Origin of the sequence: Pseudoalteromonas holothuriae, assembly GCF_945859825.1 — a bacterium.
In the GTDB taxonomy this organism is placed as follows: domain Bacteria; phylum Pseudomonadota; class Gammaproteobacteria; order Enterobacterales; family Alteromonadaceae; genus Pseudoalteromonas; species Pseudoalteromonas holothuriae.
In genome coordinates, this window is sequence record NZ_CAMAPC010000007.1 from 173,015 (window position 1) to 230,685 (window position 57,671).

Annotated in this window: 22 protein-coding genes and 2 pseudogenes (2 of these 24 running past the window's edge); 8 read left to right on the forward strand and 16 right to left on the reverse strand. The window is 41.2% G+C overall.

The window, feature by feature from the left end:
* The 14 genes and pseudogenes from OCI93_RS11325 to OCI93_RS11380 all read right to left on the reverse strand — a co-directional run.
* Window positions 1-554 carry the start of an efflux RND transporter periplasmic adaptor subunit gene (locus OCI93_RS11325; protein ID WP_261626442.1) on the reverse strand. Its footprint begins 637 nt before the window's first position, so the window shows 554 of its 1,191 coding nt (coding positions 1-554); the start codon lies at window positions 552-554; the stop codon falls past the left edge of the window.
* Complete coding sequence (locus OCI93_RS11330) at window positions 547-3,648, reverse strand: cyclic peptide export ABC transporter (RefSeq protein WP_261626443.1); 3,102 nt, start codon at window positions 3,646-3,648, stop codon at window positions 547-549. The genes OCI93_RS11325 and OCI93_RS11330 overlap by 8 nt, the downstream gene beginning before the upstream one ends.
* Before the next feature lie 41 nt (window positions 3,649-3,689).
* Window positions 3,690-8,090 (reverse strand): non-ribosomal peptide synthetase, encoded by a 4,401-nt coding sequence (locus OCI93_RS11335; RefSeq protein WP_261626444.1) that lies wholly within the window; start codon window positions 8,088-8,090, stop codon window positions 3,690-3,692.
* Between the two features lies 1 nt (window position 8,091).
* Window positions 8,092-9,111, reverse strand: a complete 1,020-nt coding sequence (gene sbnB / locus OCI93_RS11340) for a 2,3-diaminopropionate biosynthesis protein SbnB (RefSeq protein ID WP_261592913.1) — start codon at window positions 9,109-9,111, stop codon at window positions 8,092-8,094.
* Entirely contained in the window at window positions 9,101-10,129 is a 1,029-nt protein-coding gene (gene sbnA, locus OCI93_RS11345; protein ID WP_261592912.1) for a 2,3-diaminopropionate biosynthesis protein SbnA, read from the reverse strand. The genes sbnB and sbnA overlap by 11 nt, the downstream gene beginning before the upstream one ends.
* Complete coding sequence (locus OCI93_RS21100; protein ID WP_410007632.1) at window positions 10,126-11,667, reverse strand: thioesterase II family protein; 1,542 nt, start codon at window positions 11,665-11,667, stop codon at window positions 10,126-10,128. Before OCI93_RS21100 ends, sbnA begins: the two co-directional genes overlap by 4 nt.
* Window positions 11,665-12,579: pseudogene (locus tag OCI93_RS21105) on the reverse strand (AMP-binding protein); the annotation flags it as partial. The pseudogene OCI93_RS21105 and the gene OCI93_RS21100, both read right to left, overlap by 3 nt.
* 3 nt (window positions 12,580-12,582) lie before the next feature.
* A pseudogene (locus tag OCI93_RS21110) lies at window positions 12,583-14,385 on the reverse strand (class I SAM-dependent methyltransferase); the annotation flags it as partial.
* A gap of 41 nt (window positions 14,386-14,426) precedes the next feature.
* Window positions 14,427-23,432, reverse strand: coding sequence for a non-ribosomal peptide synthetase (locus OCI93_RS11355; protein ID WP_261626446.1), 9,006 nt, complete (start codon window positions 23,430-23,432; stop codon window positions 14,427-14,429).
* Window positions 23,433-23,436: 4 nt separating this feature from the next.
* Entirely contained in the window at window positions 23,437-27,960 is a 4,524-nt protein-coding gene (locus OCI93_RS11360; protein ID WP_261626447.1) for a MupA/Atu3671 family FMN-dependent luciferase-like monooxygenase, read from the reverse strand.
* A gap of 3 nt (window positions 27,961-27,963) precedes the next feature.
* The gene (locus OCI93_RS11365) at window positions 27,964-44,010 is read right to left on the reverse strand and encodes a non-ribosomal peptide synthetase (RefSeq protein WP_261626448.1); all 16,047 of its coding nucleotides are present in this window, start codon (window positions 44,008-44,010) and stop codon (window positions 27,964-27,966) included.
* A 1,267-nt stretch (window positions 44,011-45,277) separates the two neighbouring features.
* Window positions 45,278-46,147: a tRNA 2-thiocytidine(32) synthetase TtcA gene (ttcA, locus tag OCI93_RS11370; RefSeq protein WP_261592906.1), complete on the reverse strand. Its 870-nt coding sequence runs from the start codon at window positions 46,145-46,147 to the stop codon at window positions 45,278-45,280.
* Window positions 46,148-46,675: 528 nt separating this feature from the next.
* Window positions 46,676-47,338: a DUF2987 domain-containing protein gene (locus OCI93_RS11375; protein ID WP_261592905.1), complete on the reverse strand. Its 663-nt coding sequence runs from the start codon at window positions 47,336-47,338 to the stop codon at window positions 46,676-46,678.
* On the reverse strand, window positions 47,328-48,149 hold the full coding sequence (locus OCI93_RS11380; protein ID WP_261592903.1) for a glucosaminidase domain-containing protein: 822 nt from the start codon (window positions 48,147-48,149) through the stop codon (window positions 47,328-47,330). Before OCI93_RS11380 ends, OCI93_RS11375 begins: the two co-directional genes overlap by 11 nt.
* A 204-nt stretch (window positions 48,150-48,353) precedes the next feature.
* Between OCI93_RS11380 and OCI93_RS11385 the strand changes: the two genes are divergently transcribed.
* A complete protein-coding gene (locus tag OCI93_RS11385; protein ID WP_261592901.1) occupies window positions 48,354-49,643 on the forward strand; it encodes an anti-phage deoxyguanosine triphosphatase in 1,290 nt (429 codons plus the stop codon).
* A gap of 79 nt (window positions 49,644-49,722) precedes the next feature.
* On the opposite strand, the gene OCI93_RS11390 is transcribed toward OCI93_RS11385, so the two are convergent.
* The gene (locus tag OCI93_RS11390) at window positions 49,723-50,157 is read right to left on the reverse strand and encodes an exonuclease III (RefSeq protein ID WP_261592899.1); all 435 of its coding nucleotides are present in this window, start codon (window positions 50,155-50,157) and stop codon (window positions 49,723-49,725) included.
* A gap of 435 nt (window positions 50,158-50,592) precedes the next feature.
* Here OCI93_RS11390 and OCI93_RS11395 point away from each other — a divergent pair, with 435 nt between their 5' ends.
* The 5 genes from OCI93_RS11395 to rlmA all read left to right on the forward strand — a co-directional run bounded on the left by OCI93_RS11395 (window position 50,593) and on the right by rlmA (window position 54,650).
* On the forward strand, window positions 50,593-51,033 hold the full coding sequence (locus OCI93_RS11395; RefSeq protein ID WP_261592898.1) for a substrate-binding domain-containing protein: 441 nt from the start codon (window positions 50,593-50,595) through the stop codon (window positions 51,031-51,033).
* Window positions 51,034-51,048: 15 nt separating this feature from the next.
* Window positions 51,049-52,185, forward strand: a complete 1,137-nt coding sequence (locus OCI93_RS11400; protein WP_261626449.1) for a porin — start codon at window positions 51,049-51,051, stop codon at window positions 52,183-52,185.
* Between the two features lie 231 nt (window positions 52,186-52,416).
* Window positions 52,417-53,226: an exodeoxyribonuclease III gene (gene xthA / locus OCI93_RS11405; protein ID WP_261592896.1), complete on the forward strand. Its 810-nt coding sequence runs from the start codon at window positions 52,417-52,419 to the stop codon at window positions 53,224-53,226.
* A gap of 3 nt (window positions 53,227-53,229) precedes the next feature.
* Complete coding sequence (locus OCI93_RS11410; protein WP_261592895.1) at window positions 53,230-53,856, forward strand: energy-coupling factor ABC transporter permease; 627 nt, start codon at window positions 53,230-53,232, stop codon at window positions 53,854-53,856.
* Window positions 53,853-54,650 carry a 23S rRNA (guanine(745)-N(1))-methyltransferase gene (gene rlmA, locus OCI93_RS11415; RefSeq protein ID WP_261592893.1) on the forward strand — a complete coding sequence of 266 codons (798 nt, stop codon included), beginning with the start codon at window positions 53,853-53,855 and terminating at the stop codon, window positions 54,648-54,650. The genes OCI93_RS11410 and rlmA overlap by 4 nt, the downstream gene beginning before the upstream one ends.
* Window positions 54,651-54,673: 23 nt before the next feature.
* Here rlmA and yfbV read toward each other — a convergent pair whose 3' ends face one another.
* Window positions 54,674-55,120 carry a terminus macrodomain insulation protein YfbV gene (gene yfbV, locus OCI93_RS11420; protein ID WP_261592892.1) on the reverse strand — a complete coding sequence of 149 codons (447 nt, stop codon included), beginning with the start codon at window positions 55,118-55,120 and terminating at the stop codon, window positions 54,674-54,676.
* 151 nt (window positions 55,121-55,271) lie between these two features.
* Here yfbV and OCI93_RS11425 point away from each other — a divergent pair, with 151 nt between their 5' ends.
* Both OCI93_RS11425 and pta read left to right on the forward strand, forming a co-directional pair.
* Window positions 55,272-56,468, forward strand: coding sequence for an acetate kinase (locus tag OCI93_RS11425; protein ID WP_261592891.1), 1,197 nt, complete (start codon window positions 55,272-55,274; stop codon window positions 56,466-56,468).
* A 1-nt stretch (window position 56,469) separates the two neighbouring features.
* Window positions 56,470-57,671 carry the 5' portion of a phosphate acetyltransferase gene (gene pta, locus OCI93_RS11430; RefSeq protein ID WP_261626450.1) on the forward strand. 955 nt of this gene lie beyond the right edge of the window, so only the first 1,202 of its 2,157 coding nucleotides appear in the window; it begins with the start codon at window positions 56,470-56,472; its stop codon lies beyond the right edge, outside the window.

The following is a 57,671-nucleotide window of genomic DNA, read 5'->3' on the forward strand; positions in this document are numbered from 1 at the left end:
ATTTCCAGTAAGGACAATTCACTTTGATACGACGATAGCAGCGCCTTAGCAGCCTCATACTCGTTCTTAGAACTGATCATTTTAGCTTCTGTATTTCGCAGCATTTGCTGTGAAACAGCGCCACCAACTTCAGTAGATCGTAGTGCTTCAAAGTCACTTTTGATGTCACTGAAAATTGTTTCCATTTGATAGACAATGTGCTGCTGCCTTACTACTTCGCTTTTTTGTTTTGCAACCAATGCCTCTAATCGCGCACCATCTAGCGAAATTAACACCTCTCCTCTTGCTACATCATCGCCAGGGTTAGCGGCCACAGCAGTTACCAAACCACTTTCAGCCGCCGCAAGTCTTGCAAACTCTTTCGCTTTGATATGACCTACTGCTTTGTAACTTGCGGATGTTTCAGACTGATAAACCGTATTGACTTTTACAATTTGATTGGCATTCGCTTGCAACGTAAAACCACATAATAAACTCACTATGAACCAACTCACAGCGGAACTATTCGACGTGTTCATGTTACGCAAATACGATTTCATTTGACGACTAAGCATGTAATTCCTCTTTATCTAATAGGAGCATTTTTCCCATTTCCATTTTTATGATGGTGTCAGCAACATGAAAATAATGGTCGTCATGTGAAATAACTATCACGAGTTTATTTTGACGTTTCAGCTCAGGCAGGATCCCCTCATAAAAAACTTTTCTGAATTTAGGGTCTTGATCCGCCGCCCATTCATCAAACAAATAAACAGGACGCTCATCGAGATGACTAACCAACAGCGCAAGCCTTTTCCGCTGTCCTGTAGAGAGCTTGGTTGATGAAACAACTCCTGAGTCTATTGATACAATGCCTGTTAAGCCCAACGCTTCTAAATGAGCCTCTATCTCAGACTGCTTATGGCCTGCCTCAACACCATAGATTTTTTTGAATAAGTGATAGTCACAAAATATTGCTGTGTACAGGGCGCTCAACTGCTCTGAACTCACTACTTGACCATCCACTGAAACTGTACCTTCATCAGGTCGGTACAATCCGGTAATTATCTTTGCCAGTGTTGATTTACCGCTACCATTGCCCCCCGTGATAAAGGTGATTTCTCCGCCTTTAAATTCAAAGTTTATCGGGCCTAATACGAATGACTGACGCTGACCTGTGCTGTCTTGTATTTGATAGCTGTATGTCACGTCAGATAAACGAATGCTCTTGGCACTTTTCGTCTCTAACGCTGCTTGAATGTGCGCTTTATTTTCAAGCTCATTTAGATAGTTGGAGAACTGAGACGCGCGCCCCCAAGCTACTTTGATCTGCATAATTTGCGGTATATTCTGCAAAATGCCATTTACGGGTCCTGTCATGTATAAGAAAACTAATACAAAGGTAGTTATGTCTGCCGCGGATAAATTGCTAAACAATACGGGGTAGATAAAAGCCACAACCCCCACAACAACGGTAAACAGCAGTTCCCCCATCACCAACACATTGACAAATTTGACCCCAGACTTTACGTTACTTTCTCTATATTCTTGGCAACTTGCTTCCATATCTTTGTTAAAATCTCGACTTTTCCCCTCATTCAGATTCAACTCTTTCAACCCTGAGATTAAGTCGTTGATAAAATGAAAAAAGTGCTCTTGAATAGTGCGTGCTTTTTCGATGTATGTGTTGACACGCATACCTGCAATAAAAAACATGGTAATAGCAACAAATACCACACCAAGGGCCAATAATAAGCCAGTTAAATTCACCGTTCCTAAGTAGATAAAACAGAAAAATAACGTGGTTGCAGAGGTAATGATTGAAATTAAAAAGTGTGGAAATTGACTGATCAACTCAGCATCATTGTTTAACACGGTTTGGATCTTTTCTTTTTCCACTTTCTCCATTTTAAAGTACGGAGATCGTAGAATTTTTCTTACCATATTAATACGCATTTCATAAACGGTTTTATGCGTAATATTAAGCACTTGAGTACGAACAATTTTTTGCCCTGCAACATATAAAATCATACCAAAGAAAAAAATAATATAAGATTGATTGGCTAACGGATCATCCATGTGGATAGCCATATTAATGGTAAAAATACACAATGTATTACCAAGTCCACTTATCGCACCGAGTGTTGCATTAGCAAATATCTGTTTATCACCTTGTGCTCGCCAAGACATGGTAAAAATTAAATACAAGATAAAGCTGACAGCCGCAATTTGTATCGTGATCAAGGCTGGGATAAATGAAGCAGGAGCCCAAACAGAGACTACTTCCCAAGTAACACCAGAGAAGAATAACTGCGGAATGGTGTATAGGCAGATTGCTAAACCGGCCATAAACACTAAACTCACAAGCAGCTTATTTAATACACCTAAAGGACTACCAACTAATTGCCTATGTCCTTGAATAGCCTGCTTAATTGCAATACATAAAAAAGTGAAACACAACACCGCAAAAGGGAGCGTAAAAATTAGTACAATGGTCGCGACATTATCAACATTACGATATTGGTCAGCCTCAAGCTGCACTGGTAAAACACCATTGAGGACACTGTCGATACCACGTGCAATATCTTCAGCATTAGTTGAATTGATATTAGTCAGTACCGCGATTGCTCTGCTTTTGTTCGGCTCAAACATGATAAATGAACCAAATGCAGGGTTAGAGCCGCTGTGCTCAAAACGACCAGCACCAGATTGAATTAACCACCAGCCAGATGCGTATGATCCCCCAGTAGCAGAAGGCAAAACCTGTCTATTGGGTGCCAAGCTTGCTGCAAAGATTGCGCGCAATGACTCTGGCAATGCTTTTTGCCCAATCAATAATTCCAACCACAGAGTGATATCACTAATGTTGCTGGATAGGTATGCAGCAGGCGCATTCGCTCGATAGTATGGTGCTTGATAAGGTTCAGCACTACCAAGATAGAAGCTGTGACCTGAAGCAAGCTGGTCTGATGAAAAGTCCGTGTTAACTAAGCCCAGCGGTTGCAAAATCTGCGTTTCGACATACTGCTCAAAGCGTTGCGAAGTAACCTGCTCAATGATGGCACCTAACAAGTCATAGTTGATCGTCGCATATTCAAATGTTGAACTTGGTAAATGTTTTAACGACATCCCTTTGACGTCTGCAACCAAGGTCGATAGCGCGTCAGGCGAATTAGACACACGAATGAGTGACAGCGTGTCGCTGCCAATACCTGAGGTGTGATAGAGCAAATCACGCACCGTAACTTGTACGGCATGGCCATTGAAGGTAAGCAACATATCATCTAAATAAACATCAATATTCTGTGCTAACTCTATTTTGCCTTGCTGTACTAAATGATGAACCGCCAGACCAGTAAATGCTTTTGTGTTTGAAGCTAATTCAAATCGAGAGTCTGGGCTTAAAGGCACACCGGTTTGCGTATTTGAGAATCCTAGCAAGCCCTGATAAACAATCTCACCGCCATCCAATACGACAGCAGCGACACCAGGAAGTTCTTGCTCAGCAACTTGTTGCTTAATATAGGCCGCTACCTCAGAAGCGCTCTCATCCATTTTAATAATAGTCTGAGGTAATTCTGCTTTGTCAGTGTATGAATACACTAAGGCCATCACACTCAATATACATGTGAGTAAAGCCAATTTTATATATTTTCCAGCTAACATCATAGTCTCCTTCGCTAGCTTAATTAACCTGTAATACCCATCAATTACTGAAATAACTCTTCTAAATCAGACATATCTAAATCAACTGTAGAAAAATCAGAAGGCGTAAACTCAACTTCATCCGAAGACATGCAGCAATCCGCTATATTGGCCAGTTGTTGGCGATAATTGCTCATTAAACACTGCATTTGGCTGTGAGCTAGCAAGCTATGGCTGTAATTTAGCTCCACTGTAATCTCACCATTTAAAGCCGCGACATTAATCTCAATTAGTGCGCTTAAATGATTGTTTGGGTCTTGATGCAAAGCTAAGTCTTCAAGCACCATTTGCGACGCAGCACCATTGTTGGACATATCTCCTAAAAAATTAAATCGTAGTGTCTGTGCCTGTACACTTGGTTGTGCAGTTTTTAAATACTTGAGCAATCCATAACTTTCACCATAATCAGGTATGGCTGCATAGCTTTCTTTAACTTGCTTGATAGTATCGGTCATTGAACCTTGATTAAGTGGTAACTGCCAAGGAAAAATAGCTGTAAACCAACCAATTACATCACTTAATTGCATCTCGTTGTGATGCCTACCATGGCCTTCAAGTTCAATAGTTACAAACTCATCAGCACCCAGTTCGCTTAGTGATAACGACAAGGCTGACAGCATTAACAATACAGGCTCAGTACTGAAGCGATGATTGGCTACGGTGAGTAGTTGTTGACTTAAATCCGAGGTTAACGTTTCGCGAATTTGCGACAGTGTTGATGCTTTCGCTTGAACTAACTGACTGGCCTCCATCTCTAGCAGCGCTGAAATACCGTTGAAATGGCTATCAATGTTCATCCAGTATGTATGTGCATTGGCACTTATTGCGCTATGACTCAGCTGCTCAGTTGCTTTTTTTAAGTTATATCTGGGTTGCTTGGGCGAATAACTTTGTGTACTTATCTGTGTCTCTAACATCATATTTAGTCGATTGATAAGTATCCGCCATGAGATACCGTCGACAACTAAATGATGAATACATAGCGCCAATTTGCCAGCTTGCCATCCAGCACTAAAGAGCTTTCCTTTTGCTATATCTATGTCATTAACCAATATAGCGCTATCGGTGGTATCGTGAAGCACAACTTCATTATTTTCGGTGTAAAATGGCACTTTGCTCGCAGCTGGCCAAGCCAAACTGAGTTCGTCATATTCTGATACCAGATTGTTTAGCAACTGAGCAATAACTTGTTTAGGTAAAGTACTATCAAGCGATAGCAAAGCAATATGACAGTAACCATTTGGGTTTTCTAAATTTAGACTGCTAAACCAAGCCATGGCTGGCGTTACTAGTACCTCACCCTGTCTCTCATGCGCACTCAAGACTGCAATTTTGTTAAGCGCAACACAATATCCAGCCATTGTCGCAAAATTATTACTGTTTAGGATATCTTTGACTTCAAGCACTATGCCTCGTTCTCGCAACAAAGAAGACAGTGAGATAGCCTTAATTGAGTCGCCACCAGATAAGGTAAAATTGTCATGTTCAGATAGCTGTTCTTTACCAAGTATGTTACATGCAGAAGCTGTTAAAACAGGTAAAATCGCACGGCTTGCATCACTACTTCCGCTGTGGGTCACACTCTGTTCAGGTTCGGGTAATTCATTGGTATCAACCTTGCCGTTGACAGTTAATGGCAACTCATCAAGCTCAATAAAAAACGCAGGGACCATATATGCTGGAAGTTTTGCAGCAACCAATGCCTGCCAGTTAACGTTACGGTGTTCAGTCAATGCTAGGTAGGCACACAAAAACTTTGCGTCTCCTCTAGATTTTATCACCACCTTGGCATTTTTTACCTGACTGCACTCTCGTAGGCATTGTTCAATCTCGCCGCTTTCTATGCGATAACCATTGAGCTTTATTTGATGATCGCGTCGGCCATAAAAATGGATAAGCTCACCGTCACTGCTGGCAATGTCACCAGTTTTATAAAGCCGACCTTGATCAAATGGGTTGGCTATGAATACGCTCGCGGTTAAATCTGGTGCATTAATGTATCCTTTTGTGACCCCCGCACCGCCGATATATAACTCGCCTTTTTGTCCATCCAAAACTGGCTCTAAATTTTCATCCAGAATATAAATAGCCGTATTAGCAATAGGCTTACCAATCGCGACCTCATTATCATGGGTTGCGTTGCTATCAAATAAGTATGTCATCGAACCGACAACCGTTTCAGTGGGGCCATATTCATTAAAAATACTGACTTGTCGCCCAGTTTTCTGCTGCAACTTCTTTGCCGCATCCACACTTAAGCTTTCTCCACCTAGGATAAATGTGGTCAACCTCGAAGTGTCTGTGATCACTTCATTGAGCAAATTTAAATGGGCTGGGGTTAATTTGATCACATCGCATACGTTGTCTGTTACGATTTTATGCAATATGTTCGCTTGGTCATGTTTGGGCGGGTATACCACCATTTTGGAGCCTGCTATCAACGGACAGTAAATAGAGGTCACGGTCAAATCAAAAGCAGGTGAAGAGTAAAGTGCCATAGCGCTTCGTCCACCGCTTTGCAAATACGTATCCGCAGCCCAAGTTACATAATTTGCGAAACCACCATGAGTTACATTAACCCCTTTTGGCTGACCTGTTGAACCTGACGTAAAAATAATATATGCGCTATCGTTAGCACTAATGTCAGGCCAGTCAACGCTGTCGCCGCACGACTGAGAACTTACAAACAAGTTTGCCACCGTGATCTGTGCAGCAAACAATCCTTGATGAATGTCCGCGTCACAGATCAGTAAACGACTGTTAGTTTGCTGTAAAATGTAGCTGACTCTAGCAGATGGCGTTGCCACATCAACCGGACAATAGGCTGCACCACACTTTAAAATAGCAAGCATAATAACCACTAACTCCCAACAAGGAGTCATTGCTACTGTCACTATATCTCCCGGTATAACACCTTGGCGCTGCAACTGAACAGCGACCAAATTTACTTTGCTCATCAGTTCATGATAAGACAACTGCAATCCGTCTTGCTCTATGGCGATGTTTGCTGGTGACTGCCGGCTGATTGTTTCAATGTGACTCATCACACTAGTAAATGGCTGGCTATTTGAGTCAATGAAGTTGTAACGTGAAAGGAGCGTTTGCTTGGTTTGACTGTCCATACTGCGTAATTGAGCAACACACAACGTACTATCACATAAAAACTGCTGCATTATAAAAAATAGCTGTGAGGCCATTTGCGCAATATCACCTGCTTGATAGCATGATGATTTGTAGTCAATATAAAGGTTGCTTGAGGCAGCATCGGTTTTCGGGGTTAATACCCATTGCAGATCATGATCTTGCGCACCGCTGAAAACTTCAAAGTTGCTCGCTGGCACTGCACCGTAACACTCAACATTTTGACCTTTATAATAGTTAACAGACATATGATATAGACGACGTTGGCCGCTTTGAGCTAGTGACAAGGCAGAAACAAGCTCTTCATATGGATACTTTTGATGCCGATAATCTTGGCGTAAGGTGGCATTAACCTGCTCAACAAATTGTGCCAACGTTGCTTGTGTGTTTACTGAAAACCGTGCGCAAACCGTGCTAGTAAGCATGCCTAGCTGATGCTTGGACTTAGCACATGTGCGATTAAATACAGGTAACCCAACGGTAAGATCTAGTACTCTTGTACGTAAATACATTTGAAGTACAGCCGTTGCCACTAACAAGGTATTTTCAGTGCAATGATATTGTTCACATAACTGCGCAAACATAGCGGTTTGTTCGTCACTCAGCGTTAGTTTAAAGCGCTCAGCCTGAGCATCATTTCCTGCTGGAAACATACTAAGATCAGGCAAGGTAGCAAACTTTTGTTGCCAATATTGAGCGTCTTTTTCATATCTATTAGCGTGACGATATTTTTCTTCTTGTTGAAAAAGGAACTCAAAATCAGTATCCGTTGCATCAACACTATCCGCTTCTGTGCATTGACTATATGCTTTTGAAAGTTGGCGACTAATTTGCGCGAACGTCCAACCATCAGCAATAAAGTGGTGCAATTTGATAAAAAAGCCCTGTGTGTTGTCATGCCCTTTTAGCAGCACAAACTCAAACAGCGGCGCGTTTTCAAACTGCATCGCAATAGACATTTGCACTGACGCCCAATTTAAGATTACAGTTTGTGCATCTTGCTCATCAAAATACTGCACTGGGAACTCAGTTCGCTCTGCATCACAAAGAACCTGGGTATGTTCGCCATTGATACAACGATATTGCATCCTTAATATCGGGTTCAAATTTAGCAATTGAGTAATGCACTGACTGAGTCTGTCAAAGTCAACTTGGCCATCAAACAGAACCACCCCACCCAGATTGTGCATGGGGCTTGTTGGCAGCATTAACTGTGAATAACAAACGCGCTTTTGTGCGCTGAGCAATGGATACTTCTTCGTCATACTACACCCGATTCATATCGTAGAAAAATTCATCTATTTGTGTAGTACTCTCTGATTGAACAGCTTCGCTATACACTTTATAGCCCACCGCTAAATCTAAAATTCCCATACCAAAAGGCGAAAACACTACTGGCTTATCACGTTTTAATGCTTCAGTTCCAGCAAGAATATCTGCCAGCGTGCCTGTGACAAAGTCTCTATTGCCTACCAATTGTTCGGTTAGGTGTGCTGATGTATTTGCTTTCATACAATGTTCAACATCGTCAAATACATTGTAAGAGGCAAGGATCACTTTAGGGTCTAAATCACGCAGCGACACATGCAACACAATTGGGTTGTGAGAGAACGCAGCTAAGTTAGCTATATGCGGCTCCCCTGCCGAAGTTGCAAAAGTAACAATGGAACTTTGCTGAATTAATGCGTCGGCACTAGCAGCGATCATGATTTCTGTATTTTTAAGCTGCGGGAAGTCTTTTTGTATACGCGCTTTAAACTGCTCAGCATAGCTTTCATTTGCATCAAATAGATGTAGGTTTTCAATTTCCCAACCACAACCTGCAAAAAACGCAATAATGTAGCGTGCAATTAAGCCCGTTCCTATTACTCCTAAGTTGACTACTTTCTTTTGCTTGCCATTTAGATGATATGCGGCAGAAACCGCAGACGCCGATGTTCTTGAAGCACTGATAATACTCGACTCTAAACATGCGAACGGATAACCCGTCTCAAGATCATTCAAAATTAAAACTGCTGACGCTCTGGGAATACCTTGCTGGATATTTTTAGGAAAGCTTGAGATCCACTTCATACCACTGATTTTAACGGCATCGTCTATATATGCAGGCAGGGCGATAATACGTGCCTCTGGCTTTTTCTCAAATCGTAAGAAGTAGCTATCGGGATTGTGAGCATTACCCGCTTGATAAGCAAGGTAAGTTTGCTCAACTATATCAACAATATCTTGATAGTTATTACTTATCACATCATTAACAACTTTGCCGCTAATTACTTCAAAATTCATAATCTAATTCCTTTGTTTGCGCATCATTGAACGTATTATTATTTTTATAGGGAATGACTTCAGGTAACGAGCCAAACCGTTCAGCTACCCATTGAGGGTTATAAACTGACTTGAGGTATTTATCGCCTCCATCAGCAGAAATCGCAACAACCGTATCAGATGCCTTTATTCTGTCGGCGTAGTGACGAATGCCTGTTAGTACACTGCCTGTCGAGCCACCAAACATAAACCCTTGCTTCGCCCAATAATGGCACTCAGCTATGGTGTTTGGCTCTGCAACTAAATGAACGTCTTTGACTGCACTATGGTCACAGATAGGTGGCACACGACTGGTGCCAATTCCTGGTATATGACGAATACCTTTAGGGTGACCGAATGTTATCGAACCTTTTGCGTCTATCGCGACAATGCGTGTGTTGGCCGAGTGCTCTGAGAAATATTTGATACATCCCATCAAAGTTCCTGTCGTTCCTGCACCGACAAACAGCCAATCAACTTGTTTAAAAGCAGACAGTATTTCTGGCGCCGTATACTTGTAATGTGCGTTCACATTACTGCTAGAAGCATATTGATTCGTCCAAACCAAATTAGGATTGTTTCGACATTTATCTTTTATAGTCGCTAAACGCGTCGCTAAAAATCCGCCATTTGCATCCCTTTGCTCAACTACTATCAAGTTTCCACCAGCGGCTAAGATCGCGCTTCTGGCCTGCTCTGTACACGCCAAGTCGGTCACGCAAGTAAACTTATACCCGCGTGATGCACAGATTATTGCAAGTGCGACTCCCAAATTACCTGAAGACGATTCAATAATTTCTGAACCAGGTTTTAATTTCCCCTGTTGCTCAAGTTCGTCGATAAGTGTTAGCGCGGACTTCATCTTTATTGAGCCCGCGGCATTGAACCCTTCATATTTCAGATGTACCTGAGCAGGAGCAAGGCCCGACAGCTCTAAGTACAAATTATTGACGAGCAACTGTTCAGGTTTACTCACTATCATTGGTTTAAGGCTACTCATAGCTTGTTACGCCATTTTTGCTTCCAACGACCATCTATATATTGCTCAGGGTCCATCAAGCGATGTACTTCTTGCACATGAGGTGGGTAAAACATGGAATCATGATCTCCAGGCACTTCGATAAACGTCACTTTTTCAGTGGTCATCCTTTGCCAGTCTTCTTGTGTTTTCAGCGCTTCAGGGTTACCTATTGCACTAAGAACCGTGATCGGCGTATCCAGTAACCTAAAAGACTTACTCTTATAAGACAGTAAGTGCGACATGTGTTTGTAAACCGTGGCTTTCCAGTCTTTGAATTCCACCTGTTCATCATCTGTTCTTTGTGCTCGGTTGATGTTTTCATCTTTCATGTAATACATCACCTTATCGCGCGCCATCTCGATTTTATTTGCCCAGTTGCCAGGCTTATGACGCTTAGATGCTTTGGTCATTTTCTTAATAAGTGGCTCAGGCCACTCAACAGGAATGTCGAGTAATAACAGCTCTTGAACTTCCTTCCCTAAGTTCTCCAGAGCACGGGCCATATCAAAAGCGATGTGTGTACCAGTACACAAACCACCAATTAGGTAAGGGCCATCTGGTTGAACCTTGAACATCTCATTGAGATACTCACCAATCACCTCAGGTAAACTCTCAGGCAATACTGATTTATCAGTCAAACCACGCGCTTGAATGCCATACACCGTGTGAGTTGGTTCAAGTAACTTCGCTAAAGTTCTATATGCAAAAATGGTCCCGTCACCGGCATGTATTAAGAACAAGTTATTCTTCGACTGTGAGTTATTGAGCTTGATAGTACAGCGTAAGCCTTCAATGACTTCACGCTCTTGCTGCATTTCTTGCCCGAGCTGTTGAATGGTACGGTGCTCAAAAATAGTATTAATGGTTGTATGAATACCAAGCTCTGATGAAATTCTATTTACCAGCTTAAGTACCGTCACCGAGTTGCCACCTATATCAAAGAAGTCTTCTGTGATGCCGATTTCATTGATATTCATTTCCAATACATCAGCCCACACTTCACGTAAGTGAAACTCTAACTCTTCCTCTGGCTCAATAATTACCCCGCGATTCTTTTGCGCAGCAAGCTTGCTAAGTGCTTTACGGTCAACCTTACCATTTGCACTAAGCGACAACTTATCAAAATGGTGAACTCGACTTGGGTGCATGTAGTCAGGCAACTCTTGCATTAAAAAGCGCTTCAAGTGTTCGTTAAAAGTTTCTTCACTGCCTGCTTCAACCTGTTCTGCGTTGTAACAAACACAAGCCACTAATTGTAGGTTCTCTTCATGGCCCTCGGTGATTACACATACATCAGTTACGCCAGAAAAACGCCTAATAGCGCTTTCAATATCACCTAACTCAATTCTAAAACCGCGGATCTTAATTTGGTAATCGTTACGGCCAAAGAAATCAATGCTGCCATCTTGGTTCCACGCGCCCACATCACCAGTTTTATACAATCTTGGGTGTTTACCGGTTGCCGCGATGAATGCTAGTGCTGTTTTCTGCCGATCATTTATATAGCCTCGGCCCACACCAACCCCAGATACACAAATTTCTCCTTTTACCCCTACTGGACACAAGTTCATGTTTTCATCCACTATGGTCACTTGCATATTGTTAACTGGTTTGCCTATGGTGACACGCTCACTGATCACCTTCTGAGCAATGATGCCATGAGTAATATCATCCGAGGCCTCGGTTGGGCCATATGCATTAACTACAGGAATGTTTGGATACAGCTCTAACCACTCGTTCACTGCCGTAGGTTTAATCACCTCGCCCGTCACCATTAAATATTTTAAGTGCTTAAGCTCAGCTTTAGTTTCAGACAATACCCCTTTTAAAACTGATAGATATGAAGGAACTACTTCAAGGACACTTATCTCATCATCCATAACACGCTGCATAAACTCTTGTGGTTTAAAGATTAAAGTGTTGTCATAAATTTTAACCGTCGCACCTAGCATCAATGGCGCAAAGTACTGCCACACAGAAATATCAAAAAACAGCGCAGCATTTTGTGCAATGACACTATTTTGATCCATGCCCAAATCATCAATCTTTGCCTGTGCATGGTTAATCAATCCACGATGCTCAATCATCGCTCCTTTAGGTACGCCAGTAGAACCCGACGTAAAAATTACGTATGCCAAGTTGTGGCCGTCAAACTTATCTGCATAAGGTGACGTAAAGGCACTGTCTGTATATTTGTTAACAGCACTTAAATCATGTTGATATTTCTTTTTTGCTTGATCTACAGGTGCTGAATGTGTCTTATTAACGTGTAATAACGAATCAAAGCGGAACCGAGTAAACTCATTCGCTATAGTATGAATTTTATCGTCACTTTCTACTGCAACGATGTCATTAAATTCGTGTACTAAATCAGCAAAAAAATCTTTTGATACAAATAGCTCTGCACGCCAATCTATTTTTGTTTTCACATCTTTACTGGGGTGCGCACGCTTGTATTCAATAAAATCATTGGTCATAGATTGCTTGCGATCTTGATCCATCACATCGCCAATAAAAATAATCCCCTTGTCACCCAGTTTTGTGATCACGTTGTTAATCACTTGACGAAGGTAGTTATGACCATGGAAATCTTGGATCACACTATTGATGATAACAATATCAAAGTTATCTTCATCCAGGTTTATCACTTCGTGTGCAGGCATTGCAGCCAATTTGATATTGGTAATACCTTCTTTTTGAATACGCTGGTTATTACGTTCAATAATGACATCTGACAAATCAGTGCCCACATACTGGCAAACTTCTTGCGCAATTCTGTACATTGTAAAGCCAGTTGCACAGCCAATTTCTAAGACTTTACTCGTCTTAGTCAGGTATGGTGCTAGTTTTTGATAAGTGTTATCCACATACTCATCAATTTCTTGTTGCGGGATCAGGCCACCGTCGTAGCTAGAATACCAACCTCCTCCTTCGATATCATTCGTTGCTTTCTCACCGATGTAATGCCAAAGCTGCTGACTCATTAACTCAGACTGTTCAGCTTCTTCAATGCCATACACATCCTCTGAATCTAAACATACAAAAGACTCGAATGTTTTAGCTTGCCACTGTACATTGTTCAGTAATTTTATCTTGCTCGACTCAGATAACACGGTTCTCACCTGTGCACTGTCTAGAATTGTAGTGATACGTTCTTCAGACAGTTCACAGTCAACGGGTACATACGCACCACCAGCTTTTAATATACCTAACATAGCCGTAAAACACGCAATTGAACGATCCATCATAACCGCTACTCGCTCTTCAAATTGCAGCCTACGATCTTTTATCATGTACTCAGCTATTTGCGTTGCTTTGCGCTCAAGTTCAGCGTAGGTAATGGTTTGTTCATTGTATTGTAGCGCCACCTTATCTGGTGTTTTGCGCGCCATATCAGAGACTAATTGACTGACGCTCACACCATCGGAGAACGTGCTCGGAGCACGGTTAAACTCATTTAGTATTTGTAATTTTGCTTGTTCATCACACAGCGAAATATCTTTAAGTACCTGATCTGTATTTAACGCAATACGATTGAGTAAGCTGAAATAAATTTTCGCTAAGTGCGCAATAAATTGACGGCTGTAATGTGCAATATCAAATTCAAATGTCAGCGTAAGCCCTTTTGAACTGCGCTTAGCCTTTAGCACTAAAGCAAACATTTTATCTGGGATGCTATCAGCATTTTGAATATTTTCTAAACATAAACAAGTATCTACAAGCTGTGATAACTCAGTCACATCGGAGCCATTGCTTTGTAAAAATGCGTTGATCTGTTTCGTATTCAACGTTTGATTTTGTATCGCATCTAATTGCATATTTTGCGTTTGAACCAATAGCTCGCGAATATCGTATACAGACGTTAGCTCGTTACGTACCACTAACATGCGCTCAGCAAACGCAGCATCATCTTCTTTATAGCCTAGCGTCCCAACCAGCAATGTTTTTAGGCCACTGTACTTGTTAAGCAATAAAGTCCACCCCGCCATGAGTAACACATGAAGAGATTTGTCAGAGGACTTACTCAGGTTCCACAAAGGCTCAAATTGCTCCAAAGTCATCTCGTAGCTTTCTTTATCCGCCCGTACGTCAGTCGCTTTAAACTGCCCATATTTATCATGCGGCAGTCTGGAAGCTTGTGTCACTTGATTAAATACTGATTTCCAATAAACTTTTTGCTCCATTGCTTGCTGAGAGTTTACGGCGTTTTCAGTACCTGGTGATGTTAAAGACATCCTTCCTCCTAAATTATTGTTATATTTGATCTATTTATTATTTAAAATTCGAACCCAAACTCTTCTGCAGATACACGCTGATTACGTTGCAAGGTATCAAGTTGCTCAATCTTGCACTGTGGGTCTGCAATTGCCTGACTTGTCACTTGCTTGAATAATGTCAAGAATTGCGAAGCAGACTCTTCACTAAACAAATCTTTTGAGTATTCAAGACGCACTTGCAGCTGTTCTCTGTACAAGTACAAGTCAAATGTCAGGTCATACTTTGCTGTTTCAAACTGTGGCTCATAGCCTTCAAATTGAACTCCTGCAATATCAATATTGCGCTGGGTTTCATCCTCGGTTCTCATGGCAAAGCACACGTCGAAAATTGGTTGACGAGACGGGTTTTTGGCAATTTTTAACTGCTCAACTACACGCTCAAATGGCATTTGCTGATTTTCCAGTGCCGTCAGTGTGTTTTCACGAACAGCCGCAACCAACTCAGCAACAGACATACTTGGGATTACTGAGTTTCTAAGTGCTAACATATTGACAAACATACCCATCATGCGTTGTAAGTCAGTATGCTCTCGACCTGCCACTGCAGTACCAACTATGATGTCTTGGTCAAGAGTCAGTTTGTGCAACAGAATGTTCACGCATGACAACATTGTCATAAACAGTGTGCAAGAATGCTGGTGGGCGAATTTTTGGACCTGCGCGGTAAGCTCAGCATCGAAAGTATTTAAAATATGTGCGCCTTGACTACTTTTTACTGCTGGACGCGAAAAGTCTGCTGGCAATTGAATTTGTGGTAAACGGCCACTCAGTTGCTCTAACCAATAAGCACGCTGTTTTTGCATACTTGCTGATGCGAGGCGCTTATTCAACCAATCACTGTAATCTTTATATTGCACTCTCAGTGGTTGTAGTGATTCACCTTCATACAACTTTGCAAATTCATGAACAAACAGATTCATGGTGACACCATCCGAAATAATATGATGCATATCTAGCAACAGTAACCAACGACGCGGTGCCTCATTTACAAACGAAATAGACACAATTTTTGCTCTTAATAATGGCGCTTTTGCCAGCTCAAAAGGCTGAATGAAAGCTTGGATCAAGGACTCTATATCAACCTGTTCAGTCACTTGCTGTTGCTGAACATCAAATGCCACATCGTTTAATATGGTTTGATAGATCTCACCTTGTGCATCGACATTAAATGTGGTTCTAAATACTTCATGACGTTGAACTATTTGGGTAAGTGCATACTGCGCTTTATCTAAATCGAACTGCCCCTCAACTTTGATGACAAAAGGAACGTTATAAGCTAACGAGCCTTTGTCCATTGAGGCCATCATAAACATAGACTTCTGACTCGGTGATACAGGATAAGACGACCTAACTGGCAGTGACCTGATATCTGAATAGCCATGCGTCCCTTGCGCTTCAATCACTGCCACTTGCTTGCTTAGTTCAGCATTTTGGAAGATATCCGCGATTGAAATGACAGTGTTATAAGCTTTTTCAATTTCTGCCACCAATCGAACCGCAAAAATAGAGTCCCCACCAAGAGCGAAAAAGTTACTATGGCTGTCAAAGTGACTCACTGGCAAGTTCAGTAAACTTGCCCATAGTATGGCCAGCTTCTTTTCTGCTGGTGTCAGCATATGCGCGTCATCCCCCTCAATCGACACAGCTAGTTTTACTGCTAATCGCGCAAGCGCTTTGTGGTCCACCTTACCATTTGCCGTTAAAGGTATTTGTGCCACCCAATGAATATGCTGCGGCACCATATAATGTGGTAATTGAGCACTAAGGTGTGCTTTAAGAGCAACACGCAACGCTTCTTGTTGCTCATTACCCGTGGTAACAAAAGCCACTAACCACTTGCGAGCATGTAGTTCGAAGGTTGTCACAACGGCATCATCAACGTCTTCATGAGCTTTACAGTGTGCTTCAACTTCGCCTAATTCAATACGATAACCTTGCACCTTTACTTGGTGGTCAATACGACCTAGAAATTCGATATTTCCATCTGGTAACAAGCGGCCTCTATCACCTGTTCGATAGAGCCTATTGCCCGATTCTGGATGGTGAATAAACGCATGATTGGTTTTTTCGCAATCTTCAAAGTACCCACGAGCTAAGCCAACACCACCAATATACAAATCACCTACAGCCCAAACTGGTGCCGGCTCAAGCGTTTGATCTAAAACATAAAAAGCTTGATTTGCCAGAGCTTTACCATATGGCACAGATTTCCAATGTGGTAACACTTGGTCTATCTCATAGAAAATTGACCAGATGGATGCTTCTGTAGCACCACCGAGGCTAGTGATCTTCACATTCGGCGCGATTGCTTTAATTTTATTTGGCAAATCCAGCGGTATCCAATCACCACTCATAAGCACTTGGCAAATAGGCAACCGCACCGCACTATTTTTTAAGTGCTCAGTAAGCATGACCATCAATGCCGGTACTGTGTTCCAAATAGTAATTTGATGGTTAGTTATGTATCGTAACCAACTTGCAGGATCCCTGATTTCATCCTCTTTTGGTAATACCAACGCACCGCCTTGGCCTAATACACCAAAAATGTCATACACAGATAAATCAAAATTTAAATTCGACAACGCCAACACGCTATCTTGCTCTGTCACTGCAAAGCGCTGATTTATATCAACACAAGTATTATTTGCAGCTGCATGTTCAATCATCACCCCTTTTGGAGCGCCTGTAGAGCCAGATGTGAAAATCACATAAGCCAAATCAGACAATTGTGCACCACACTCTAATTGGTATGCTTGCGCAGGCAGCGTTGATTCAACCAACTGTTCAACAATATGCAGCTGCATTGCTTCGGGCAGCAACTTTACACAATGCGCAGCTGTAACAACCTGCGTTACACGTCCTGACTTGAGCAATAATTCGATGCGACTTTGCGGTAAATTTGCATCAATTGGCAGATATGCTGCCCCACTGCGACAGACACCTATGGCAGCAACAACTTGTTGCCAACATTTATCCATCACTATTGCTACCAGTTCACCTGGCTTCACAGAGTTTTGCTGTAACTGCCATGCTAAAGCTGTGGTGAAATGCCACAGTTGTTCATAGGTCACTATTTTGTCATCTGAGTAAATTGCAACGGCATCACCTCGGCGTTGCATTTGGCGTACAACGGCACTATGTAGATAATCCAACTCAATCTCGCACGCTGTATTATTGACTGATTTAATTAAATCATTCTGCTGCTCAGGTAATGGTAACAATAATGTTGATTCCCACACATCGTGGTTTTCAGTCATTGCAATCAATAAGTTATCTAAAGACTGAGCAATATCGGCTACCATGCCCTTAGGGAACAACTCTTCTACATGGTCCCAAGCACAGTTCAACTCACCTTGTGATTCATTAACTTTGACATCCAGCCATACTTGAGAGGTTTGGGTGATAGCAAAGTCGTCTTTTGAATTTCCGAACGTTTCTTCTGCAATAGCCTGCTGTTGTAAAACCTCAGGTGACACATCGGTTTCGCTTTGCGCTTCTAGTCCAATGGTGCTGGTCACAACCACTGGGAAATTTTGCAATTGACCACAGTGACTAGATAAGGCTTTTTGCATATCGATACCACCAAAGTGCCTATGGTCAAGATCTTGCCATAACTGTTTTTGGATACCTTTTACCTGTGAAGCAAATCCTACACTTGTATCAGATAAGTCCACTTCCAAAAGAGACAACGTGGTAAAATCACCAATGATTTTGTTTACTTCTGGATGCAAAGGCAAACGGTTAAACAGCGTTAAATTAAGGGCGAATTTCTTGCTCTCACACCAGTGAGAAAGCACCCAAGAAAATGCACCTAAAAATAAGCCAGTAGGTGTGATCTGGCGTTCTGCGGCTAACTGCTTTAATGTTTGCCACTGATCTTTAGTGAGTGAATGCGTCACACGAGAGAAATGAGGCTCCGTGATAGACTCAGGTTCCATGCTAGTTGGTAACATAGGTCTGTCTGGGAATGAAGCGACTCTATCCTGCCAGTATTTCTTAGATTTTTTAAATAAAGGACTGTCACGTAATTCTTGGTACGCCATCACGTAGTCACGAAAAGTAAAATTTAACGACGCTAGTTTCAGTTCCGGATTACAGTAAAGTGAAAAGAGTTCATCAAACAAGATAACGGAGCTAGAGCCATCAACAATGAGTGCATCCGAACTAAAATGAATAACCGAGTCTTGCTCATTTAACTGGGTAATACGAACATCAAATAATGGCCATTCACGACCACTGTACACAGTATGTGAGATTTCCTTTCGAACAGCTAGTTGTCCAGCGTTAGCTGCGATTTCGTCGTCATATTGATATACCTTAAATTGATAATAAGGGGTCTGTTTTAATACTCGTTGTATGCCTTCACCATCGACCACCATTCTTAACATGTCATGTCTACGGATCAGTGCATTCCACGCAGTTTCAAGGCGCTGCAAATCAAGATTCTTTGCGAACTTTTCAAAATAGCCATGTGTCCCAACATTGCCCATTTCAAAGTCATCTCGACGACCAATCCAATATGCTCTTTGAATATCGTTCAGTGCAAATGGCTCATAACGGTTGGCTAAGTCAGGTTGCACTTTTGGTAGCTCGTAATGCTGCTCCGACATTGCATCTATGTGATGCGCTAACTTTATAATCCCGACATGCTCGAACAAGGAACTAATGCGTATCGCTTTATTAAAATGTTTGGCTATTTCATTGGACAAGCGCACGGCCAGTAACGAGTGGCCGCCAAGTTCAAAGAAATCATCATCACAGCTGATTATAGCTTTCTCGATCCCCAGCACTTCACTCCATATTGTTAACAACGTATGCTGAGTTTCATTTTTAGGTTCGATAATCACTTTCTCACCATCATCTGATGATTTCGCTCTCAGTGCAGCTTTGTCTACTTTCCCATGGCTATTAAGTGGAATTTCGTCCACCAAATGAATGTGTGAAGGCACCATATAACTTGGCAATGTCTGTGCAAGATATTGGCGTACCTGTGCGGCGCTCACATGAGGCTCAGGAAATTCAACTACACCCACTTGATTGAACTTTTGGTAAAAAGAATTGCTGTTTAGCGCACCTGAATTATGCGCCGAAACGATACTAAGGCTTTGTGTTTGAACATCCTTACGTTCAATCGTCAGATTTAAAATATAATCATGACCAAAACCGCTGTTAACAGGAAGTCGCTCAATCTCTCCAGAGATCACATCCCCCTCATTCACCTCTGTACCAAACAAATCCAACGGAAAGTAGTTTGGTAAAAATGAGCTTTGTTTATCGGCAAATACATCCAAGACAATCTCATCATCAAGGTGAATATTCACCCAAGCGACAAATCCCGTCAGGCGACCAGATTTCGTTACTTGCAAACGCAACGCTTGTGTATTGTTTGCCGAAAATTGCTGGGTAAAGTCGAGCTCTTCAAATATGCCAACATCAGAGACTAAATGCGCTTGTGTAACGTTGTCTGCACACAAGCGTAAATCAAACTCGCTACCACTTAGACGGTAAATATCGTCTTTATATGTGTTGCCGATTTGGTTGAAACCAAAAACACAATGCTCCTCACTCAGATTAACCGCTGCTATTTTCGTAACACACTTTTTAGGCAACATATTTTCTGGATTAGCCAGCCTAGGTCTAACACTATTTAAAATATCACCCGCACCTTCTGAACTCCCTATAGTGCCGATCAGTTCCGAAATACAAAACTCGGGTTGCTCTGGTAATTCAACACTTTGAATATCGCCCAGTAAAACATCCACGCGATCCGTTAAAGCCAGTTCATGCACTTTTGCAAGCGCTTGCTCGTATGCCTCTGGGTTAATCTCTACGGCTATGATTTTTTTCGCACCGGCTTTTAATGCCATCTGCGTCAGTACTAGCTCTGCTCCAGGACCGATCTCAAGTACTACTTTACCTTTGAGGGTTTTATTCATCGCATCCTGAAAGCAGGCATTCCGACGCACGTCTCTTAGCATTGCTGTATAGTGAGCCTGATCAAACAAGAAGTGATCCCCTGATGGCGGATAAAAAGTAACTTTTGCTTGTTTATCGTGTGCTACCACATAGGCTTCAAGATGTTTTTGCGCATTCTTATCAGCTATCAACAGCGCCGAAGATTGCACTCCCTCTAAATCCAATATTTTGTTTTGAATCTCCCCAAGCTCAACCCGATAACCACGAATTTTAACTTGATCATCAACACGCCCAATAAATTGCAACTGCCCATCATCCAAGTATCGAACTAAATCACCTGTCCGGTACACGCGCGCACTCGTTGACTTTGCAAATGGATTAGCAATAAACTTTTGCGCAGTCATTGTGTTGTTATTGTGATAGCCTCTTGCTAGATTATCACCACCGACCCACAATTCTCCTATTGCTCCCTTAGGCGCTAAGTTATTTGAATAATCAACAATATAAAGTTGTGTATTGGCTATCGCGTGACCGATTGAGTCATAATTATCTAGCGTTAACTTTGCAACACTAGACCACACCGTTGTTTCTGTTGGCCCATATTCATTGATGAGTTCAACTTGTTGTGGCTGTTGTGCTGACCAGCGGGTAAACTTTTCCACCAGCGACTTGCTAAACGCCTCTCCTGCAATGACAATCGTATTTAGATAAGGTTGCTGGGTTGTGCCAAGCATGTCTAGTAATACATCAAGCAAAGTTGGCGTAGTTTCTAAAAAAGTAATTTGCTTATCAGACAATTGCTGTATGAGGCTTTCAGCACTGTTAGTCAGCAAATCATCGCCTATGCACAACTGACCACCGTGACATAAAGTATAGAAGATCCCCGCCACTGAGCTGTCAAAAGCAACCGAGTGTAAAAGTAAGAAACGCTCAGGAAAAACAAAAACAGGTGCTCTAGCCAGCGTCGAGTTCAATAGTGATGCATGTTCAACTTCAACGCCTTTTGGTGTTCCTGTCGACCCAGAAGTATAAATAATATACGCTAAATTATGCGCACTAATATTAGCTATTTCTGGACGATTAGTTGGATAAGATTGGATGTAATCTGTACCAAATATGCCCGTTAATGTGATACAGCGCTCAGGAAATAACTCACGGAGCTTGTCTTGCTGCTCGTCGAGCAGAATTTGCGATGCGCATGAGTCTTCAAGAATGTATTGAATACGCTGCGCAGGGTACTTCGGATCGATAGGTACATAGGCTGCGCCTGATTTTAGCACACCAATGATTGCAACGATCATTGCCAACGACCTGTCAAAGCAAACCGCCACTGGCTTCGAAGGTGTGACGCCACATGACACCAGATAGTGTGCCAACTGGTTAGTTGCCTGATCAAGCTCCTGGTACGTAAGCTGCTGTGCACCATAACTGAGTGCAATTGCATCAGGCGTTTGCACCGCACTTTGTTCAATTAGATGTTGTATCTGTGAAACATCTGGTAGCGCCATGAAAGTGTCATTGCGTTCAATAACAAGCTCGTGAGTTTCTTCATCACTTAACATCGGTAGTGAACCTAATTCTGCATCAGGCCGTGTCACCATTTGTGTGACAATGTTTTCTAAGTGGCTATTAAGAGTGTCGATATACGCACGATCAAATAAACTTTCGTCGTATAACCATTGCCATTTGAGTCGACCTTGCTCGATTTCAGCGGTGATATCCAAATCAAACAAGTCCACCATCACATCACTTTCAACACGACTAATCGCAACGTCAGATAAGCTGGCATCACTACTGTCATTAGTATCCATTGTGAACATAATCTGGAACAATGGCGCATGCTGCGGCGTTCTAGGCACTTTTAAGTGCTCAATCACCTCACTAAATGGTACATCTTGATGAGCTTGCGCGTCTAAATTAACTTGGCGAATATGGGTTAGATAATCACTTAGTGCTGTGTAATTTGTATTAGCTCTTAGTACCAAGGTATTAGTGAATGCACCAATCAGTGATTCCAATTCCGCTTGCGGACGATTCGCAACCGCTGTGCCAATTAAGATATCGGTAATGTTTGAGTGGCGAGATAAAACCAGTGACAGTGCTCCATGTAACAACATAAACATGGTCAGCTTTAAATCAGTGGCACCACGTTGTAATTTGCTGGTTAGTGCTTTGTCATAATAATGAGTAACAACTTTATTTAAGCCGAGGTTCGCGCTTGGTCGTACTTTTTGAAGCGGCAGGCTATGTAAAGTAGGAGCATCTTCCAGCTGCTTAGACCAATAGTGCAACTGAGAATCAAAAACGTCGCCGCTTAGTTGCGTTCTTTGCCAAGCAGCATAATCAACATATTGAATAGGTAAAGCAGGTAATTCTTCGAGTTTACCTTCTGAGATTTGCTGATAATAATGAATAAATTCATTCATCCAGATGCGCTGAGACCACCCATCTGAAGCAATGTGGTGCATGGTAAATTGCAGCAGTACACTATCTTTAAGCTCAATACACAGTGCTCTTACTAATAGGTCTTTTGATAGGTCAAATAATGCAAGCTTATCAACTTCAATTAATTCAAGTACTTCGTTTGAACTCGCGTTTAAGTGTAAAAGGCTGACATGCTGTAAAGTAAAGTGAGCGCCACTACAAACTCGCTGTACCAAGGTATCCCCTTGCATCTGATAACGGGTGCGAAGTACTTCGTGGCGTGCAACAATTTTCTGTATTGCACACTCAGCGATATGCAAATCAAACTTACCTGTTATTTCAAGTGTACATGGCATGTTTTCACTGGCACTGCCATGATTAACTTGCTCTAACAACCAGGAGCGTTGTTGAGAGAATGACACGGACAACCAATCCATAGGCTTGCGTTCAATCGGCATGATCCGCTCTGCGCCAGACAACGTTGCTCCAGATTGCTCCAACTGCAATAACAAGCTTAGCAATTCCGCTTTATGCTGTTTCAGTTGCGCCAATATTTCTGGTGTTAACACACCTTCAGGGGCCTTTAGTTTCATCTTTGCATCAACCACGCTTATGGCGATGTTTTTTTCGTATAAACTGGCTAATAAGTTCTCAACAACACTCATTACTTTATATCTCCACTTCCTCGGTTTGCTCGCTTCCTTGAAGCTGAATTTCAGCTGTTTTCTTTAGTTTTTGTAGCTCAATCATTTTTGACATCTCACGACAATGCTTATACGAAAACAGCTGAATTACTGAAAGGTTCACATCGAAATGTTGCTTAATGAGCGCACCTAGTTTCACCAGTAGAAGAGAGTGTCCTCCTAGTTCAAAAAAGTTTGCAACAACACTGATAGATGACGCCTCTAGCTGCAGTAACTTGGCCCATATCTCAATCAGTGCAATTTCTGTGTCACTCTCTGGTGGCACCATCTCTTGTTGCTGCATAGATAATTCAGGCTCTGGTAGCGCTTTGCGGTTAACTTTACCATTAGGGGTTAATGGTAAAGCATCCAGTACAACATATTGACTTGGTTGCATATAGTCAGGAAGTACGTTGCGCATATATGCCTGCAAGTGCTCAATAAAGGTATGTTCCTCGCCTAATTGACCATCGGCTGTACAAACGTAAGCGACTAATCGCGCTTTGTGGCTCTGTGAATCAGCCAATATAACTACCGCACTTTGAATTTGTGGTAGTTGCTGCAAGTGACTTTCAATATCACCAAGTTCAATACGAAAACCCCGTAATTTGACTTGATCATCAACGCGACCAATAAATTGTAATTGGCCATTATGAAGCTGCCTGACGAGATCTCCTGTACAGTAGACTTTGGCATTGCTGTTGGCCGCAAAAGGATGCGCTACAAATCGCTCGTTGGTGAGTGACTGGTTAGCAAAATAACCACGCGCGACTCCTGCTCCACCAATATATAATTCACCTATCGCACCTTTTGGTGCCAGTTGTCCTTCAGACATAACATAAAATTGAGTATTTGCAGCCGGGCCAGCTAAGTGCAATCCCGTTTGAGATACGTCACTAACGCTAGACCAAATAGTCGTTTCTGTTGGCCCATACATGTTCAGTAAACGCCAAGTTTGATTCGACAAGCGCTGTGCAAGATCAGCCGGTAATGCCTCACCGCCAATACATAAAGTAGCTACTTGATGGTTAATAGTTTCATCCAACAACACGTCAGATATGACATAAGCATGGGACGGTGTACACTGAATATGTGTAATACCTTGTGACACGATGACGTCTTTAAGGTCGAATTGCTCCTGTGAGGTTTTCGCCATCTGACTCATAAACTCAGCTTGTTTCGCTCGCAAAGCATTATGTTCTTTGGCCTCTTTTAGGCGTTGTAAATTCTCCAGCACTTCATCGTGGTCGATACCAAAGTCAATCAAGCATGCACATTCATCAACACCAATTTGTGTGATCTTATCCAATTGTTCAGCCACCGATTCTACCGTGCCAAACAGACCACTTTGCGTAAAGAGTCGCTGATAACCCACATCAATAACAGCGTCTAGATCTGAATTAATATCCAAACCAAGCTCTTGTGCTAACGGTTTCATTAGCCCTATTGAATGCTTTAAGTAGTTTTTAAATGGTTGCTCCACCAGATTACTTACTTGCTCATGCGATTCACCAATAAATGTGTGGATCATGAGGGCAACTTTACCCTTTGACGGATCAAAGCCATGTTGTGCTAATGTATCGCGATAAAGACGTATCTTTTGTGCCAACTCATCAAGCGATTGGCCCAATAAATGAGTCAGAATATTAGCGCCAATACTACCCGCATAAACAAATGTTTCGGGGTTACCAGCAGCCGTAATCCAAGTTGGTAGTGATGTTTGGATTGGATGAGGATGTAATGAAACTTCAATATTTTGACCTATACCATTGCGGCGCATCAGACTCTTCCCTTGCCACAAATTATCAAGTTCAACTAGCTTATCGCGCATCACTTGATGCCTTAATGAAAAATCATCTGGGAAAAAAACAAAGTCATTTGGGTGCCAACCAGATGCAATTGATAGCTCAACACGACCTGCTGATAAGTTATCAACCATAGACCAATCTTCTGCCACTCGGATTGGATCATGTAAAGGTAATACAACACTACCTGAGCGAATGCGAATACGTGAAGTTGTCGCTGCGACCGCTGCTGCTGCTACCGATGGGTTAGGAAATTGATCGCCAAATTCATGAAAGTGACGCTCTGGTACCCATACACCAGTAAAGTCATTGTCGTCAGCGAACTTTGCGCCTTTGAGTAATAAGTTATATTTGTTATGCCCAGAAACTGGGTCTGCTGCAAAGTAAAATAGGCTGAAATCTAACGGCTTACTTTCTTCTGTGTGAACAATTCTATCTGGTGCAAGTACCACCGTTTGACCATTGGATAACGTCCACAACAATTCTAGAATTGAAATATCAAAACTGATGCTCGTCATCGCCAACCAAGTCGCCTCTTCTTGATTGCCAATAGATTGATTCATAGCATGAAAAAAGCCCAGTAGGTTTTGATGTTCGATCATGACACCTTTAGGCGCACCAGTTGAACCTGAGGTAAAAATCACATAGCTTAAATCATCAGCAGCAACGTCAACCTCATTAAAGCTGGTATTTGAGCAACGCGATAACTGTTCACTTACTTCATTGCTATCCAAAAGCAGCATATTAGGCAAGCCGGCAGGCTCTAAAAACGAGGCAATTGATTTTACTGTGATGAGTAAGGAGCACTGTGCTTGGTGCAAAGTCGCTTGCAACCGTTTCGCTGGAAAGCTTGGATCAAGGGGTACATACGCAGAGCCCGATTTCAATATTGCCAACATAGCCACGAGCATCTCTGGGCTTCTAGGTAAACAAACGCCAATACGACCTTTATTTACTGCATGGGAGCTTTGAATTAACCGTGCCAGCTGATTTGTACGCTGCTCTAACGTTTCATAACTTACTCTCTGGCCGTTGAAAATCAATGCATCTTTGTGAGGCTGACGTGCGGCTTGCTGAGCTATTAGTGCATGAACTAGTACATCAGATTGATATGACTCTGTTGTTTGATTGTAAGTAGTGATTAATTCATCACGTTCAACTTCACTAATACAGGTTAACTGCTCGATGCTATCATGCTGTGCAGATAATAGATTGTCTAATAACGTCGCATACTGAGATGCTAAAGTCTCTATATAGCTTTTTTCAAACAGTGACTTACTATATAACCATTGAAATTCAATACCATCATCATTGACTTGTGCGCTTAAATCTAAGTCATACTTTGCAACTGGCTGAGCCGCAACCATAGGCGTTAATGAGAGGTTTTCAATAGATAGGGCTACTTGAGAGTTAGTATTCATACTAAACATCAATTGAAACAGTGGTGCAATAGCTGGATCTCTTGGTACTTGGCTCATTTCAACTAGCTGCTCAAAAGGAACATCTTGATTATCTTGCATCCCTAAATTGACCGCTTTGACGTGTTCAAAATAGGAATGAATGCTGTTGTGTTCAGTATTTATTCGCAGTACTAATGTATTTACAAAGTAACCAATAAGGTTAGCCAATTCTGCACGAGTTCGGTTTGCCATTGGCGTACCCAGTACAATGTCGTGACTATGACTGTGCTTGGCAATTAATAATGCAAATACCCCTTGCAACAACATAAATGGGGTAAGCTGATGTTTTATCGCAAAGGCTTGAGCTCGCTCAGCAATTTCTTTATCGAGCTGAAATTTAACAATTGCACCTTGATAATCAGCAGTTGCAGGCCTGACATGATCTGTTGGTAATGCATGTAATACAGGAATATCTTTCAGCTGGATCTGCCAGTAGTCTTTTTGCTTAACAAGCGCTTCGCGCGCATCTGTTGATGACTGCCACGCAGCATAATCAACATACTGAATGCTAAGTGCAGGAAGGTCAGCTTCGGTGTTATTCATTTGCGCTTGATAAAAAGCGATAAACTCTTTCAGTAATAATGAAATAGACCAACCATCCGTCGCAATGTGATGCATATTAAATAGCAACACACCTTCACTCTCTGCCAGCTTCAACCAGCTTGCTCTGAGCATTAAGTCATGCTCTAAATCAAATAGTGTTGCGGCATCTTGAGCAAGAATTTCGCTTAATTGCTGCTGCTGAGAACTGACATCAAAAGCACTTAAATCTACTTGATTTAAAGTAAAACTAAAGTTAGATAAAACATATTGTTTCGGTTCACCTTCAACCGCTCTAAATACAGTTCTTAACGATTGATGACGTTCAATGATCTTAATTAACGCAACCTGAGCTGCCTGCTGATTAAAAGGCCCTTTAATACGTATCGGTGTGGGCAAATTATATTCAGCGCTACCTTGTTGTAACTGATCAATAAACCACAGCCGTTGTTGCGCAAAAGAAGCTGTTATCGAGCCATTATCAGCAGTACTCTTAGGGATCGCACTTACTGGCTGTTGCGTTCGTTCAGAGCCATTTTTTTGCTGCGCTAAAAATTCAATTATTTCAGGTTTTCTTTGCTTTAGCTGGGCAATTATATCTGCCGTTAACTCACCATCTGGACACTGTACCTTTAATGCACCATCTACCAGTGTGATTACAATATTCTTCTTATATAAACTGATTAAAAATGCTGAGACATTCACCGGTTAAATCTCCATTTCAATTATATTATCTGACTTAGCCACAGCTTCTAAAGCTGCTTGTTTGGCATTGGATAAGTCAATCATCTGGGCCTGCTCCCGAATGCTCGGATTGGCAAAAATATCGCGAACATTAAGCTCAACTTGAAACGCTACTCGTACTTGAGCAACCAATTTCACAACAAGAAGAGAATGACCACCGATTTCAAAAAAGTTGCTATCTATGCCGATGTGATCACTGCTTTGACTTAAAAGATCTGACCACATTTGTGCAAGTAGTTGCTCTGTAGGAGTTGTAGGGGTTACCAATGCTTCAACTGCAAAATCTGGCGCAGGTAAAGCGCGAGCATTTAGCTTACCGTTGATATTTAACGGCCATTCAGACACTTCAACCCATGCATCAGGATGCATGTACACAGGTAAATGCTGCTTACTTAACACCGTAAGTTCATCTAAATTGTTGAGACCATGCGTATGCTCAATGTAGGCCACTAGCATTTTTCTTCCCACAACATCCATATACATAACATGTGCTTGGGCTACACCTGTGAGTTGTCTCAGATGAGACTCGATATCAGCGAGCTCAACTCGAAAACCTCGTATCTGCACTTGCCTATCTTGTCGGCCAAAGTAAGTAAAGTCATGACCATCGAACACTACAGTGTCACCCGTATTGTAACAATGACTGCCATCATCCAAGACTATGAAGCGCTCTGCGTTTTGCTGCTCGTTACCAATATAACCAAGCGCCACAGACACACCTGAAATCCATAATTCGCCTTTACTGCCAATTGGTAGTAGCTGTTGGTGCAGGCCCACGACATAAGCACGGGTGTTAGCAAGCACTCTGCCAATTGGCGGTGTACAATTAGCACGGCTGTGTACACTGTATGTCGTGACTACATGTGTTTCTGTTGGGCCGTAATGATTCCAAAGTTGGCAATGTGGGTTGCGTTCTAAGAATACTCTAATCGCATCACTGAGCACGAGCTGTTCGCCTGCGACGATTACTTCCATTAGCGAAGTAATACTCTCTTTGTGCTCGAGGTATTGCTGAGCTATTATGTCAAAAACAGCAGGGGGCACGAATAAGCGTCTAACTTGATGCAACTCGATAAGTGCTTGGATGTCTACCAGCTCCTGCTTTTGCTGCTCTGTAATTAATAATAGACTCGCCCCAGTGTGCCATGCTGTTGCTAACTCTTGGATAGACACGTCAAAGGTAATAGGCGTAAATTGGAGGCCCAAATACGGCTGAGTAAGCCCACTTGTTTCAACCAAATTCACTATCGTTTGATGGGTTTGTATCACACCTTTAGGCAAGCCCGATGAACCAGAGGTAAACAACAAATATGCCGGATCTTTCGGCTCAATTAATATCTCGGGATTATGGCTATTAATATTATTTATAAGCTCAGAAGTCGTAATATCACGACCAGACCAATCCGCTATTGATATATCTTGAGCACATTCTTTTACCCAAAACCTGGCAGCCGAACAAGTTAAAATATGTCGGATGCGCGATTGCGGAAGCTGCATATCAATTGGTAAGTAAGTTGCGCCTGCTTTTAAAATACCAAGTAACAAGGCGATTTGTTCAACCCCTCTTGGTAGACTCATCGCAATTATATCGGCCTTGTTCACTCCTAGCGCTAATAGACTATGACTAATTTTGTTAGCAAGCTGATTTAACTCAAGATAAGAAAGTAACTCACCATTGGCACTTTTCAACGCCACCTGTGTTGGGGTTTCAATTGCCGTTTGTTCAACAAAACTATGGATCGTGCTATGTGATAGCAGCTGTGTAGGCCCCTCAAAGCCAGCTTTTAACTCAGCCTGTGTTTTGCCATCATATAAACTCAATTGCGCTAAGGCTAAACCTGTAATGTCGCCTTGCAATGTAAGCAAATTGTCAACCAGTTGCGAGAAGTCCGTAGACAGTTCATCGATGTAATTGCTGGAAAATAACGCTTCATCGTAAACCCAGTCTATATCCCAACCGCTTGCATGGTTTTCAACACGGATCTCTAAATCAAATTTTGCCGATTCAGCTTGTGCAATACGTTGCAAACTCATCGTTCCTGAACTGGCAGGTTCACTCGCTTCGATGAAATTCAGCATCAACTGAGCCAGCGGTGTAAATGCAGTACTGCGCGGTAAGTTAAGTTGTTCAACCAAGTATTCAAATGGCACTTGCTGATTACGTTGTGCGGCAATATTGCACGCTTTAATATGCGCAATGAACTCAGCAAAGCCATCAAACTCGGTACTACTTCTTAATATCAATGTATTGGTAAAGAAGCCCACTAAGTCAGCAACCGCTTGCTGCTCACGGTTTGCAATTGGCGTCAATAACAAAACATCATGATTATTGCTGTGTCGCGCTATCAACAAAGATACTAGTGCATGCGTCAGCATAAATTGCGTCACTTGTAATGACGAACACAGCGCAACTAAACCTGCTTTTTGCTCCGTATTAATAACCGAGCGTGTGATCGATGCTTTATTACATTTAACTTGTGGACGCTCAAACTGAATAGGCAAGCTATGTAACGGCGCTGCGTCAGCAAGATGCGCTAGCCAATACTCTACTTGCTGTAAATAAGCGTCACTTTGTTCAAAATCATTACGCCAACTTACATAATCCGAATAGCTTACAGGTAACGCTGGCAAATCAGCCGGGGTGGCATTTAATTGTGTGCCATACAGAACCTGCAACTCACGCTCCACAATGTGCATAGACCAGCCATCAAAACCGATATGATGTACATTGAAAATCAGCTTTCCAGATTGCGGTCCAGTTTTAACCAAGCTCACTCTGACAAGTGGACCCTTAGATAAATCAAATACATGAGTAAATTCACTTGCGAGCATATCACGCCATTGCGTTTCACACTCTGACGCTGATAGGCCAGACAGATCCACAACATTAAATATCAAATTCTGTTTTTTGTTTAGATACCACATAGGCTGTAAATCAACCATATGATAATTGGCTTGCAACGGCTCGTGGCGCTCAATCAATTCTTCCACGGCATGTTTTAGTAACTTAGGTTCAATCGCCGTATGATACTCATAGGCCGTGCACATATTGTATTCTGTAGACTGTTCGCTCAGCTGGGATAAAAACCACAGGCGTCTTTGCGTAGGTGCAAGAGGTCGATTTACATCATGCTGCAATGGCACAATATCTTGCGTCGGCTTACCACTGACTAGTACACGGTCAACTTCCTGAGCTTGTTGCTGAATGCTTTGCAACTCAAATAGTTGTGCTAAGCCAATATCTATACCCAGCTGCTTTTGGATCAAGCCATTCAACTTAACAGCTAATAAAGAGTTACCACCAAGGCTGAAAAAGCTTTGCTCAGCGTCCAGTACTTCACCTTGCATGCTTAAAAGGCTTTGCCAAATGTCGGAGATTACAAGCTCTGTCTTAGTCTCTGGTTTGACCGTAACACGTGCAATATTCCAAGATGGTAGATGTTGTTTATCAATTTTACCGTTAGGCAGTAATGGCCACTCATCAATGGTAACAATAACATTGGGCACCATATGTTTTGGTAAACAATCCGCTAAGTATGCTCTGACTTGCTGCTTGCAATCCAAAGCCTGCTCACTTGATACTTCAACGTAGGCAACCAAAATAGTTCGTGTTGAATCTTCCTCAACCTTGACTAAACATGCCTTTACCCAGTCTAATTGCAACAAATGAAACTCGATTTCACCAAGTTCTATCCTAAAGCCATTAACCTTAACTTGGTCATCAAGTCGCCCAAGATAAACAAGCTCTCCTTGTGCTGTATACTTAACTAAGTCACCTGTTTTGTACATCTTACTGCCTGGGTGATAAGGATTATCAAGGTAGTTTTTTGCAGTTAAGTCTGGCTGGTTCAAGTAGCCTAATGATACCCCTTCACCACTCAAGTACAGCTCACCGACACATCCAAAAGGCACTAGTTGCTGATTAACATCTAATACAAACGCTTGTGTCGAACTTATAGGTTTACCGATTAATGGGTTGCTGGCAACTTGCGAAGTCATACTATAGTAGGTCGAGTACGTTGTATCCTCAGACGGCCCGTAAAGGTTAACGACTCGCTGCACCGAGAATATATCTAATAAGCGATTAACCGTGTTCGCCTGCAGTGGTTCACCAGCTAAATTCACCGCTATTACTGACGCAGGTACGGCATGTTCTTGCAGTAGCGCATTAATACCAGATGGCACAGTATTAATTAGGCTAACTTCCAATACAGCGTTTTGTGGTTCTAGTAAACTCAGTATGTTGTCAACGACAACACAGGTCCCACCAGAAGAGAGCGGCAAAAAAATCTCAAAGATAGACAAGTCAAAATTCAACGACGTACTTGCCAACACCCTGCTCTTTTCTGCACAGCTAAAGTAGTCGTTAGCCCATGCCAGCATAGCTGATGCATTGCGGTGTGAAATCATCACGCCCTTGGGCTTACCCGTTGAGCCTGAGGTGTAGATGATGTATGCCAATTGCTCCACGTCATAAAGCACATCAAGCTCAGTACTTACAAGCTGCTCTGGAATTTGCTCAATATTAGCAACATTAAAATTGGCAAAGTCGAAGCTATGTTCAGTCGCCTGATCAACAAATAACAGTGCAGGCTTAACATCGGATAAAATATATTCTATACGTGCTTTTGGATAACTTGGGTCCAATGGCACATAAGCTGCCCCTGCTTTTAGAATCGCCAATATTGCTATAATAGTTTTTTCTGAACGACGCATACAGATACCGACAACATCGCCAGCTTTAACATTCTGCGAAATTAAATATGCACCTAGATTTGTTGCCTGTTGGTCTAATTGCGCATAGGTAAGTGTAATGTCACCGGCATGGACTGATTGCGCAGATGGGCTTTTCGCAACTTGAGATTCGAATAGCTGATGTAAACATAAAGGCGTTGATATATCACCACTTTGATTCAGTTCCGTGAGTAAATAATCAACTTCTGCGCTTGAGAGCATAGCCAATGAGGTGATGTCATCTACTGTGGTTGAACTAACTGCAACAAGTAAATTATGTAAATGCGTGTCAAGTTGCTCTATATAAGTGCTATCAAATAGCGCCGTATCAAACACCCAATGAATATTGAGCTGGCCTTGGCTTTGCACAACACTGATGTGTAAATCAAACTTGCTTTGCACTGGAAATACAGAGTCATGGCAAGGCGTTAGTTCAATGTGTGGAAGAGTCACATCTGCTTGCTCATTGGTATTCATATCTAACATGATTTGAAATACTGGAGACAAACTTTGACTACGAGTAATATCTAACGCATCGACAAGTTGCTCAAAAGGAACACCCTGATGTGCTTGGGCAGCAATATTGACCGCTTTAACATGACGAAAGAAGTCCTGTAAAGAACGGGTATTGGTATTTACCCTCAACACCAAAGTGTTAACAAATAAACCCACCAGATCTTTAGTTTGTTCGTGGCCACGATTCGCTGTAGGCGTCCCCACAATCACGTCACTGCTACCGCTATGGCGAGCAAGAAGTAAGCTAACCATTGCGTGCATTAGCATGAATATCGTCATATTGTTTTGCTGAGCGAAATCAGCCAATTGAGCGCTCAGCGCTTTCGTTATTGATGAGGTGATGCGCGCGCCTTGAGTTTTCTTTATGTCTGGCCTGTATCCTTTTAGTGGCAACCCATGAACGCTTGGTGCATCCGCCAATTGTGATTGCCAATAGCTGATCTGATCCGCTATTTGGCTTTGCTGCTCAGATGAGTTAATCCAGTGCGCATAATCCCCATAAGAAATCGACGTAGTAGGTAGTTGCTCAAAGATTTGCTCTTTCGTTGCTCCTTGACTCAAAAGCACATAGCACTCAGAAAACTCTTTGGTTAACAGCGCAACCGACCACCCATCTACGGCAATATGATGCATATTGAGAATGAGGCAGCCTCTTGCTGGTGTGTCAACTCCCGTTGATAACGTCACATAATATGCACGCAGCATAAGATCTGATGCCAGTTCAAAAGATAAAGTGGCAAGGTGTGCCAAGGTATCTTGTAAATCTAAAGGTGAATCAAGTGCTACAGGCTGCATCTGACAATGAACGTCAGACATTGGTATTACATGCTGCCTAACACCCTGCTCTACTTCTCGATATACAGTTCTAAGAACTGGATGTCTGGCAAAGATGATTTCCAAAGCGCTGGTAACGGCTGCTAGATCTAGCTCACCGCTCACGTCAAACGCCACAGGAATATTGTACGCCCCTTTTTGTTGCCCGAGTTTATCAATAAACCAAAGTCGCTGTTGTGCTGGAGAGACTTCATATCCATTAGCTTCGGGTGAAATTACTGGTATTGCAGACCAACTTTGTTGCTGAGCTGATGATAATAAAGATGCCATTGATGACAGTTCAGCATGATTGTACAGTTCACTAACTGATACTTCTAAGTGCAGATGCGCTTGGAGCAAGGCCGACAGGCTGATCATACTTAATGAATGGCCACCAAGCGCAAAAAAGTTGCTATCACGGCCTATATTCTGTACATCAATTTTTAAGACCTGGGCCCAATACTGTGCGACTTTACGCTCTAAGTCCGTCTGTGGCTTTGCTAAGTAAACCGCAGATTGCGCCTGTTGAGCACAAGGTAGACGCTTGGTATCTACTTTACCATTTTGGGTAATTGGTAACTCTACCAGCATAACATAATCATGTGGAACCATATAACTTGGTAGCGCAGATGCGATACCATGCTTGAGCATATCCAACCACTGCTTCGCAAAGTCATTCATTTTATATTGCGCTATAGTGCCGTTATCTGCGTCATCTAGCTCTAATGCAGGCTCAACCTGAGCTGCCAATTTAGGAACAATGTAAGCAACAAGCCTTGGCTCTGCAGCATCGGGGCGCTCTGCAACAACATACACTTGAGATACTTGCTGGAATTGTTCAATTCCTGCAGCAATTTCACCCAACTCAACCCTGAAACCACGAATTTTTAGTTGCTGATCATCACGTCCAATAAACTCAAGCAACCCTTGATTGTTGAAGCGAACCAAATCACCAGTACGATATAGTCGTTCACCGTTGTCGCTCAATCCGTTCACTTGCACAAACTTTTCATTGCTGAGTGCTTGTTGATGCAAATATCCTCTTGCGAGACCACCACCAACTAGTAACTCTCCTACAACACCTGATGGTTGCAGCTGTAAATCACCAGACATGACATATAAACTGTCTCCTTGTAAAGGCACACCGATTGGTAAAGGCTTATCACTGCCTTGAGATAGGGCTGGTACAGCGTAATATGTTGTGAATGTTGTGTTTTCAGTAGGACCATAACAATTAAAAACTTGCGCTTTAGGTATTACACTTTGCACTTGGTAAACACTTTGGGGCGAAACAATATCACCGCCAGATAACACCACTCTTAGTGCAAAAGACCGCTGATTATCTATCAATTCATTTGCCCAGCGTCGAAACAGTCCGGCAGTAATAAATGTGTGCGTCACTTGGTGTTCAATTAACACCTGATTTAGCAACATCAAATCCATATAAGGATGCGTATACAACACACAACGACCACCATTTAGCAATGCACCCCAAATCTCAAATGTCGCTGCGTCGAAGGCTAAACTACTTATTTGAACAGTGACCGTATCTTGATCCATTGCCAAAAATGGCTGATCGACTAAACGGATAACGCCAGCTTGCTCAATCATTACTCCTTTGGGTAACCCCGTTGTACCAGAGGTATAATTCACATACAGTAAATCACTCTGTTGGGCGTCAAAATCCATAACTCGCCCTGCAGGCATCGCTTTCAATTCGTCAAGATCGACTACTAAAATGTCGACTGCACGTTGTTCTGAGTAGGTCAGTAACAATGTGTCTAACTTGTCTTGCAAATCATGCTGAGTGAGCAAAACTGGACACTTACAGTCTTGTAGTAATTGGTTTAGACGCTGCGCTGACGTATCAACCGTAATCGGCACATAGGCACCACCGGCTTTAACTATGGCCAATATACTAATAACAAATTCAATAGTTCTTTGTTGATAAAGTGAAACTAGCGTTCCCTCGGCTAAGCGGGTATCGTGCTGGCCGTTGATGGCTTGACAAATTACACCTGCCAGTTTGTCAGACAAAGTATCTAGTTGTTGGTAAGTCAGTTGCATATGATCAGTAATAACAGCCAGCGAATCTGGACTGCTGAGTACTTGTCTATTAAACCTTGTCTGAATCGAATCCTGTTCTGACAACATGGGCGGCGTATTACCCCAAGCCGTGAGTTGATGAATCTCTTCGCTGCTCAGCATGACAATTTCTGCGATAGCCATCTCTGGAGTAGCCAAAACCTGCTCTAGCACCTTAAGTACATGCGTGCTCATTTGTATCACATGCTTTTGCGCAAAAAGATCCGCATCAAATAACCAGTTCCAAGTAATACCACGCTCGTCTAAAGCGATATCAATAGATAAGTCGAACTTTGCGACTGCTTCCGACTCATCTAGCTGCTTAAAGTGTATATCGCCCACTTGCTGACTTTGACTCTCACCACGCATTGTCATCATAATTTGAAAAACAGGCGTATAGTGAGCGGAGCGCGGTACCTTGCAATGCTCAACCACTTGCTCAAAAGGAATATCTTGGTTTTCTTGTGCAGCACCATTGACCGCTTTGACGTGCGCAGTATACTCAGAGAATGTCTGACAACCAGACAGGTTAGTGCGCAGTGCCACCGTATTCACAAATAAGCCAATTAATAACATGAGATCAGGATGACGACGACCAGCCACAGGAGTACCAATTAACACTTCTTGACTGTTACTATGGCGTGCAAGCACATAGCTCAACACACTGTGTAAAAATACAAATTCAGTCACCCCTAAACGCTCAGCAACCAAGGCTAAGGTGTTTTTTGTAGATAGAGGTAAAGTTACGCTATGGCAATGCGCTTGATGCGACTTCACCTGCGGTCTTGGGAAATCTAATGTAATACCATGTACAGCAGGCGCATCAGCCAACTGTGTGTGCCAATAAGTCAACTGCTTCGCAGCTCGCGCTTGGCTTATCCATTGCTTTTGCCATTGTACAAAGTCGCTGTACTGTAACTTTAACGGTGGCAAAGCCTGAATTTCAGCACTGAGTAACCGCTCATAGTGGGCTACAAACTCTTTAAACATAATATCTACAGACAATCCGTCTGAAATAATATGGTGCATGTTGAAAAGCAAAATGCCTTGTTGTGCAGTTAAACGACAAAAATCACATTTAAACAACGGCGCACTTTGCAGCTCAAAGTGAATGCTCTTATTAGATCGTTCTAGCAGCTCAAGCTGGTTTTGTTGCTCTGCTGGTTCAAGGCTCATTAAGTTATGCTCTGTGATAACTGGCACTAGCGACTTTAATACATGCACTTGTAGGCCTGTTTCAGTTTTCATAAACTGACTTCTTAACACGCTATGCCTTTGCACCAATTGGTGCAAAGCAGCGCTTGCCACCTCAATATTGAATGGCCCTGTGACGGCAAACTTTGATGCCATGTTATACAATGGCTGCACCGTTAACTGATCCAAAAACCACATCCGCTGCTGCGCAAATGACGGTTCAGGCAACACGGTACTTTTAGTAATCACAAGTGCCTCATGGCTGTGACTTTGTAAGGCTAATAACTCTAAGCAATGCTCAATTGTTGGTCTGTCATAAAAAGCCGCAACACTTATCTCTTTGCCATATGCTTTGAATACTTCAGACACAAACTGCACTGCTTGCAAAGAGTTGCCACCCAAAGCAAAGAAGTTGTGTTTAATGCTGATCTCAGTTTCTGATCGGCCAAGTAAATTGGCCCACAAATTCGACAGCATGCAAGCCTGTGCTGTATTCGCGGCGATAAATTCATCATCCTCAGGTACAGTATGCTGATGGGCAACTAATTGCTCATAGTTATCAACTAATAACCTTAGCTCAGTGTCAGTTTTGAGTAACGATTGCTGCAACAACATATTGGTACGTTGTGCTAACTGCTCGATCGTACCTTGATCAAAAATTGTCGCGTCATAAGTCCATTGCCAATACATGTGCTGGCTATTTGCTGAAATATCTAAACTCAAATCGAATTTAGCTGCTTCCTCTTGTGGTAACGTCACCTCTGCATCTATGCCCCACAAATTCAAATTCGACAATGGCACATCATTCATCGTAAAAAGAATTTGAAATAAAGGTGTGTATAACGACGAACGACTAACCTGACAAAGGTCTAGGAGGCGATCAAACGGTAAATCTTGATGGCTCAACGCATCAATATTGACCCCTTTCACGTCATTTAAATACTCTGCAAATGTGTTACATCCTTTAGTTGTTGTTCGCAACGCAAGTGTATTAACAAATAAACCAATTTGATCATTCAACGCAGTCCATTTTCGGCCAGAAACAGGGGTGCCAATAACGATATCATCAACTTTGCTTACTTCGATTAAGGCAAGGCTAAACACTGCGTGACACCACATAAATGGCGTCACGCCAAGCTCTTTTGCTTTTTCATTTAGTTTGTCGTACAAACTGGCCGAGCCAACTACTTGCAGTGATTTTGCAATTGACACGTTTTGACTATCTCGCTCAGCGCTTAGCGGCAATCTATGCACACTGGGTGCATTTTCAAGAGCATCCTGCCAATAACGAGTTTGCTGGTTGTACTGTTCACTACCTATCCAGTTTTGCTGCCAATTTGCATAGTCAACATACTGTAGATCAAGCGGTACGAACTGTGACTGCTTACCCTGTGCATACGCTGAGTAATACTCAGAGAACTCGCGCAAGAAAATACCGATAGAGTGCCCATCTGCGGCAATATGATGCACATTAAAAAGTAATACCCCTTGAGATTGCCCAACAGAGATAAAACAACTGTTGATCATTAAATCTTGGCTTAAGTCGAAGCGACGAGCAAAAAATTGTGCTTGTGATGCTGTTAGTACATCACATTGCTCCACAACTGGTACATCCGTTAAATCAATAAAGTCAAATGTGTATTGCTGTATATGCTGTATACACTGAACAAGCCTTTCTTTATCTTGCAAATACGTGGTTCTCAATATTTCATGCTTATTTATGACATCAAGCATGGCATGTTGTGCAGCTTCAAGATTAAATTCGCCATAAAGTTTAAAGCCCACTGACATGCTATATTCATTACTGTCAGGTCGCATTTTATGTAAAAACCACAATCGTTGTTGAGCAAAAGACACACTAAAATACTGCTCATCGTCGCTTCTAGTAACAGCTACAAGTTCACTCTTGTCATCTGTTGCGCATAAATTCTCAGCACACGAGCGAATCGTTGGCGTCGCATAAAAAGTGCTCATATCCAACGTCATATTAAGTGTGTCTTGTATGCCTGACAGCAGTTGAATCGCTAGTAATGAATGACCACCTAGTTGAAAGAAATTATCTTCAATCCCCAAGTCATGCGCTGGTAAATTTAAAGTTTTTGCCCAAATATCTACCAATGATTGCTGAAGTAGGTTTTGAGGTGCCACATGCTGGGGCTTGTTTGCAATCATGGCTGGCATAAAATCTGCTGCTTCAAACTGACTGATACTTTGCCAGTTTTCAACCAACGAACCATCAAGAACCGAATTAAGTAATGCGATAAACTCGTTGGCATAGCGTTCTATACGTGATTGTGTGAATAACGCACAATCATACAACCACTCTATTTCAGCTTGTTCATTTTCTAAACGTAGAGTGACTTCAAGATCAAATTTAGATATACGTGTATTCGCAGTCATCGATGTTAGACTTGCATCACTTAGCTCTATACTTTGCGTCGAAGGTTGCTCTAATAAAAATAGAATTTGGAATAATGGCGTATAAGCGGGGTTACGCGTAGCATTTGACTGCTCAATCACTTGCTCAAACGGGGCACCTTGATTGGCCTGCGCTTTTAAATTCACCTCTTTAATATGATGCAAGTAATCTTTAAATGATGATTGAGCAGATGAATTTTTTAATATTAGTGTATTTGCGAAGAAGCCAATAATGTCATGAAGTTCGCTCTGTGTGCGATTGGCAATAACAGTACCGATAGCTACTTTTTTAGAATTACTTTGCACTGAAATATACAGCGCAAATAGACCTTGGAAGAACATAAAAGGCGTCATTGTATGTGATTGGGCATAATCACACAGCGCTTTGAATTGTGTTTGGTGTAACCTAGTACTGATTGCCTGCCCTACATTTTGCTTAACATTAGGGCGCTCAAAATCAAGCTCTAAACTATGTGTGTCTGGCAAATCGACAAGTTGCTGTTGCCAGTAATCTAGCTGCGCTTTATATTCCCGCGACTTGGTCCAAGTCGTTTGCTCCCAATACGCATAGTCCGCGTATTGCACACCCGCTGGTAATCCAACTAGCTGTTCACCTTGGATGAAACCATTGTAAAAGTCAGTGAATGCACGCATCAGCAATGCTTCTGACCAACCATCAAAAGCAATATGATGAACTACCAGCACTAAAACTTGATGATTTGCTTCACCCTTTAAATAACTAGCCCTAAGCATTAGATCTGAGCTCAAATTAAATGGTTCTGCACTTTGCTGAGTAATGATTTGTTCTATCTGTGAATCACTCAGTGCCGATGCTACTCCATATTCTGCTATTTTGAATGCCGCAGATTCCCTCACAACGGGGACTATTTTTCCGCCTTGCTCTGTAATAGTGGTACGTAAGGCTGGCTGTTGCATGATGACTTGCTGCAGTGCAAACTCCGCAGCGAGGATATTAAAATGTCCTTTAATATCAAAGGCAATTGGCATGTTATATTGTACAGTGCCCATTAGGCGATCGATGAACCAAATACGTTGCTGAGCAAAGGAAGCCTGTTGCTCTGCACTGTTATTTCTAACTGAAATCACCATACCCTTTTGATAATTAGGCAATTCTTTAATTTTCTGCGCTAACAGTTCTACACTAGAATATTCAAAAACATACTGTAGTGAAACGTCAACATCCAAGCGCTTAGAAATATCAGCAGCTACCTTCATAGCAGCTAAAGAATGCCCACCTACTTCAAAGAAATTAGCTGTAATACACACTTGCTCTTGGGCAACACCTAGCACTGTAGCGAAACAGACTTGCACTTCATGTTCCAAGAATGTGCTCGGTGCAACGTACTGTGAGGTAACCTCAGCCTGATTTGGTACAGGTAGTGCTTTTTTGTCAACTTTGCCACTGGTGTTAAGTGGCCAATGCGGCAAGAAGAAAAAGACATTTGGGATCATATAATCAGGCAGAGTCAGTGCAAGCTCACTTCTCACCGCCTGTTCAATTTGTACGGCCTCTGGTTCAGCGGTAACAACGTAAGCAATAAGTTGCTGTACCCCTTGAGCCGTGTTGTACACTCTAACCAACGCCGCTTTAACTTGTGCTAATGCCTGTAAAGATTGTTCTATTTCACCTAGTTCAATACGATAGCCACGAAGTTTAATTTGATCGTCCTTTCTCCCCAGAATATCAATTTCACCGTCTTCGATGACACGTGCAATATCACCAGTAAGATATATTTTTTGTTCGTTTAAAAACGTACCTGCAATAAAGCTTTCTGCAGTTTTCTTTGCCATGTTCAAATAGCCATCTGCCAATGCTTGGCCGGCCAGTGCAATTTCACCGCGTACAAAGGGTGGTTGTAATTGACCATTTCTATCAATAACAAACGCTTTGACATTCTCCATACCATGACCAATATTTACGCGCTGTTGAGGGTTGTAGTTTTGCCATGTAGCATAAACACTAGCCTCTGTGGGGCCATACAAGTTAACGATTTGACACTGCTCACCAAAGTACGCCTGTGCTTGTCGTGCGGTCTCGGTCGGTAATGCTTCCCCTGCCAACATCAATTTTTGTAATTTGCTTTGGCTTTGCGCTGTACGAGCTTGCAGTAAGATCATACTTAACCGTGACGGTGTTGCTTGTAACATGGCATAGTCTTGGCTATTTAAAATACCAGCAACACCTTCACCTTGCATCGTTTGCTGCTTATCAATTAGCTGTATGCTAGCTCCAGCTAGAAGAGGTACTAACGTTTCGCCAAAGTACACATCAAAAGCGATTCCAGTAAGTGAAAGTACTTTGTCCTGCGGCTGTATTTTTGCGACCTCAGCGAATGTACGACAAAAACTCATACAAGCAGCATGGCTAATCATGACCCCTTTAGGCTTTCCTGTTGACCCTGAGGTGAACAAAATATAGAGCAGATCTTGAGGCGCATTATTTCTCTGTGGAGCTTGCAATACCTTATTTAGATTCTGTTTCACTACAGAGAGTGGCCAAAATTCGACGCCACTTGGTACCTCTAACGTACGGTCACTCATCACAATCTTGGCGTCACATTCTTGCACTATTTGCTCCGCTCTCGAAGGCGGACTCACAGCATCTACTGGCACATAAACCACATTTGCTTTCCAACAAGCTAGCATAGCGGCTATGAGTGTTATCGAATTAGGAAGATAAATTACAACGGCCTGTTGCGACACGTAGTTTTCACTAGACACTATTTGCTGCGCAATTTGATTAGCGTAAGTATCAAGCATCTTATAGGTGATTAACTCGTTATCTTGTTCAAGTGCAATATGATCGGCAAATTTCTTGGCTGCTAATTCAAAGTGATCGATTACAGAGCCGTTCCAACTCGGTTCAATATACCTTGGGTTAATTTGACTTATTAAAGTATGCTGTGAACCTTTGTCTAACAAACCGATCTCATTTAGCTTCCTAACTGGCTGCCCGAAGAGATTTTCAACAATGAAACTAAAATTACTTAGTAGCGTGGTAACAAGCGTGTCGTTAAACTGACTTTGGTCGTAATTAAATTCTAGTTTGTACTGTTCAAATAACTGAGCAGTTGCAGACATTGGGTAGTGATTCAACTCCCAGTTATCAACTTTGCTTAGTTCAAGACCTGTATTTCTTAAAACAACCTGCTCATCAAGTGGATAGTTTTCTACCGTAAATAAAGTATCAAATAGTGCAGATTCACTGCAGATCCCATTTGCTCTCATCAACTTATTCAGATCTACAGGCTGATTAGACAGCGCACCATTTACGCATGTTTGTACATAAGCGAAGTAATCTGCCAATGATTCAGTACTCGAAATATTTAAACGCAATGGTACAGTTTGCACTCCCATCGTGATCACAGCAGACAATTCAGTGGGTAGATTAACTCTGTTGCTGACCGCTGTGCCGAAACAAACATCATCTGAGTTGTTGTAACCCCTCAACAACAAACCCCAACAACCAAACAAGATTGTTGACGGCGTTACTTTGAAAAGGCACGCTAACTCGTCGATTTTTTGCTTGTTTAACGCACAAGTTTGTGAGGTGTAACCTGTTACAGATCCTGTATTCACTCCCCTGATAGAAAGTCGATTTTCTTCTGGTAAATCTGCAACGACTTGGTTCCAATACTCTACGCTATTGGGATTATTTAATGCTGCCAGCTCATGCTTTCTGTACTTTTCAAGTAGGTCAGTATGCAATTTTGTTGTCTTTCTACTTGAACCAGTTAAAGCTTCATAATAAAAGTCAAACAGAGATTCCAATAGTAAAGCATTACTCCAACCATCTAAGATAATATGGTGGTTACAAACGAGCAGTTCATATTGATTAGCACCGAGCTTGATAAGTGAGAAACGAATACAGTTTTGTCGAATATCGAAAGCTGCTGCACGATCACTTTTTACAATTTCATTTGCTTGTCGTGCTTGTTCTCTTTGTGTCTCAGTACTTAAATCAAAAATAGAACAGGGAATATCTATATTTTTTACAATGACCTGAACAGGCTCTTTGATCCGCTCCCAGCGGAAAACACTTCTCAACGTTTGATGTGTTTTAACAAGTTGCTTGATTGCATGTTGCAATGCATCTTGTGATAAATCACCAACTAAACTAAGTCTTAGATGTGCAGAATAAACACTATTACCTTCGCTTCGAATTGATTCGATCAACATTCCTTTTTGTACAGAGGTCAATCCAAGTATTTGTTCGATATTTTTCTGCACAATCATTTTCCTTACAATCAGAATGCAAAACAACAAAATCAAAACAAACTTACCATCAAAAAATAACAAAATCCACAAAGTACAAAAAAAACATCAATAAATACAAAAGACTAAATACAATTACCCAACCAAACCACAGCGATTGAAAAAACAAAAATAGCAACAAACATCATTCAAATGTTAAATAAAAGGTGCAATAAAAAACCAAGGTGAGTTTAAAATTCAACCAATCGTTACGTAATTGCTACATTGATAACAAGCTGAAACATTCGCTTGTTCAGTAAGGAAATAGAGCTTTTAATCTAGACTCAAACATTGTGCTTTGGCTGTTTACCGAAGAGTGAAAATTTACTTATAACAGGGTCAAACGTCGAAAAATCAAGACTGCTTTTCAATTGAATAAACATTTATATTTGCTAACCGTTCATAACTTCATCAAGTGTGATTGTCATCCTAACTTCGATAACATTATTTCTTTAATCGGAATAACCGATTCGTATTGACATCACAGTTTATTTTAAATAATGCAATACAATAAAAGCGTATTTCTAGTTCAAATCAAGTTGAATAAAACCTCAGGAGACACGATACACTCTTGGAAAATGAACACAGATTCTTAAGCAACATGATTATATTATGACTGTATCTTTATATTGAGCCACCCAAAGTGCGTTTTTTGCTAGCTCAAATAAAACCGCTAGACTCTGTTATCAATGTAATAACAAAGCAAATATTCAAAAATTATTAAATTCAAAAATGATTTATACTGTTTGGAATAAACAATAACCAATTGCAATATGCAGAAGTACGTAACAACAAATAACTTTTTGTTGATGCATAGTGTTTGATAGTGATGTGTGAAAACAAACCTAATTCCGTTGTCTTATTCACCTAAATACTCTGGTTAATAATTATCAGGATGATAAGACAGTCAAAAGAGAAGACTACGCTAAGTGTTAAACCATACCCTACACTCGCCCTCAAAAAAGTATGCCCATTTAATGGATTACGTATAAAAGTTCGTTGTTTTGATCGATGATCACCTTGATAAGTGGGGTTACAGGTTGCATTGATCTGAAGTAATGCGAATAGCCAAACGCTATCCGGATTACTTCAAGTGTAAGAAATATTAGCGGTTTTGGGATGTATTGCTCATCATGTGATATGTAAAGAGAACAACCTAAGATTAATATTTATTATGCAATGTGACAGTCTATCACGATGACAAACAACCATTTACTATAAGAGAACTTGCAGTTTCAAGTGCTTATACTTTGTAAAACATTTCAATTAGGTTCGAATGAGATACCTCTGGCCCTTGGAAATCATATTTGGCTCTATTTCCTGAGCGGTTGATAGACAATTCTGAAAAATTAAATAAGCCTTTGTCCGCTAGTTGAGAGGGGCTTACATTTTGAATGCTGTTAAAAATACTTTCCACGCGTCCTGAATTAGTTTTATCCCAATCGGTAAGCATTCCTTTTATTACCTTTCGCTGTAGGTTTTCCTGTGAGCCACATAAGTTACATGGAATTATTGGGAATTGACAGACTTCTGCATATTGTTCGATATCCTTTTCACGACAGTAAATCAATGGTCTAATAACAATGTTTCGTTTATCATCACTCAGCAACTTTGGTGGCATTGACTTGATTTTACCATTGTTGAACATATTCATTAAAAGTGTTTCGACAGCATCGTCCATGTGATGGCCCAGAGCAATCTTTGTTGCATTTATCTCTTCGGCAAAGGTATACAACGAGCCTCTGCGAAGTCTAGAGCAAAGTGAGCAAGTCGTTTTACCCTCTGGAACTTTTTCTTTCACAATTGAATAGGTGTCTTTATCTATAATGTAGTAGTCGATCCCTTTTTTTTCTAAATATTCAGGAAGAATATGATCAGGAAAGCCAGGTTGTTTTTGATCTAGGTTAACAGCAACCACATCAAAATTGATCGGAGCAACACGTTTAAGGTGCAGTAGAATATCCAGCATCACAAAACTGTCTTTGCCACCGGATATAGCCGCCATCACTCTGTCACCTTCTTCAATCATATCAAAGTCTATTACAGCTTTGCCTGTTAGGCCTCGTAAGCGTTTTTGAAGTTTCAGTTGGTTGTTAGGTAGTTCAGTGGTCATCTAATGAAAATCCTATGCTCCTATAAAAGAGCAATTATTACTTTAAAGTCGTTACAGCCACAATTCGGCGCTATGTAGCATCTAACATCTAATTAAGCGCTATATTTTACAAAAATAAACCTTTTTATAAAACTACTATTTCTTCCTTCTAGCATAGTTTAGAGTTGGACTTTCAATGGTTTTCATTATCTGCTCACATAATCAATAGCTTAAAATAACTAGAAAAGTGTAACCTATGAAATTACCAAACAAGGAAACAATCTAATAATTTATAAAGGCCTTAACCTTTTTATCCAGCTATAACAAGGTAGTTTATTGAATATAAGGAAAAAATGCATTTGCAATGTTATATATAGGTGAACGTGCAGAGTATGAATTTAGTGAGGCAGTGATATCACCAATCAATATCGACGAATCATTATTTATTGATGTTACCAACGTCTAAACGCCAATTTTTGTAGCACTTGCTAAACAATTAAGAACCTCAATATTCCCAAGCTTAATGTGATAACTAAGCTTGGGAGCCATTTACTTTTCAATCCAAGGTGTCACCTGCTCAATTTGTATGTTGGCATGATGACTTAACAATGTCTCATTCTGAGCTTGCCAAGACTCGCTTACCTCAAACGTACATATATTTTCACTACACTGAATTTGCTCATTAACAAAATTAATTGGGGCATTAAACACAACCTTCACCCCTTTTTGTTCTGGTAATAAAAAGCCCATTAATTTGCTAACAAAAAAGCCAGACAAATCAGATAGCAACTCGTCAAACTCGATGTGAAGCTGATATAAATCAGCGGTATTCAGGTTTTCAACACTAAAGTGTTCGGCCTCAATCTGAAACTTAAGTTGGCAGTCATGTTTAGGGTTTTTCGGCTCAATTACGACAATTGCCTTGTCTTTATCTAATTGCTTATCATAAGGCAGTAACAGTTGCGCGTCAGGTGTGAAAGTTAATGGAGCGCTGGAGTTTTCAGTAATAATCTCACCCTTAGCAATTTGGCAAGGTGCTAGGGTTGCAATATCAACCACATAAAAATTAACACGCGCAAACTCAAAGTTGCCTTTTTCGAGTACTTTTAAACGATCGAAAAACCCATCGTAAGATACCACAAATTCTTTAGCACTGACTGTGCCAAACAGACTCAGTAATACTGATACCAAAACAATACTCTTAGTTAGCATCAAAGTAGTCCTTGTTATGACGTATCATGTCGTTAAGTTCTTCCACATAAGCATCTCCGCGTTCGGAATATGCAATAAGCCCTTGTGTTAGGACTGTCGCTTCAATCGGCAGTTTTTGTGCTCTTAACTGCGCTCGTTTTTCGCGTAGTTGGCTGTATGCATCATGTGTATTAATATTTCGAAAATAAGACTTAACTGCCGCTCGTACAGATTTAAACGCAGCAACTTCGTGAGCGGCATCAGAGTCTCTGTGTTTTGGCACCATACCGCACCCTTTTTTATAGCACCATTGACCGAAAAAATTCAGACCAATACGTGCAAAACGAGATGTGCCCCAAGCTGACTCATTGGCAGCTTGCATCAACGCGAGTTCTTTTGGAATAATATCAACATGCATTAATGCTTCCTGCAAAGACGCAACAGATAATGTGCTGCTGTCTAAGCGATAATAGTTAAAAATTGTATTTATTTTTCTTAGCTGGGCTTTCGTTAAATTGTCATCAACCTGTAACATCATCAACGCAATTTCCAAAGTAGCACGATGCTGTTTTATTGACTTATTTTCTGCCACAACATGGGGCTTTATAAAATCAAAAAAACGCTTTTTCTTTTCTTTAACATCATTAATACTGGCAAACGCTGGTAGCTTTACATTATGAAGTGGCTTTTCAACCACTTTTAACTTGGTTGGTTGCTTATGCTGTACATCACCTTGTGAGGTTTGCCCTGATGTCGGTTGATATACAAAGGGATAGCTTAGCGCCCATATAGATACTAATAATATAACTAATTTGATAATTCTGATTTGCATGCATTTCCTCTTGGGTTATGTACCAGTCAGCTCCATTGTTAGACTATATGTTACCGAGCCAGCTTGCTAGTATCGGTATACAAGCACACAACGCTATATTTTTACGTATAAATTAACGATAGATTATACTTAAACTGATAATTAAACGCGAATTTCTGTTAATTTCACAAGTGAAAGTATAGGTCAGTTCAATACGGAGCAACAATGCAAACAGTTTGGCAACAACGCTTATCTCAGCAACATAAACACCGTCCAAATGACAATCGGTCGCCATGGCAAGTTGACCGTTCAAGAATTATTCATGCTGCCGCGTTTCGTCGCTTACAAGCTAAAACACAGATTATGAGTATCGGTGTTAACGACTTTTATCGAACCCGCTTAACACACTCACTGGAAGTCTCGCAAATAGGTAGTGGCTTGCTAAGGCATTTAAAAATCCAAAACCCAGAGTTTTTGCACTTTCCATCGACTAGCCTGATAGAAACGTTATGTTTAGCACATGATATAGGCCACCCTCCCTTTGGCCATGGAGGAGAAACAGCACTCAATTATCTAATGAAAGATAACGGGGGCTTTGAGGGCAATGCACAAACGTTAAGAATCGTCTCAAAACTCGAACCTTACAGTAAAGGGTTTGGCATGAACTTAACCCGCCGCACATTATTAGGGTTTGTTAAGTACCCTGGCATTATTGACACAATGTGGTTTAACAAACCCATACACGACACAAATCAACGTTTTATTAAAGCAAATGATTGGCTGCCAGTAAAAGGGGTTTATCGGTGCGATCAAGACGTATTTGATTGGATTATTTCGCCCTTTTCTGCAACTGACCAATCTTTATTACAACAGCATCAAGCTATTGACAAGTATCGTTGCAAAACACAATTTAAGTCTTTGGATTGCGCAATCATGGAGTTAGCAGATGATATTGCCTATGCTGTGCATGATTTAGAAGATGCAATAGCAACTGATACTCTAACCCATGCTGATTGGACACAGTATGCTGAACCTAAACTAGCTGCACTTTGCTCTCCTTGGCTCAAGCAAAATTTACCACAGCTTACACAGCGACTTTTCTCAAGAGATGAAGCTTTACGTAAAGATGCCATTGGTGAATTAGTGAACTTATTTATCGTCCACAGTGCCTTAGCAACTCAAAGCCCTGACTTTGAATCTCCATTACTAAGATACAGTGTTACATTAGAGGCTGAGTTTGCTCAAATACTGAGCATTTTAAAAGTGTTTGTGTTTGAGCGCCTGATAAGAGAACCAAAAATGCAGCAAATTGAGTTTAGTGGGCAAAACCTTCTCATTGACTTATTTCGGGCATTGGCCAGCGATCCAATGAGGCTACTGCCTTATACAGCACAAGAACAATATCAACTTGCTCAGACTGAAAACATGCAGATGCGCATTCTAGCAGATTATTTAAGCGCAATGACAGATGAGCATGCACGCAGAACTCACAAACGATTGTTTGCAAGTGAATAAAAGCAAAACGCCAAGTAATATAACTTGGCGTTTTATAATACAGCTGATGAGCTAATAATTTCGCACTAGGTGCATAAAATTATATCGCTGTCTTGCCATACTGTTTAACAAACTCAGTAACGGGTATGTTATTACAACGTAGGCTACGTGCTTTATGACCATGTAACGCAATACTTGCTAAGCCATTTTTAGCCGCTTTAATACAAAGCTCCGTCTCTGCAGACGACGTTTTTGCAACCAATGCTATTTTCTTTTCAACAGACTCTACAGCCACGTTGTTAGCTTGTTGCGCCATTTCACGAATATCTTGACCATTACAAGTTAATGATTGTGAAAAACGTGAGATAAAAATGCCATGCTTTTTCGCTTGTGTACGCGCAGCGCTGAGTCCGTGTTGGGCTGCAATAACACAAATCTTAGATTCTGCTGATGCATTACTAGGCATATATTCAACCTGCGCAGAAACAGAAGTAACAGTAGAGAGTGCAACAACTAGTGATAATAACTTAAACATAATATACCCAATTTGAACGAATTTGCGCGCATTATATAACCAGTTTTTTTATTGTAAATGATTAAAACCCCCTAAAAAGCTCATTTAATAGACTATTTACATCTATGTAAAATATTCATCGTGCCACGCTAACAACTGTTCATAGTTTTACAATATCTGCTTTATAATTAACCTACTTTGCTATCTGCCAAAAAGCGAAAAACTGTCCATAAATCCTAAAAATAATACTGACAATCACTGTAGTTACCTTAAAAAGGAATTTTCACTTAGCTGAACCGCTGTTGTTAAAAATACCTTTACAGTTCAATCCATTTAAACGCTAAATACATAATTTACTTTTTATCTACAAATACTTGCTTAACTCACCGCACAGACTATTTTTAATTTTGTTATCCAACATAATTTATGACTCTCTAACCACATAAGGAACTCGCTATGTTATGGCCTGTAAAAAAAGTAACGTGGAAAGTTATTCTGGCAGTATCCACTATCGGTTTACTTAATATTTCAAATGCCTATGCCGAGGTGGCAATTGTTGTCCATCCAAGCAATACATCTTCTTTCGACCAATCAACCATTAAAAAAATTTTTTTAGGTAAGGCAAAGTCTTTTTCTAATGGTCGCTCTGCAATATTAATCAGCACGAGCGCTAAAGACCCAGTAACCGATGAATTTAATACTAAAGTCATCGGTAAATCGAGTAGTCAAGTTAAAGCTTATTGGTCCAAAATTTTATTTACAGGAAAAGGCACTCCCCCACAAGAGATGGACTCAGCCAGCGAAGTTATTGCCACCGTATCCTCAAATCCAGATGCAATTGCATATGTTGATGCAAGTGCGGCCTCAGACGCAGTCAAAGTTGTGGCAACATTTTAAGTAGGGTGTATAAATATGAAAAAATTAATAACCGTCTCTTCAAGCATCGCGATGTTAGTTTCTACTTGTGTATTTGCCGATATGCGGATCGGTGGATACGGCTCTATTATAGCGGGAAAAACACTCGGTACAGTTGATGATCCATTAAACCCTGGACAAACTAGAGATGAAATTCTCACTGCTGACTTTTATGATGTAGGCCAGTATAAAAATGACATTACGTTTAAAGCCGAATCTATTTTTGCTGTTCAAGCGACAATGGACCTAGCTGAGAATTTTAGCGCTACGGCTCAGTTGGTTGCCAAAGGTGTCGATGACTTTGAGCCCGAGTTTGATTGGTATTATGTAACCTATAAGCCCACCGACAACCTAACTCTCATGGCTGGTCGGCGTAACATACCTATGTATTACTTTTCTGAGTTTTCAGAAGTTGGCTATGCCTACCCTTGGATGCGCCCACCGGCCAACCTTTATTGGTGGCAGGTTACGCAATTCAATGGCGTGCATGCAATGTATGACTTTGAGCTAGGTGATTACTCCAATACCATCACTGTATTTTATGGTAACGAATATTCAGACGACAATGTCGAAATGCTCTACTACAACAAACTGTACGGTGGTTCTGCAAGAACGGTCAATGAATTTTGGACAGATATAGCTGGGATGAATTGGAATATTTCAGGTGATAATTTCGACCTACGGTTTGTTTATTTCCAAAATGATCGCGACCGAGAAACAATACAACAAGATGGCAGCATTGACCCTTATACCCCCTTTTCACAAACCTTTATTGGATTGGGTGGTAATATCTCTTTGGATAAGTTCACCTTGTTATTTGACTGGAACTTTGTTGATTACGACGACGATGTAGGCACCGAATTTCCGACATACTTGCTATCTCTTGTATATAACTGGGAAGATTACCAACCCTATATTTCTTACTCTAAAGCAGATCATGAAAGAACTAAAGTGCCCACTGAAGATCTTGAGGAGCACTATATGCTTGGTATCGGCTTAAGATATAATTTTTTACCAACCGCCGCCTTTAAAATACAATATGATAAATTTGTAGACCAAGGAGACAAAGCTGGGGGCTGGGCATACCATGGAGATTCTCGCACCATCACCATGGGTGTAGACTTTGTATTTTAATGCTATATAAATATCCTAAAACGCCACACTTTGTATGTGGCGTTTTTAATTTTCACCAAGACTGTAAGCTATATACAACTTCAATTCGCGATATCTAATATTTAGCTGACATTAAATGAGTGATATTATTAAACTGCTTAGTTTTTATTGTCATAAGCATGCACTAAAACTCGTGCTTTGCTCCTTAATAGTGCCAATGACAACGACATCATCATAAGGTAGTTATAATAAATGAAAGTTATCTCTTTTAATATCAATGGACTTCGTGCCAGATTACACCAGCTACAGGCAATCATCGATAAGCATCAACCCGATGTAATTGGCCTTCAAGAAATAAAAGTACATGATGAAGCATTTCCCTTGGAAGATGTGAAAGCGATGGGCTATCACGTTTATTTTCACGGTCAAAAAGCGCATTATGGCGTTGCATTATTATCTAAAGTGCCGGCAAAACATATTCAAAAAGGATTTTTGAGCGACACTGAAGAGTCACAAAAAAGGATGATTATGGGGACTTTTGACAGCCCTTTAGGGAAAGAGGTGACTGTCATGAACGGGTATTTTCCGCAAGGCGACAATATCAGCCATGAGACAAAATTTCCTTATAAGCGCCAATTCTATACTGATCTGATGACTCACTTAAATACATATTGTGACAACCAGCAAGCACTTGTAGTAATGGGAGACATCAATATTTCTCCTACTGATTTAGATATAGGTATCGGAGAAGCTAACCGTAAACGTTGGTTAAAAACGGGTAAGTGTTCTTTCCAACCAGAAGAACGTCAATGGTTAGATACACTCTTATCTTGGGGCCTAAAAGATACATTTAGAGTGCTAAAGCCTGAAGATACCCAGCAATATTCATGGTTTGATTACCGTTCACGTGGTTTTGATGATAATAGAGGACTGCGTATAGATGTAATTTTAGCAACCGAAAGCCTAATGCAAGATTGCGTTGAAAGCGACATTGATTATGAGTTGAGAAGTATTGAAAAACCTTCTGATCATGCGCCTATTTGGGCAACTTTCAACATTTAGATTATGTGGCTTACTCTCATCGCAGCGGTATTATTTGCCGCTACACTGAACAAGCAAACCTATTATGCTTTGCTCAGTCGCCCTGCACGACAAACCGGTGTATTTGCCTGTGCACTTTGCCTAGCGCTGTTATGGCAAATAAAAGCAGGTATATTAGAACACCTAAACATCCATATATTAGGTGTTACTGCTGCCACACTAATCATGGGCTGGCGACTTGCTTGTTTAAGTGCGCTATTAGCCGGCTTGCTACTTGTCGGTTTTACAGCCCTAACCGCCACGCAACTACCAGAACTTTTAATCTTTACAGCTTTTATTCCTATTTTTTTAAGCTACAACCTATACCTATTATGTTACCATTTTTTACCTAAGCATTTTTTTGTTTATATTTTTGTCTGCGCATTTTTGTGTGCAGGGGCTGTTGGTGCAGCAAAAATAATTATCAGTGGTGGTTACTTTTATCTACTTGGCCTGTATGATCTGATCACATTACAAGAGAATTATGTATTTTATGCCGTTATTATGTGGTTTCCAGAAGCGATGTTAAACGGTATGTTAATCACATTACTTATCACCTATCGCCCTCATTGGGTTAAAACATTTTACGATCAGGAATATCTAAATAAATGACTTTACTGTATCAGTGCCCTTTGTGCGCTCAGGCACTCGTGCAACATAATCAAAGCCTATGTTGTGAAAATCATCATCAATTTGATTTTGCAAAGGAAGGTTACATCAACCTGCTACCAGTACAACACAAAAAGTCAAAGCAACCTGGTGACAATTTGCCTATGGTGCAGGCGCGTCGAGCATTTTTTGCAACAGATCACTATGTATTTTTACAACAAGCAATCGTTGAATTAATTGCATCATACAAGCCAAACACTGTACTTGATTTAGGCTGTGGCGAGGGGTTTTATACTCACGCTATTGCCAACAAAGTGAACGCACAAATTTACGGGGTTGATATCTCTAAATCAGCCATAAAATATGCTGCAAAACGCTATAAAAACGTCAATTTTAGTGTAGCTTCAATTAAACAAGCACCGCTAAAGAAACAATCAGCAGATGTGCTACTGAGCGTATTTGCCCCCATCTTTTCAGATGAATTACATCGATTATGCGCTAATGATGGTACTTTACTTATTGTTAGTCCAGGACCTAGGCACTTATTTGAGTTAAAAGAACATATTTATGATGATGTGCAAGTGCATGACGCCACAAAAGCACCACAAGGATTTGTTTTACACAATCATACATTGCTTGAAACCCAACATACAATTGAGACAAATACGATTGAAAAACTCATACAAATGACACCATTTGCATGGAAATTCAAAGACAGTCACTACGAAATGCTACATAAATCTGCGTCGCACACCGTAACGCTGTCATTTTATCTTAGCGAATTTAAAGTCGCGTAATAATAAAGCAAAGAGCAGTTTATCTAAAACTGCTCTTTGGTAAACGCCTTGTCCATTTTATTGAACATATCAGATAATAATTTAGCTAAATCTTGGTATCGCGGCTTTCTAGAAGCCATAGGGCTATCATAACCATTTGCAACCATTTTATGGTATAGCTCGTTATACCATGAGTAAAGTGATGGGTTAAGCGGCGTTTCACTACGTTTGCCTAACCATAACAATCCCTGAACTGGTAATGATAAAAAAAACAACGCGACTGCAATTGCCTGAGGCAAATATTGCATTCCTAGCTGACTGGTTTGAAAAAACACCGTAAAAATTGCCAGCATCGGCATAACTGACAACGATATTTCCGTTGCCTTAATAACTCTAAATTCTGCAAACACTGGCGCTAGCTCTTTGCGCATTGGCCATTCCTTTGCGTATTGGCGTCCAAGCTGCACTTGTGAAATAAGACTTTTTTGCATCATCACTCCTAGGTGCTAACTTTTAAATAAAAAATCGGGTAAAATTGCTAATAATTAAGTCAATTAGCCATTTTTCTAGCACGTAGCTTATTCGCCACTATGCTGTAAGCTTAATACGTGTTTACTGTTATTGTCAAAACGGAAAGTCATTATGTCATCTTCCCATGTTCTGGTTTTAAACTGTGGTAGTTCAAGTCTCAAATTTGCCATCATTGATGTTCAATCTGGTTCAGAAGTACTTTCTGGTCTTGCTGAGTGTCTTGCTGAACAACAGCCGCTTATAAAATACAAATACGATGGCACAAAACAAACGATCACACTTAATCATGGTGATGCACACCAAGTAGCCATTGCTCAGCTAGTTGAGCTAGTAAAAAAACTCGGACTAGATAAGCACCTAATAGCCATAGGTCATCGAGTCGTGCACGGCGGAGAACACTTTACACATTCCGTACTAATCACAAAAGGTGTGTTGAATGCAATAAAACAAACCAGTACCTTAGCACCACTGCACAACCCAGCTAATTTACTTGGCATTGAAGCCGCGCAAGCTGCATTCTCTTCATTACCACAAGTTGCTGTTTTTGATACCGCGTTTCATCAAACAATGCCACCACAGGCATTTTTATATGCTTTACCATATTCACTTTACAAAGAGCACGGTATTCGCCGTTATGGCTTTCATGGTACCAGCCATTACTATGTATCGACCCAAGCCCACAAAGTTTTAGCGTTAGATCAACAAAACTCACGCATTGTGAGTGCGCATTTAGGTAACGGTTGCTCAGTAGCAGCTATAAAAAATGGTCAGTCAGTTGACACCAGCATGGGTTTAACACCACTTGAAGGCTTGGTTATGGGCACTCGTAGTGGCGATATCGACCCTGGTATTTTTACCTTTTTAGTAAATCAGCTAAAATATTCACCCACTCAAATAGACTTACTCTTAAATAAACAAAGTGGTCTCCAAGGCATCAGTGAATTATCTAACGACTGTCGAACAATTGAAGAAGCCGCTGCAAATGGCCATGAACAAGCACAACTTGCCTTAGATATATTTTGTTATCGTTTAGCAAAACAGATCGCGGCGTTTGCCGTGCCACTTGGCGGACTTGATGCACTTATTTTTACCGGTGGAATAGGTGAAAACTCCAATACTATCCGCGCCAAAGTTGTCTCTGGGCTTAGTTTTTTAGGGCTGCAACTGGATGATGATAAAAACCTAGCTGCACGTTTTGGCCAACAAGGGGTGATCACCACCTCAAGTAAGCCCTGTGCTATTGTAATTCCAACCAATGAGGAGTTGGTAATAGCAACCGACTCCGCTGCCATTGCACAGGAGCTATAATATGGGACGTCGTATTATGCTTATCCCTATATCAACGGGTGTAGGCCTAACTTCTGTTTCGGTGGGGCTTGTCAGAGCATTGGAACAAAAAGCAGTTAAAGTGAATTTTTTCAAACCAATTGCACAACCTCGAAAAGACGAGCATGGCCCTGAAAAATCAACTGTCATTGTGCAACAAGGCTCTGCCGTTAACCCTCCAATGCCTTTCGAGCTTAGTTACGCAGAACAAATGATAGGAGATGGCAAAGGTGATGACTTACTTGAAGAAATAGTAGAGCGCTTTGAAAGTGCCATCGCTGATGACGAAGTAGCCATTATTGAAGGCATGGTGCCGACACGCTTACAACCCTATGCTGGACGTGTAAACAGAGAGATAGCACAAACGCTTGGCGCTGATATTGTGTTTGTGCTGACACCGGGCAATGACAACAATGAACAATTAGAAGACCGCCTAGAAATCGCAGCTGGAAATTATGGTACAGTTAATCACGCTCGTGTACTGGGCTGTATTTTCAACAAAGTAAATGCGCCGCTCGATGAACAAGGCCGCGCTCGTGCTGATCTTGTCGAACAACATGACCCTGATGCGTTAGAAAACGAAATAAACCGTCTCGCATCTTTACCTATCTTTCGTAAACACCCATTTATGTTACTTGGCAGCATACCTTGGGATTTTGACCTCGTTGCACCACGGGTAATCGATTTAAGCAATTATCTAAAAGCAGAAGTAATCAATAGTGGTGATATGGAACATCGACGTTTACGCCGTGTCACTTTTTGTGCAAGAACTGTATCAAATATATTGAATCATTTCACACCTGGTGCTCTGCTGGTTACCCCTGGGGACCGCTCTGATGTGTTGGTAGCGGCCTGTTTATCTGCTATGAATGGAACCAAACTAGGTGCTATATTATTAACTGGTGGCTTTAAGCCAGAACCTCGCATCATGACTTTATGTGAACAAGCGATGCAAACAGGCCTACCGATTTTGGCAACAAATGCAGACACTTGGCGAACATCTTTGCTTTTACATAATTTCAATATGGAAGTACCCAGTGATGATGACCAGCGCATTGATAAAGTAAAGCAGCACAACGCCAACCATATTGACTCTGATTGGCTTAATGAACTGGCAATTGGAGTCGCTAAGACACGTAAACTTTCACCACCCGCATTTCGCTATTTATTAACTGACTTGGCCCG

Coding starts and splice junctions, on each gene's coding strand:
- OCI93_RS11380 (WP_261592903.1), bottom strand. CDS start 48,149: ATGCAAATCAGAATTATCAAATTAGTTATATTATTAGTATCTATATGG.
- OCI93_RS11375 (WP_261592905.1), bottom strand. CDS start 47,338: ATGCTAACTAAGAGTATTGTTTTGGTATCAGTATTACTGAGTCTGTTT.
- OCI93_RS11335 (WP_261626444.1), bottom strand. CDS start 8,090: ATGACGAAGAAGTATCCATTGCTCAGCGCACAAAAGCGCGTTTGTTAT.
- sbnA (WP_261592912.1), bottom strand. CDS start 10,129: ATGAGTAGCCTTAAACCAATGATAGTGAGTAAACCTGAACAGTTGCTC.
- sbnB (WP_261592913.1), bottom strand. CDS start 9,111: ATGAATTTTGAAGTAATTAGCGGCAAAGTTGTTAATGATGTGATAAGT.
- OCI93_RS11410 (WP_261592895.1), top strand. CDS start 53,230: ATGTGGCTTACTCTCATCGCAGCGGTATTATTTGCCGCTACACTGAAC.
- rlmA (WP_261592893.1), top strand. CDS start 53,853: ATGACTTTACTGTATCAGTGCCCTTTGTGCGCTCAGGCACTCGTGCAA.
- OCI93_RS11390 (WP_261592899.1), bottom strand. CDS start 50,157: ATGTTTAAGTTATTATCACTAGTTGTTGCACTCTCTACTGTTACTTCT.
- OCI93_RS11425 (WP_261592891.1), top strand. CDS start 55,272: ATGTCATCTTCCCATGTTCTGGTTTTAAACTGTGGTAGTTCAAGTCTC.
- OCI93_RS11400 (WP_261626449.1), top strand. CDS start 51,049: ATGAAAAAATTAATAACCGTCTCTTCAAGCATCGCGATGTTAGTTTCT.
- xthA (WP_261592896.1), top strand. CDS start 52,417: ATGAAAGTTATCTCTTTTAATATCAATGGACTTCGTGCCAGATTACAC.
- OCI93_RS11395 (WP_261592898.1), top strand. CDS start 50,593: ATGTTATGGCCTGTAAAAAAAGTAACGTGGAAAGTTATTCTGGCAGTA.
- yfbV (WP_261592892.1), bottom strand. CDS start 55,120: ATGCAAAAAAGTCTTATTTCACAAGTGCAGCTTGGACGCCAATACGCA.
- OCI93_RS11330 (WP_261626443.1), bottom strand. CDS start 3,648: ATGATGTTAGCTGGAAAATATATAAAATTGGCTTTACTCACATGTATA.
- OCI93_RS11385 (WP_261592901.1), top strand. CDS start 48,354: ATGCAAACAGTTTGGCAACAACGCTTATCTCAGCAACATAAACACCGT.
- OCI93_RS11355 (WP_261626446.1), bottom strand. CDS start 23,432: ATGAGTGTTGTTGAGAACTTATTAGCCAGTTTATACGAAAAAAACATC.
- ttcA (WP_261592906.1), bottom strand. CDS start 46,147: ATGACCACTGAACTACCTAACAACCAACTGAAACTTCAAAAACGCTTA.